The organism is Hathewaya histolytica, from assembly GCF_901482605.1.
Taxonomy (GTDB): domain Bacteria; phylum Bacillota; class Clostridia; order Clostridiales; family Clostridiaceae; genus Hathewaya; species Hathewaya histolytica.
In genome coordinates this window covers 1,153,430-1,211,100 of the sequence record NZ_LR590481.1, presented here as the reverse complement: position 1 = coordinate 1,211,100, position 57,671 = coordinate 1,153,430, and the positions used below count along the sequence as shown (strand labels likewise).

General features: G+C 28.7%; 52 protein-coding genes and 1 pseudogene (1 of these 53 cut by a window edge). 4 read left to right on the top strand and 49 right to left on the bottom strand.

Features of this window, described 5'->3' with window-relative positions; translation table 11 throughout:
* Positions 1-171: 171 nt before the first annotated feature.
* The 14 genes from FGL08_RS05740 to dapF form a co-directional block, all read right to left on the bottom strand.
* Positions 172-747, bottom strand: coding sequence for a hypothetical protein (locus FGL08_RS05740; protein WP_138209871.1), 576 nt, complete (start codon positions 745-747; stop codon positions 172-174).
* Positions 748-1,409: 662 nt separating this feature from the next.
* Complete coding sequence (locus FGL08_RS05735) at positions 1,410-2,216, bottom strand: hypothetical protein (RefSeq protein WP_138209870.1); 807 nt, start codon at positions 2,214-2,216, stop codon at positions 1,410-1,412.
* Positions 2,217-2,429: 213 nt separating this feature from the next.
* Complete coding sequence (locus FGL08_RS13475; protein WP_179951325.1) at positions 2,430-3,245, bottom strand: hypothetical protein; 816 nt, start codon at positions 3,243-3,245, stop codon at positions 2,430-2,432.
* A 16-nt stretch (positions 3,246-3,261) separates the two neighbouring features.
* On the bottom strand, positions 3,262-9,813 hold the full coding sequence (locus FGL08_RS05725; RefSeq protein WP_138209869.1) for a DNRLRE domain-containing protein: 6,552 nt from the start codon (positions 9,811-9,813) through the stop codon (positions 3,262-3,264).
* 624 nt (positions 9,814-10,437) lie between these two features.
* Positions 10,438-10,809, bottom strand: coding sequence for a hypothetical protein (locus FGL08_RS05720; RefSeq protein ID WP_138209177.1), 372 nt, complete (start codon positions 10,807-10,809; stop codon positions 10,438-10,440).
* A 199-nt stretch (positions 10,810-11,008) separates the two neighbouring features.
* Positions 11,009-11,176, bottom strand: coding sequence for a biotin protein ligase-related protein (locus tag FGL08_RS13750; protein WP_423244912.1), 168 nt, complete (start codon positions 11,174-11,176; stop codon positions 11,009-11,011).
* Positions 11,177-11,380: 204 nt separating this feature from the next.
* Entirely contained in the window at positions 11,381-11,938 is a 558-nt protein-coding gene (gene efp, locus FGL08_RS05710) for an elongation factor P (protein WP_138209868.1), read from the bottom strand.
* A gap of 282 nt (positions 11,939-12,220) precedes the next feature.
* The gene (locus FGL08_RS05705) at positions 12,221-12,544 is read right to left on the bottom strand and encodes a hypothetical protein (protein WP_138209867.1); all 324 of its coding nucleotides are present in this window, start codon (positions 12,542-12,544) and stop codon (positions 12,221-12,223) included.
* Between the two features lie 107 nt (positions 12,545-12,651).
* Complete coding sequence (locus tag FGL08_RS05700) at positions 12,652-13,080, bottom strand: prepilin-type N-terminal cleavage/methylation domain-containing protein (RefSeq protein WP_138209866.1); 429 nt, start codon at positions 13,078-13,080, stop codon at positions 12,652-12,654.
* On the bottom strand, positions 13,055-13,474 hold the full coding sequence (locus FGL08_RS05695) for a hypothetical protein (protein ID WP_171011986.1): 420 nt from the start codon (positions 13,472-13,474) through the stop codon (positions 13,055-13,057). Before FGL08_RS05695 ends, FGL08_RS05700 begins: the two co-directional genes overlap by 26 nt.
* Before the next feature lie 13 nt (positions 13,475-13,487).
* Positions 13,488-13,913, bottom strand: coding sequence for a pilus assembly FimT family protein (locus tag FGL08_RS05690; RefSeq protein WP_138209864.1), 426 nt, complete (start codon positions 13,911-13,913; stop codon positions 13,488-13,490).
* Positions 13,910-14,950 (bottom strand): type II secretion system F family protein, encoded by a 1,041-nt coding sequence (locus FGL08_RS05685; protein ID WP_138209863.1) that lies wholly within the window; start codon positions 14,948-14,950, stop codon positions 13,910-13,912. Before FGL08_RS05685 ends, FGL08_RS05690 begins: the two co-directional genes overlap by 4 nt.
* A 9-nt stretch (positions 14,951-14,959) precedes the next feature.
* Positions 14,960-16,477 carry a GspE/PulE family protein gene (locus FGL08_RS05680; RefSeq protein ID WP_138209862.1) on the bottom strand — a complete coding sequence of 506 codons (1,518 nt, stop codon included), beginning with the start codon at positions 16,475-16,477 and terminating at the stop codon, positions 14,960-14,962.
* 167 nt (positions 16,478-16,644) lie between these two features.
* Positions 16,645-17,463: a diaminopimelate epimerase gene (dapF, locus tag FGL08_RS05675; protein ID WP_138211279.1), complete on the bottom strand. Its 819-nt coding sequence runs from the start codon at positions 17,461-17,463 to the stop codon at positions 16,645-16,647.
* Positions 17,464-17,600: 137 nt separating this feature from the next.
* Between dapF and FGL08_RS05670 the strand changes: the two genes are divergently transcribed.
* Positions 17,601-19,316: an Rqc2 family fibronectin-binding protein gene (locus FGL08_RS05670; RefSeq protein ID WP_138209861.1), complete on the top strand. Its 1,716-nt coding sequence runs from the start codon at positions 17,601-17,603 to the stop codon at positions 19,314-19,316.
* Positions 19,317-19,371: 55 nt separating this feature from the next.
* Here FGL08_RS05670 and uraA read toward each other — a convergent pair whose 3' ends face one another.
* The 24 genes and pseudogenes from uraA to mraZ form a co-directional block, all read right to left on the bottom strand.
* Positions 19,372-20,667, bottom strand: a complete 1,296-nt coding sequence (gene uraA, locus FGL08_RS05665; protein WP_138209860.1) for a uracil permease — start codon at positions 20,665-20,667, stop codon at positions 19,372-19,374.
* A gap of 75 nt (positions 20,668-20,742) precedes the next feature.
* Positions 20,743-21,279, bottom strand: coding sequence for a bifunctional pyr operon transcriptional regulator/uracil phosphoribosyltransferase PyrR (pyrR, locus tag FGL08_RS05660; protein WP_138209859.1), 537 nt, complete (start codon positions 21,277-21,279; stop codon positions 20,743-20,745).
* A gap of 196 nt (positions 21,280-21,475) precedes the next feature.
* The gene (locus tag FGL08_RS05655; protein ID WP_415578637.1) at positions 21,476-22,384 is read right to left on the bottom strand and encodes an RluA family pseudouridine synthase; all 909 of its coding nucleotides are present in this window, start codon (positions 22,382-22,384) and stop codon (positions 21,476-21,478) included.
* Complete coding sequence (lspA, locus tag FGL08_RS05650) at positions 22,381-22,824, bottom strand: signal peptidase II (protein ID WP_138209857.1); 444 nt, start codon at positions 22,822-22,824, stop codon at positions 22,381-22,383. Before lspA ends, FGL08_RS05655 begins: the two co-directional genes overlap by 4 nt.
* 70 nt (positions 22,825-22,894) lie before the next feature.
* Positions 22,895-23,497 (bottom strand): TraR/DksA C4-type zinc finger protein, encoded by a 603-nt coding sequence (locus FGL08_RS05645; protein WP_138209856.1) that lies wholly within the window; start codon positions 23,495-23,497, stop codon positions 22,895-22,897.
* A gap of 92 nt (positions 23,498-23,589) precedes the next feature.
* Positions 23,590-24,399: a 3-deoxy-7-phosphoheptulonate synthase gene (gene aroF, locus FGL08_RS05640; RefSeq protein WP_138209855.1), complete on the bottom strand. Its 810-nt coding sequence runs from the start codon at positions 24,397-24,399 to the stop codon at positions 23,590-23,592.
* An 11-nt stretch (positions 24,400-24,410) separates the two neighbouring features.
* A complete protein-coding gene (locus FGL08_RS05635; protein WP_138209854.1) occupies positions 24,411-25,103 on the bottom strand; it encodes a 5'-methylthioadenosine/adenosylhomocysteine nucleosidase in 693 nt (230 codons plus the stop codon).
* A 296-nt stretch (positions 25,104-25,399) separates the two neighbouring features.
* Positions 25,400-26,023: pseudogene (locus FGL08_RS13560) on the bottom strand (DivIVA domain-containing protein); the annotation flags it as partial.
* Between the two features lie 19 nt (positions 26,024-26,042).
* Positions 26,043-26,816 carry a YlmH family RNA-binding protein gene (locus FGL08_RS05625; protein WP_138209852.1) on the bottom strand — a complete coding sequence of 258 codons (774 nt, stop codon included), beginning with the start codon at positions 26,814-26,816 and terminating at the stop codon, positions 26,043-26,045.
* An 11-nt stretch (positions 26,817-26,827) separates the two neighbouring features.
* The gene (locus tag FGL08_RS05620) at positions 26,828-27,082 is read right to left on the bottom strand and encodes a YggT family protein (protein ID WP_138209851.1); all 255 of its coding nucleotides are present in this window, start codon (positions 27,080-27,082) and stop codon (positions 26,828-26,830) included.
* A gap of 14 nt (positions 27,083-27,096) precedes the next feature.
* On the bottom strand, positions 27,097-27,558 hold the full coding sequence (locus FGL08_RS05615; RefSeq protein ID WP_138209850.1) for a cell division protein SepF: 462 nt from the start codon (positions 27,556-27,558) through the stop codon (positions 27,097-27,099).
* A gap of 32 nt (positions 27,559-27,590) precedes the next feature.
* Positions 27,591-28,247 (bottom strand): YggS family pyridoxal phosphate-dependent enzyme, encoded by a 657-nt coding sequence (locus FGL08_RS05610; protein ID WP_138209849.1) that lies wholly within the window; start codon positions 28,245-28,247, stop codon positions 27,591-27,593.
* Positions 28,248-28,342: 95 nt separating this feature from the next.
* Complete coding sequence (locus FGL08_RS05605) at positions 28,343-29,062, bottom strand: DUF881 domain-containing protein (protein ID WP_138209848.1); 720 nt, start codon at positions 29,060-29,062, stop codon at positions 28,343-28,345.
* Positions 29,063-29,079: 17 nt separating this feature from the next.
* The gene (locus tag FGL08_RS05600) at positions 29,080-29,421 is read right to left on the bottom strand and encodes a small basic family protein (protein WP_138209847.1); all 342 of its coding nucleotides are present in this window, start codon (positions 29,419-29,421) and stop codon (positions 29,080-29,082) included.
* 6 nt (positions 29,422-29,427) lie between these two features.
* Positions 29,428-30,150 (bottom strand): DUF881 domain-containing protein, encoded by a 723-nt coding sequence (locus FGL08_RS05595; RefSeq protein WP_138209846.1) that lies wholly within the window; start codon positions 30,148-30,150, stop codon positions 29,428-29,430.
* 12 nt (positions 30,151-30,162) lie between these two features.
* Complete coding sequence (locus tag FGL08_RS05590) at positions 30,163-30,966, bottom strand: cell division protein FtsQ/DivIB (protein WP_138209845.1); 804 nt, start codon at positions 30,964-30,966, stop codon at positions 30,163-30,165.
* 177 nt (positions 30,967-31,143) lie between these two features.
* Positions 31,144-32,262 carry a stage V sporulation protein E gene (gene spoVE / locus FGL08_RS05585; RefSeq protein WP_138209844.1) on the bottom strand — a complete coding sequence of 373 codons (1,119 nt, stop codon included), beginning with the start codon at positions 32,260-32,262 and terminating at the stop codon, positions 31,144-31,146.
* A gap of 20 nt (positions 32,263-32,282) precedes the next feature.
* Positions 32,283-33,236, bottom strand: coding sequence for a phospho-N-acetylmuramoyl-pentapeptide-transferase (gene mraY / locus FGL08_RS05580; protein WP_138209843.1), 954 nt, complete (start codon positions 33,234-33,236; stop codon positions 32,283-32,285).
* A gap of 14 nt (positions 33,237-33,250) precedes the next feature.
* Complete coding sequence (locus FGL08_RS05575; protein WP_138209842.1) at positions 33,251-34,639, bottom strand: UDP-N-acetylmuramoyl-tripeptide--D-alanyl-D-alanine ligase; 1,389 nt, start codon at positions 34,637-34,639, stop codon at positions 33,251-33,253.
* Position 34,640: 1 nt separating this feature from the next.
* Positions 34,641-36,101, bottom strand: coding sequence for a UDP-N-acetylmuramoyl-L-alanyl-D-glutamate--2,6-diaminopimelate ligase (locus tag FGL08_RS05570; protein WP_138209841.1), 1,461 nt, complete (start codon positions 36,099-36,101; stop codon positions 34,641-34,643).
* Between the two features lie 108 nt (positions 36,102-36,209).
* Positions 36,210-38,405, bottom strand: a complete 2,196-nt coding sequence (locus FGL08_RS05565; protein ID WP_138209840.1) for a stage V sporulation protein D — start codon at positions 38,403-38,405, stop codon at positions 36,210-36,212.
* Positions 38,406-38,419: 14 nt separating this feature from the next.
* Positions 38,420-38,902: a hypothetical protein gene (locus FGL08_RS05560; protein ID WP_138209839.1), complete on the bottom strand. Its 483-nt coding sequence runs from the start codon at positions 38,900-38,902 to the stop codon at positions 38,420-38,422.
* A 32-nt stretch (positions 38,903-38,934) separates the two neighbouring features.
* The gene (rsmH, locus tag FGL08_RS05555; RefSeq protein WP_138209838.1) at positions 38,935-39,867 is read right to left on the bottom strand and encodes a 16S rRNA (cytosine(1402)-N(4))-methyltransferase RsmH; all 933 of its coding nucleotides are present in this window, start codon (positions 39,865-39,867) and stop codon (positions 38,935-38,937) included.
* Between the two features lie 13 nt (positions 39,868-39,880).
* Positions 39,881-40,312 carry a division/cell wall cluster transcriptional repressor MraZ gene (gene mraZ, locus FGL08_RS05550; protein WP_138209837.1) on the bottom strand — a complete coding sequence of 144 codons (432 nt, stop codon included), beginning with the start codon at positions 40,310-40,312 and terminating at the stop codon, positions 39,881-39,883.
* 298 nt (positions 40,313-40,610) lie between these two features.
* Here mraZ and ychF point away from each other — a divergent pair, with 298 nt between their 5' ends.
* Entirely contained in the window at positions 40,611-41,708 is a 1,098-nt protein-coding gene (gene ychF, locus FGL08_RS05545) for a redox-regulated ATPase YchF (RefSeq protein ID WP_138209836.1), read from the top strand.
* A gap of 25 nt (positions 41,709-41,733) precedes the next feature.
* Here the strand turns inward: ychF and FGL08_RS05540 are convergent, their stop codons facing one another.
* Positions 41,734-44,031 carry an AAA family ATPase gene (locus FGL08_RS05540; RefSeq protein ID WP_138209835.1) on the bottom strand — a complete coding sequence of 766 codons (2,298 nt, stop codon included), beginning with the start codon at positions 44,029-44,031 and terminating at the stop codon, positions 41,734-41,736.
* A 95-nt stretch (positions 44,032-44,126) separates the two neighbouring features.
* Positions 44,127-44,783: a deoxyribose-phosphate aldolase gene (gene deoC / locus FGL08_RS05535; protein WP_138209834.1), complete on the bottom strand. Its 657-nt coding sequence runs from the start codon at positions 44,781-44,783 to the stop codon at positions 44,127-44,129.
* Positions 44,784-44,985: 202 nt separating this feature from the next.
* Between deoC and FGL08_RS05530 the strand changes: the two genes are divergently transcribed.
* On the top strand, positions 44,986-45,402 hold the full coding sequence (locus FGL08_RS05530) for a hypothetical protein (protein ID WP_138209833.1): 417 nt from the start codon (positions 44,986-44,988) through the stop codon (positions 45,400-45,402).
* Between the two features lie 33 nt (positions 45,403-45,435).
* Here the strand turns inward: FGL08_RS05530 and FGL08_RS05525 are convergent, their stop codons facing one another.
* Positions 45,436-48,003: a calcium-translocating P-type ATPase, SERCA-type gene (locus FGL08_RS05525; RefSeq protein WP_243117945.1), complete on the bottom strand. Its 2,568-nt coding sequence runs from the start codon at positions 48,001-48,003 to the stop codon at positions 45,436-45,438.
* 211 nt (positions 48,004-48,214) lie between these two features.
* Here FGL08_RS05525 and FGL08_RS05520 point away from each other — a divergent pair, with 211 nt between their 5' ends.
* Positions 48,215-49,855 (top strand): putative manganese-dependent inorganic diphosphatase, encoded by a 1,641-nt coding sequence (locus FGL08_RS05520; protein WP_138209831.1) that lies wholly within the window; start codon positions 48,215-48,217, stop codon positions 49,853-49,855.
* Positions 49,856-49,903: 48 nt separating this feature from the next.
* Here FGL08_RS05520 and FGL08_RS05515 read toward each other — a convergent pair whose 3' ends face one another.
* From FGL08_RS05515 to FGL08_RS05480, 8 genes are all read right to left on the bottom strand, one after another.
* Positions 49,904-50,695, bottom strand: coding sequence for a flagellar hook-basal body complex protein (locus tag FGL08_RS05515; protein WP_138209830.1), 792 nt, complete (start codon positions 50,693-50,695; stop codon positions 49,904-49,906).
* A gap of 20 nt (positions 50,696-50,715) precedes the next feature.
* Entirely contained in the window at positions 50,716-51,486 is a 771-nt protein-coding gene (locus FGL08_RS05510) for a flagellar hook-basal body complex protein (protein ID WP_138209829.1), read from the bottom strand.
* A 196-nt stretch (positions 51,487-51,682) separates the two neighbouring features.
* The gene (locus FGL08_RS05505; RefSeq protein ID WP_138209828.1) at positions 51,683-52,138 is read right to left on the bottom strand and encodes a hypothetical protein; all 456 of its coding nucleotides are present in this window, start codon (positions 52,136-52,138) and stop codon (positions 51,683-51,685) included.
* 9 nt (positions 52,139-52,147) lie between these two features.
* Positions 52,148-52,873, bottom strand: coding sequence for a FliA/WhiG family RNA polymerase sigma factor (locus FGL08_RS05500; protein ID WP_138209827.1), 726 nt, complete (start codon positions 52,871-52,873; stop codon positions 52,148-52,150).
* 19 nt (positions 52,874-52,892) lie between these two features.
* The gene (locus FGL08_RS05495) at positions 52,893-53,801 is read right to left on the bottom strand and encodes an AAA family ATPase (RefSeq protein WP_138209826.1); all 909 of its coding nucleotides are present in this window, start codon (positions 53,799-53,801) and stop codon (positions 52,893-52,895) included.
* Positions 53,795-54,901, bottom strand: a complete 1,107-nt coding sequence (flhF, locus tag FGL08_RS05490) for a flagellar biosynthesis GTPase FlhF (protein ID WP_138209825.1) — start codon at positions 54,899-54,901, stop codon at positions 53,795-53,797. Before flhF ends, FGL08_RS05495 begins: the two co-directional genes overlap by 7 nt.
* A complete protein-coding gene (flhA, locus tag FGL08_RS05485) occupies positions 54,902-56,965 on the bottom strand; it encodes a flagellar biosynthesis protein FlhA (RefSeq protein WP_138209824.1) in 2,064 nt (687 codons plus the stop codon).
* A gap of 11 nt (positions 56,966-56,976) precedes the next feature.
* A protein-coding gene (locus FGL08_RS05480) for a fused FliR family export protein/FlhB family type III secretion system protein (RefSeq protein ID WP_138209823.1) crosses the window boundary here: on the bottom strand, positions 56,977-57,671 show its end. The gene runs 1,135 nt beyond the window's last position; only the last 695 of its 1,830 coding nucleotides appear in the window; its start codon lies beyond the right edge, outside the window — the gene reads right to left on this strand; it ends in the stop codon at positions 56,977-56,979.

Sequence of the window (57,671 nt, the reverse complement as noted above, 5' to 3'; positions counted from 1 at the left end):
CTAATATCTTAAAACTAAGCATAAAAAAACTGTTTCAAAATAAGCTTTTAATTATTTTGAAACAGTTTAAATAAAATATTCTATATAATTATGAATAATCCTATGTTATATTAGCTATTTTAATGCACCTCACTAGCCCTCCGGTTTGTTTACATTCTGCTATCATATTATTTATAAATCTTTATATTTTTTAAAGTTCTCTTTTAAATTTCTGTATCCACTAGTATATTCTATTTGGGGATATTTTAAAACTAGCTTGCTTAATACATCCTCTACACCTTCTATACATCCCTTCTTAAATGCATCATATCCTATAACATTATTTTTAGACATAGGCACTTTATCTGGTAATGAATATACTAGTTTTTCTCCATCATACCAAATCCCTTCTTTTTTATACCAGGTATTATCATCAATCTTAGTTAGCACTACATGTTTACCTTTTTTTTCAAATACAAGTGCAACCCCAATTTGAAGTTCAGGATCTGTATACAATACTTTTCCTTCTTTATTTAATTCATATGGTAAGCTTATAAGTTGTTCAATAAATACATATAATGGCCCATAAAGCCCTGTACCTAAACGTAACTTTGGATCTAAGCATTCTTCTTTAAAAAAATTGTTATCGTTTATTTTAATATATACATTAGTCCATGGATTATATAATAGATTTCCATTATCAAAATCTTCAGCCATGTCCTCATAAAATTCTGGTTCTAAAATTATCTTAAACTCTTCTTTATTCATTATCTATATCCTCCTATTATTGGATATCCAGTTCTTATATATCCCGTATCTGCATCATATGCTACTTTTACCAAATAAAATTCTCCTATACCTATATGGATTCTTTATTCCTACCGTATCCTTTAAAACTCCTTCTAAGGATATAAGTTTTGCCCAATCACCATACTTGTAAGTTACACTTCTTTTTCTGATTTATCTGTTAATGTTATTATATCATTTTGGACGTTTCTTATATAGAAATACTCTTCACCATTTATATCTTTCCCTGTTCTTATTCAAAAACTATTATATTGGATGATATATTTTTATTGTTTCCACTTATAGATTTTAACTATATTCCATTCTCCCATTGAACTTCCCCCAATTATTTTACTATATTAAGCCATATTATATAATTTTATGTTTGTAGAAATATAGTTTATCTTATCGTAAGACTACTTATATCTAGAATATAAGTAATATTTTCATATACAATTATAAAATATACTATCCTAACTTTTTCCTAAATAAAAACACTTCTAAGAATGTGCAATCATTCTTAGAAGTAAAAATATACTTAAATTAAAATTATCTTATTTAATTCAAAGTTCTAATAACTTTAAATGATTAAGAATTAATTTTAACATTCTTTTCATATAAAATATTAATAAGTATAATTTAGATTATTGACTATTCATTTTAGAAAAATTTAATAATGCCTCATTTAAAAAAATATCTATATTCTCAAAATGATACATTGGACATCCTGTTTTAAAAAACTCTGGTATAGTATTTTCATAAGAAGGATCATTTCCTATTACAGTTATATTTTTATCCTTTAACTCTCTTTTAGACCACCAACTTAACATTCCACGATTATTATACATTCCTCCAGATACTATATCTTCATCACCTACCCAATTATATAGACCAAATATTATACTATCTTGAAAATATTCATCTTGTTTTACTACAGAAATAGGGTCTCTTATCACTTCTAAAACTCTAAGTAATACATATTTCCCATAATACTTTTCTCCTTTTATACTTTCGTGATTTAACTGATAGGATATCAGATCTCCAGGCTTCCAAGGAGATATTATTACAGTTGGTTTTCTTACTTTCTTTCTCTCTGGCATAGGAGTTAATAAAGTTTCCTTTAAATTCTTTAATACCTTTTTACGTTTTTCGTAATCTTTTTCTGCCCCTTTTATATTCCACCTCTCTAAGTCGTCCCCAATATCTATAAACTTTATAGCAGCGTCTCTTATATCCTCCGTTAATCTTCCTTTTTTCCATTGTGCTAAAGCTAAAGCAAACCAAAATATTGGTTCATCCTCTGTTCCTTCACATTCATCAAAATAATACATATTAAATATTATAGATGTAGCTTCTTCATCGGTAGCTCCCACTGATAATAAACTGTTATATTCACTTCTTATATCATCTGCCGTATCATCTGAAAAAATCGCTGTTCCCCATGCTCCCATTGAACTTCCCCCTATTGTATTTGTTATGTTTTCTACGCTCATTTATATTATTTTATTTCATAATTTTAATTTATTTTACTATAGTATTAATTTATAATTAATATGATTATAAAAGACAACATCCTAAACCTTTCCTAAAAATAAGAGAAAAACAATTAATTTTAACTGTTTTTCTCTATTTAAGCTTTATATCATTGTAACTATATTAAATTACTAATCTACAAAATATGCTGGTTGAAAATATACGTTTTTTATATTATTTTCTACTAAAATTTTATATAATTTATTTGAAATAATTAATCTTTTAAACTTATTGGGTGAACTACCAAACCAATTTTTAGTATAACAAATATCAAGTTCTTTCCACGTTTCCCTATTAAAATTTAGAAGGGTTTTACATACAAAATACTCATATTCTCCACACTTATGACATAGTTGTCCCTTTTTTATAATAGACGGCTCTATAACCTCTCCAATGCCTTCCTGCAATATCAAGTGATAGAACCCATTAATTATCTTATTTTCTTTCCCTATCTGATAAATAGGCTCATATTCTACTCCAGAAATATTTTCTTTTTCAAATAAAAGTTTTACTTTTTCTGATACAATAGTTTCTATATCCCCAACATATGTTGACATAATATCACGCTTTTTCATTTTTTTATAATCAACATGAAGCTTTGTCCTATATAATGATAATTTGTTTGTTCCACATTTATAACATTTGTTATCTTTTAAATCACTTACATAAGAATCCTTTGCATCATCATCTGTCCAAAACAAAAAGATCTCATATTTTTCCAATTCTTTTTTACTAAAACTATATTGTCTCCTAAAAATATAGCTATAAATATTATTTTCCTGTAAAAATGTAATTAAATCCTTATAGTCTTTTGAATAAGTATAAAAATTATAAGCTACTAATTTTCCATTTTCACTATCTTCTGTATCATAAACATAATATGCTTGCCACTGAAGTAACATTTCTTTATAAACCTGTGGTACATATATCCATACCTTTTCTTTCAATTTTAATTCACCTCTACTATTTTTCCATTGTATATCTTATGGCTTCCTTAAGCGGTTCTAACAAATCTTTAAACTCATCAATACTATTATAAAATCTTATTAACCCCTCTTGTATTTGCTGCTTATCGTAAATATACTGTATGGTTTTACCTGTATATCCTTTCTTAGGAGCAAGCCATCCACCTTCAAATTTATGTATGGCTGCATGTAATTCTCTGTGTATTTGTGGTGCCAGTTCAACAAGTTTTTGTGCAACTGCTCCACCTAAGTATTTAGGATATGTATGATGTCCATGTGTTGTTTTTTTTATTTTTCTAGGTTTTTTATATTTTTTAGGTGGTTTCCTATTGCTTCCTCCTCTTCTAATACCACCACCATTTATATTGGTTTTACCAGTTACTCCCCCCTTACTAGAAATTTTTGATGAAGAACTACCAGAACTTGAATGTGAATAATAATTATATATTGTATAACCTAAAAAACAAGTTGTTAATATCAGTGCTCCTGCAATAACTACTGTTGATGATAATACTGCTCCAACTGCTGCTATTGCTCCTCCCGTAAGTTCCCCAAAACACCTAAGTGCTAAAGGAAAATTCCCACTTGAATCCTCCATATTTACCGGATTATTCATACAATAAGCAAATACATTATGAGATAATAGTACTCCAATCTTTCCACCTAGTGAATCCATATTAATAAATCTTCCAAAATTAGTATTATAATATCTTGTACTTAAATAATAAAATCCTGTTTCTATATCATATCTATATCCTCTATACCTATATGGATTTTTTATTCCTACGGTATCTTTTAAAGTCCCTTCCACAGATATCAGTTTTCCCCAGGTATCATAGTTATAAGTTACTACTTCTTTTCCTGATTTATCTGTTAATGCTATTATATCATTTTGAGCGTTTCTTATATAGAAATACTCTTCACTATTTAGGGTCATACTTACTAAGTGGTTTGATGCATCGTAGTTGTAATATATGCTGTCTTTTACTTTACCTGTGGAATCTAGAGTTTCTTCATAGGCTACATCTGAACCATTTAAGTGATATTTTGTGACTTCTCCATTTACACTTTTCTCTGTTCTTATTCCAGAATCATTGTACTTGTATGATATATTTTTATTGTTTCCACTTATAGATTTTAACTGTCTTCCATGCTGCCATGTGAACTTATATCCATCATAACTTAGTGGGTTTCCTATGGCATCATAGGTTATTTCTTTTCCATCAAAGCTTGTTAGCTTGTCTTTCCAATTAGAATCTCCATATTCATAATTATATGTTTTTATTTCTTTTCCTAATTTTTGAGAACCTACATACTCATATTCTATTTTTGAAGTAATATTGCCACCAACATCATAATTATAAACTATAGTTTTTCCTAAAGGTTCATTATCTTCTCTTATAACTTCATTTAGAGAGTTATAGTGATACTTTATTAACTTTCCTTCTGATTTTATGGTTTCTATGTTTCCATTTTTATCGTAGGTATAAAGTATCTCCTTGTTATTGTTTTTCATACTACTAATTCTGTTAGTTTGAGAACCTTTGTAACCTGCCTCAAAGGTAAATGTAGTATTTAAACTTGTTTTTCCTGTATTTACTTCATTTTTAGTTATTCTTCCTATACTATCATAGTTATTTAACACCTTACTTCCACTTGGAAGTGTAGTATCTTTAACCCTATTGTCTTTATCATAGGAGTATGATGTGGTATAGACTTTTCCATTTATTCTTTCTATTATTTTGCTCTTATTATTGTTCTTATCGTAATCTGTAGTAAAGTAATTTCCTTTTGAATCTTCAACCTTTACTAATCTATCGGCTACATCATAAATATACCTATAATTCACGCCATTTTCAAGGTCTTCTTTGTAACCTAAATTACCATTAGCATCATGCTCATACCTATATTTTAACTGCCCATTAAATCTTTTTCCTATAACGGCATCTGTACCATCATAGTCAAGACTTGTTTTATGTCCATTACCATAGGTAGATTCTAATAGTTTTCCAGTTCTAGCTTCGTATTTATTATTTATAAGTTGTTGTTTACCTACATTTACTGAGGTTGTATTACCAAAAACATCATAATTAAATATATAGCTAAACCCATTATGACTTACAGTTTTAATATTGTCATTTTCATAAGTGTAATTGTTGGTTACTTTTATGTTTTGAGACTTTATATCTTTCTTTTGCTTAAGTGTTCCTATTTCTTCTACACTTAAATTTTTATTAGAGTATACGAATCTTTCAAGATAACCTTCTAATATCTGTGTTCCCTTTGCATTACTTCCTATTGATGTAATTCCACCTGAAAAATCTTCTACATCCTTTACCTTTGCCTCGTAATTTTTATCATCTAGGTACAGGCTAAATTTATATTCATCTCCAAGCTTTTTCCAGTTAACTAGGACAAAATGCCAGTTGTCCTTTTTAATTTGATCCTTATTTACTGTTATAATATTTTTAATCTGCTTATTTTTATCTTTTACAGAAAGTTGAAGATTATTTTCTTTATCTAAATAAAGACTAAATAGGGACTTTTCTTCTTTTTCTGTAGATATTATTGTTTTAGAGTCATTCTTGTTGCCTGCTAGCTTAAAGAAACTAGAAAAAGCACCTTCTTCATCATTTATATTAAAGTTATACTTAAGACTTGTCCCCCCTGATCTTCTGTTATCAGTATATGGGGTTGGGAAAGGCTTCTCTTCTAACTGTACACCATCAAATCTAACCAATTCCTTATCTTTAACATTACTTCTAAGAACAGCTCTAACTTTTTTAGTTCCCTTTGGCACATTAAATTCTTTTGATATTCTGCACCATTTATTCTCTACGATATCTTGCATGTGTATTTTATAAGAGCCACCTATTTCATTTCCACTATTATCATAACAAACTACACTAAGCCCTGGTGTGGCATTTCCTATTCGTTTTGCATAAGCACTTAGACTAAGAATTTTTTCCTCAGTTGTTACACTTGGATATTCCACATACTGATATGCTATAGCATTGGTTATACTTCCATCAGTCTTTCCATCACTATCATAGCATTCTAACGAATATTTACCTACTGCACCATCTTGTACTAGTCTCCACTTTCCAGTAGATTTATTCCAATCAGTTAATGCCCACTCACTAGTAGTATTTTCAAAAGAGGAATTCTTACTTAGTAAGTTATATGTTGACTGGAAGGCCCCCATGCTCATATCACCTTTAAGGTCTCTCTCAAAAGTGACACTTTGGCTTTCTATAGGTTGTATTCCACTATTATTATTTAGATTATGGTTAAATGGAATTTGTACTAAACTCTCATTTTTAATATCCTTATCTACACTTATAACTCTATCTAGATTATCATATTTATAATTAGTTTCATTACCTTTAGAATCTATGGACTTATTTAATAATCCCTTTGTTTCATTCCAATCGTAACCTATCTTATTACCACTACTGTCTGTCATAGACTTCATATAGTTTCCATTTGCAGTGTATTCCGCAGAGGATTCCATAAATAAACCTGAACCAGATACTTTTGATGTAAGAGGATTTCCTTTACTGTCATAAGTGAAAGAATAAACTACATTTTCTGATGTAGTAGCTTTTGTAACATTACGCTTACCATCATACTCATACTTAAATTCATTTCCCTTTGGATCGATAGACTTTACTAGATCATTATTACCGTTATATTCAAACTTACTTTTTTGCTTCGATAGGTCTTCGACAGAAATAACATTTCCTTTTGAATCATAGGTATAGCTTTGCCCAAACTCTTCTTTAAATAATTGTATATCACTAAAGTGTGCAGTGTTGGCATTTAAATAATATAATCCATAAACCGTTATTCTATCATAATCATGCTTTGCTACAACCTTTTCAGATACAAATTGCCATTGTGATGAATCTTGATTAAATGGCACAACAGTCCACTGATATTCATTAGATCCTTTTTTCTTAATACCTACATCTAGGGCAAAGTATCTTTGTGAATGTGTAGGAACGGAATCCGATTTTCCCCAACCACTTACTACAAATGTATCTCCTTTTTTACCAGATGCTGATACAACTTGTCCTATATTTTTATTTTTAGTGGCATTTCCATTTACTTTAAATGTCTTTCTTCCCTCAAAAACTTCGTATTTATCTCCTGAGTCACATTCTGCTGCCTTAGTCCAATATAAAGGTTTGTCTCCTGAGGTATACATAAAGTTAGCATTCTCAAGCATATTATATCTATTTGCTATGCTTCCCTCTTCTAGTTGAAATGAATCAATGTAAGCTATACCAGTTTCAGACATAATCCCAGCCCTAGCTAAAACTTGATTTGAAGCTGAATCTTTTGGCAGTGTAAATTTAACTTCCAACCTATCCCAATCATTACTTCCAGAAATAAATCTTGACTCTACGGTTTCCCAACTTCCTTTGTTATTCTGATAATTTACAAATACGCCTGCTCCTTTTGAATTTTTATTACTTATATTTTTGCTTTTAACATAGGCCGATAGCGTATATGTCTTTCCTTTTTCCAAGTTTAAACTTTGACTATAGAATTGCCTTGATTTATCATTAGTTTTATTAATTTTTAAACTTTTATTTCCTAAATATTTATCTTCTGATGTTACATCTGCTGATCCACTTGATCCTGTCCATGAGTCTTTTGTCCATTCTGTATTATTAAGTTCAATATTATGATTTTTTAAATAATTCTTAGTGGTTTTTTGTAATTTTGATTCTAATTCTAGTTTATTTTTATTATTTTCCTTGTCAAAATACTTGTAATATTCAGCACTCCCATCAGTATCCTTAACAGAAACTGTATTTCCAAGATTATTAAATTGATATATATGACTTCTACCCTTTACATCTTTAAAGGTGGTTTGATTAAATCCATAAACTAAAGATAATTCTCCACCTAAGGTTCCATTTGAATGTTTTTCTAATACCTTTTTTACTCTATTAGGTTTACTTCCATAATACTCATACTGCATTTGATAGCCATCATAATTAGTTACAAGCTTTAATGTATTATCACTATTGTATTCATATAATGTATACTTACCATCTGGATATGTAATTTTACTTAATTTAATACCACTATACGTAAATGATGTTCTTCGTCCTGCTGGATCTGTTATTCCTACAAGATATCCATTAGATAGCACATCGAATTTTATCTGTTTTCCTGCTCCATCAGTTATGGATCTTACTTTGGTACCACCATAGTTAATTGTTAACTTATTATTATTCTTATCCTTAACTATATAAAGATAACCCCATTTAGTAAATGTTAAAGTATTATCATCTTTATCCTTTATCTCATAACTTCCATCAGAATTTATTTTAAATTTAAGGTCTAATCCTGAATCTTCCTTATAAATTTTTTCTTTATCATCATATTTAAAATGGTGTTTTGTACCGTCTGAATCGGTATATTCATACCATCGTTTTCCTTCTATAATCTTAGGTTCTATTGTTTGGTAATAATTAAGTCTCCAGCCTAGTCCAAAACCTATACTTTTATCTTTTTCATTACTATTATATACATGAGAAATAGATGCAGGCATTAAGTTGCCATTGGTACTTAAATCATTATGGGTAAAAACTAAATTCCCATTATAATCATTAACATGTCCTGTTCCTGCTCTACCCACTTCTTGAGAATGATAACTCCAGTAATCCTCTAAACCCGAATTATTAACATAATAAAATACGACTTGAGGTCTTATACCTTTAAAATCCTTGTGTATATCGGAGGATAAAAATTCTGTATATCCACTACTTTCATTATTGTTTTTAAGCATTAGCCCATAATTATTCCCGGAATTATACCATTCCTTTGCTATAGCCGTTATATCCCAATGAAATATTGATCCAACTTTTCCTTTTACAATTGCGTAGTCCTCTATCTTGCTACTGAAGTTAGGTTTTCTATTCCAAGTAATACTTTTAGAATCCCAATTTCCTAAGACCTTATGAACATTTATTTGAGTATTATTATTTTGATCTGAAAATAACAATGAGTAGAGTTTTGCATCTATAATCATATCAGCAGACGATATTTGTGGTAACTCAAACTTTAAAAAACTTCTTGTTGTTTTAGAGTATTTACCATTCCCCACTCCTAGGCGGTCTGCTTCTCTATAGTTTTGGGTTGGAAGTCCTGATGCAACGAAAGCATCTTGTATTTTTTTCACATCTAAGGAGCTTCTCACTGGTGGATCTATCTTTACTGGATATGCCCTTTTAGGTGCATTTAACCATTCCTTATTAGGTTTTATAACTAGTTCTTGTACACCATCTTCCTTTTCTATACACTGTACATCAATATCCTTGCTTAATTCCCCTTGATTATCTATCATATAAGGAACTTCCATGGTGAAAACTTCTTTACCATCGGTATTATCAAAAAATAAAATTTCCTTATTTTCATTAATATTGACTTTTAAGTTTTTAGTATATAGTATGTACCTAAATTCTGGGTTTTCTATAGGATTATTTAATATTATATTTTCCTTTAAAAAGTCAGATTTAATTTCAAGTTCCATATCTACATTAGGATATACATCCTTAAATTCAACTATGGAATTTAAATTTTCTAAGGTCTTTTTCTTCTCATTGTCAACTATGACTTCTTTAATCTCTTCTTTCTCTTTATTAGTTGCACTTTTAAATTTTTCTTCTGTATTTACTGTATCTTCTGCCTGTTTTTCGATATCGTTATCAATTTCTTTTTCCTTAAAAGGCTTTATATTGTATTTAGATTCACTTGCATTATAAACGCCCCAAGAAACTTCGTATTTTCCTTTTTGAATCTTTACTATTTTTTTAGCATTAGCTCTTTTAGCAATCCTAACTTTAAAATCATTATCTTTATTTTCTAGTACATTATTATGCTCATCTATTATTTCAGGTTCTACCCCTTCTTTAGCCCTTAAACCTATTTTATTATCTTTTTCTGAACTTTTAGATTTAACCCGTTCATTTTTTTTATTATTCTTTATTTCCTCTTGACTTTTATTATCCTCCTCTTGCTTTAAATCCTTATCTTGTTCTACTGTATTAATGCTCTTATTATCCTTATTTTCACCTTTCTTTTCTTCTTGTTTTATATCTACCTTTTCTTCTAAAATTTTATCTTTATTATTATTTTCTTCTTGTATCTTTTCCTTCTATGATTCTTTTAAAGTGTTATCATCTATTACTTCTTTTTCTTCAGGCTTTTGTGTTCCTTTAAACTCCTCATCTTTTGATTCAACTAAAGAGTTATCAATTTCTTTCCACTTTCCATCCTCTTTATAATGGACAGCATCTGGATATACAACGGCCTCATAGGTGGAATCTTCTTTTAAAAAGTGCTTGATATTCTTCTCCCTTTTTTCTTCTTCTTCTTTTACAATCTTAGATTCTTTTACTTCTTCTACTACTTCCTTTTCTTCGTATTTGCTAGAACTGTTCTCTACGGCTAAAACTTTTACTGGAAGCATTGTGGCTAGAAATGTAACTATAAGTGTGCTAGCTATGGTTTTCTTCATTTTTAGCATGTTTGTATCTCCTTTCTACATTTTCTGTACTATTATATAAAAGTTATAATGTAGAAGTCCCGAAAACTTTGTCATAAAAATCCACGTTTATTAACAATATATTTACATTTTTTTCACTCTTAATTAATATTTTTTAATTCAATAAAAAAATAAACCATCTCCAGCATGATATTTCACTCTGCTAAAGATAGTTTATTCGTTATACGTATCCGTATAGTCCCCTCATGGATACTTCTCCAGAGATTATTTCTTCTATTTCCCCATTTTTATATTCTACTATTAATGCACCTTCATTGCTTATATCTAAGGCTTTTACTCTCTTTTTCTTATCTCTTTCTATGATTTCTACTTCTTTTCCTAAAAGTATGGAGTTTTCTCTACAAATTTTAATACAATCTTTTATAGAATTTGTGTTTATGAATTCTTCATAGTATTTTTCAAAGTTGTTTAAGATTCTTCCTAGTAATTCTTTTTTATGAAGTATTGTACACTCCTAAATTTCTTAAGATTACCAATATACCAGGCGCATAAAAATAAAAAGTGCGAATATATCGCACTTTTTATAGTTAAATTAAACTCTTTCCATGTACTCGCCACTTCTAGTATCAATTCTTATATAATCTAATTCATTTACGAATAAAGGTACTTGAACAACTGCTCCTGTTTCAACCTTAGCTGGTTTCATAGCATTAGTAGCTGTATTACCTTTCATTCCTGGTTCACATTCTATTATTTGAAGCTCAACAAAGTTTGGTGCTTCAACTGAGAATGCTTCACCTTTGAAAAATTTAATAATTACTTTCATATTTTCTTTTAGGAATTTTATAGCTCCTTCAACCTTTGCGTAGTCCAATGGAATTTGCTCATATGTTTCTTGATCCATAAAGTAATATAAAGATCCATCATTATATAAATATTCCATTTCCTTTCTTTCAACTACTGCTTCTTGAAGTTTAGCTGTTGGATTATAAGTTTTTTCAACTGCGCTTCCTGTAATAACATTTTTAATTTTAGTTCTTACAAAAGCTGCTCCTTTTCCTGGTTTAACATGAAGGAAATCTACAACTGTAAACACTTGTCCATCCTCTTCAAATGTGGTTCCTTTTCTTAAATCTCCTGCTGATATCATTAAATATCCCTCCAAAATGAGTTTTATTTTTATAAAATTACCAATTTTGGTTTTTAAAAATTACATTTTAAATTTTACTACATAAATAGTATAAATACAAATAATTTATTGGCTAAAAATTAGTTTAGTAGTATTTATTAGATTTATGTGCCTACCAAAAAACATTTTATCAAAATTAGGTCATATTTGCAAATTATATTTAAATATTCTCCTTCCTTCGCGAAAATATTATTATATAAAGAAATTATATTTTATTATCCTGTAAAATCACTATTACTATTATTAGCCATTATAATAAGTATTATTCTGTCTTATTAAAATGAATTTGTTATTGTATATTTTTATACAAGATTTATCCTCTCTAAATACATTATTACGTATTTTATATCGAAAAATTATATTCTCACCAGATATTAATATATTCTCATCCTTATTTTCCAATAAACTCTTTCCGTTATTTTCCTTCAAAAAATTTTTTAACTCTTCTTCTGAAATATGTTTTATTTCTTCTTTTAAAATTTTGTCTAGTTTAGTTTTTAAATCCTCTTTTTTATCTAATATAGAACTTTCTTTCTTAAGAGCTTTAAAAGAATTTAAAGAATACAAATATTCCTCATATCGAAAGCTCAACATATAAATGCTTATTAAAAATATTATAGATGAAATTACTAAAGTATATACTGATATATATCCTTTTTTTGTATGTGTAAATTTTATATCTGAATGCATCTTTCTAATTTTTCGCCTCCTATTAAACCCACACTTATATATAAATTTTCTCTTTTTCTAAGTACCTTGAAATACTCCACATTCTTTAAAATTGTATTAACTCCCTTTTCTCCATATGTATTTTGAGTTATTATAACAAGTCTTTTAGATTGTTTTTCTATAATTTTAACTTTATTATCTTTACAACCCATAATTATACTATTAGAGTTAATCTTTAAGCTTTTCATTTCAGTACTTATCTCTTGCTTCATAAACTCTAAGGACTCTTTTAAGGTAATTTCTTCCCTATGTTTTCTTTTAAAAAAATTATAATTCCTATTCTCTCTTATAAAAAAATTGCCTAATAAAACTGTAAGCATTAAAATTAATGATATGCTAACAACAACTTCAATTAGAGTCATCCCTTTTTTCATTTAACTTTCCTTTCAAAAAATTATAGTTGATTGGATCAATTGCTTTGTCATATTTATAACTACACTGAACAAATATTCCCTTTTGGTTATTTTTAAAATTCACCTTAATAAATGGAGTATCTAATGGTTCTTCTATACTCAATACACCTATACCCTTATTAAAAATACTATCTACTTTCAATTCTTCATTATTTATATAATAAGTTTCTTCATTCATTGCTTCTATATCCTCATAGGAATATTCTGTTAGTATTAAATTCCTTAAAGTTTCTATACTACTTTTAAAATTCTGAAATGCAACTTCCCTTTTTCTTAATTGAGAAGAAGAGATTTTTAAATTTAATACAGAAAAAGCTATTATAAAAAATATTGAAATACTTATTACTACTTCCATTAAAGTAAAACCTTTATTCTTTGATCTTTCCATAATCCGTATAAACATTGTAGGTTATTTTTTTAAATTCTCCTTTATTATTTTTTAATACTAAAGTTAATCCATTATCTAAAGCACCGGAACTTTTAACAATTATTCTTTTGGTGTTTATATAAATATTCTTTGGATATTTCACTTTTTTATATAAATCTCCGTTTAAATATAAATTTAAAGAATTATCATTCCTAATGTAATTTACAACACCGCTTTTGTCTTGTGACTTACAAATGATCTTGCTATTATTTACAAAATCTAAAGTTATTTCTGCATAGTAATCTAACTCTTTTTTCTCCTTTAAGCTAAGATAATATTTAATAGAAGGAAAAGATATACATATAATAATACCCATAATGCATAATACCGTAATTAATTCTATTAAAGTAAATCCCTTTTTCCTCATTGTATTTTCTCCATCATATCTATTACGGGTATTATAGTGCTATATATAATATTAAATATAACAAGTCCAAGTAAAATTATCATAAGAGGTTGTATTCCCTTTAAAATCATATTTATGTTACTTTTTAGTTGTTCTTCCTTTAAAAAAGCTATATTTTTGAAGGTTTCCTCTAATTGACCGGACTCCTCCCCTGTAAGTAGTAAATTTAAATCCTCCGTATTAAAAAGTTCTGAACTATCTAATGAAGTAAATAAACTTTTCCCATTTTCTATATCTTCAGTAACCCTATCTAACTTTCCACTTATTATATAATCTTTTTGAACTAATTTGTTAATTTCTATTCCTTCTTTTAAAGTAATACCATTACAAAGTGTTACATATAAAGAATTAAAAAAATTCATACTAAAACTATCTAAATATATACTATTAAGTAGTGGGGTTTTGTTTAATATAATATACTTGATTTTTTTATTATTAGTAAAAAGATAAACTGCAAAAACTAAAATAATAGCACTTACAATGGCAATATATATTCCATAATTTTTTAAAACTCTATTTAATTCCATTATTCTGTTTATACTCTTTGTACTCTCAACTGAAATATTTTGCATTAATCCATAGATTTGAGGAATAAAATACATTATAACTAGAAAGGAAATTACAAGACTTAATATAAGTATAGTCACAGGATACGATATAGCATTAATCATTTCTTTCTTACTTTTATTTTTCCAACTATAGTAATTCCATAATTCTTTAAAAGTCTCCTCAAGCCTACCCGTTTCTTCCCCTACCTTTAAAATATTAAGCATATAACTTGGTATCTTTTTCGTAGACTTAAAACTTAGATAAATACTTTTTCCTGAGTGTAGGGAATAAATACTTTCATTTATAAATTTCCTAACTTTTCTATTTAATCCTTTTTGCTTGCTTATGGCATGTAAAACCTTATCAAAGTTATAGCCACAATGTAAATATAAATAAATAGATCTATTTAAATTCTTAAGTTCTTTATATGATAATTCTTTATTAAACATTTTTCACTCCTATAAAATAACTTTATATATTTCTTCAAGTGTGGTAATTCCCTGTAAAAGTAATCTAAGAGAATATTCCTTAATGGAAATTAATCCATTATCCATGCAAAAATTTCTAAAGCCTGATAAGTCCTTGTTATTACTTATATATTTCTTGTGCTCTTCTCTTAACTCTAATATTTCATAGGTTACCGTTCTCCCAATATACCCAGTATTATGACAGTAATCACACCCTATGCCTCTATATAATTTTGTTCCACTTTTTAACCCTAAATCCTCATATACTTTTTCTTGGACATAGTACTCATGTTTACAATAAGGGCATATTTTTCTTACTAATCTTTGGGATAGAATCATGGATACAGTATCTAAAATTATGTATGCTGGTATATTCATGTCTAAGAGTCTTGTAATAACACTAGTTGAATCATAGGTATGTACAGTAGATAAAACTAAATGACCTGTTATAGCTGCTCTTAGTGCGATTTGTGCAGTTTCTTCATCCCTTATTTCTCCAACCATTATTACATCGGGATCCTGCCTTAAGATACTCTTTAAAGCTGTAGAAAAATTTAAACCTGCTTTTTCATTTAAAGCAACTTGAGTAACTTCTTCCAGCCTATATTCTACTGGATCTTCTATAGTAACTATATTTTTCTCATGCTTTTTCATAGAGTTTATTAATGCCTTTAAGGTGGTGCTTTTCCCACTTCCTGTTGGACCTGCAGATAGAATAATTCCGCTGTTTTTATTTAATATTTTTTGAAACTTATCAACCTGCATATGGAAACCTAAATCCTGTAATTTTATTTCTTTTTCTGGATTTAAAATTCTAATTACAAGCTTTTCGCCATATATGTTTGGCATTGTAGATATTCTTAAATTATACTGTGAATTTTCATATGTATATGTCATATTGCCATCTTGGGGTATGAATTTTTTAGATATATCCATATTAGATTTGACTTTTACTATAGAGAGTAGTTCTTCATAATTACTTTTAAGTATTCTCGTATATTTTACTATTACACCATCTATTCTAAATCTTATTTGCACAAAATCTTTACTTGGTTCTAAATGTATATCACTTGCTCTTTTTAATATAGCTTTATCTAAAGTATCTTTTAAAAGCAAATTTCCTTCCTTAAACTCCTCTACATTTTGTCTTTTACAATTCTTTAACCTAGATTCCATCTCCTTAAATTTAGATTCATAAGATGATAATCCTATATAAAATGGTACTAATTTCAAATTGAACATTTTTTTATACTTAGATATAGTAGTATTTTTTAAAATCTCATAGGTTAATACATATAATTTTTTCTCTTCTTTTTTAAGCGGAATTATTCCATCTTCCTTTAACTCTTCTAAATTGAACTCTTTTAACAATTGCATATTTATATTGTAACCTTCATTATAAACCTTATTTTCATTAACTTTATTGTTAATTATCTTTAGTATATTATCTTTTGATAATATACTTCTTGTTTCCCGCTTTTTTAAAACCTTTTGTGGAAAAATTTCCATCTCCTCCTAAACAACTCTATTTATCCCCAATTATATCCATATACTATATAAATATACATATATTAAATTTAATTCTAAAATCTTGCTGCTTAAATAAGTTCTAAATAAAAAAACTGCTAATAAACGTATTTATCAGCAGTTTAAGCATTTTAAATAAAACTTCATTTTTATAGTTTTATAATACCTTCAAAAACTGTATTAGCTTTTCCCCTCATATATGCTTCACCATTCTTTAAGGTTACTAATAACTCACCTCCAGGTACAACTACCTTAACCCTATCCTTTAATAGACCAATATTATGTCCTACAATAACAGATGCACAACTTCCCGTACCACAAGCTAAAGTTGCTCCAGCTCCTCTTTCCCATGTTTTAACCTTTATATTATGTTCATCTATCTTTTCGCAAAAGTTAACATTAGTTCCCGTTGGGAAAAGTTCATATCCCTCTATTTTTGAACCCTCTTCTATATTGACTTTATCAAGAGATGTATATATTACAGTATGAGGAACTCCCATATGAAGTGAGGATATACTATATTGTTTTGAACCTATAACTAACTCTTTTTCTATAATTTCATTTTCTCCAGTAACCGGAACTTTTTCTGGTGCAAAACTCCAAGTTCCCATATTAATTTCTACCTCTGACAACTTGTTATTTTCTATAAATAAAGTTGCATATTTTATTCCATCATCAGTTTCTATTTTAATAGGATTTTCTCTTACTATATTTTTATCCCAAACATATTTTGCAAAACATCTTATTCCATTACCACACATGGTAGCATGAGAACCATCTGCATTATAAATTACCATTCTAATATGAGCTACCTTACTTTCTCCTATAAAAATTACACCATCTGCTCCTATGCCAAAATTCCTATCGCAAAGTTTTTTTGTAAACACACTTTCATTATTTATATCATGATTTTTATCATATATCATAACAAAGTCATTACCTAGGCCTTCCATCTTAGTAAAGGTAATTTCTCTCATAGAATCTCCTCCTCTAAATTGATGATTCTTTTATATTATAGTATAATCTTAATTATTACATTAATATTATAATAGAATGATTTAATATAATCTAGTAAGTTTTTAAATTTACTTGAAAGGATGATAATATGCCTTTAGATGGAATTTACTTAAATAGTATAAAAAATGAACTCTCTGATTTAATGATAAATTGTAAAATCGACAAAATAAATCAGCCTGAAAAAGATGAAATTCATCTAACTTTTAATAAGAATAGGAAAAATCACAGATTACTTATTAGCTCTAATGCCAGTTACCCTAGAATACATATAACAAAAAATTCTAAGAGTAATCCTATATCACCACCTATGTTTTGTATGGTACTTAGAAAATATTTAACTAATAGTAGAGTTATTTCTATAGAACAAATAGGTTTAGATAGAATTTTAAAAATTAATTTTGAAAGTACCGATGAACTTGGATTTAATAGCATTTACTCTCTTATTATCGAGATTATGGGTAGGCACAGTAATATAACCCTAGTTAGAGAAAGAGATAATGTAATAATGGACAGTATAAAACATATAACTCCGGAGGTAAATTCTTATAGAAGTTTATATACCGGACTTAAGTATGTATCACCCCCTAAAAATGATAAACTAAACTTATTAAGACTAAACTACGATTCCTTCAAAGAATACACTCGAAATAAAGAATTTAATGAAAACTTTTTCTCAATAATTTTTGAAGGGGTAAGTAAAACCTTATCAAAAGCTATGTTTTCTGATTTTAATAAAGAGTTTGATGATTTAACCCTAAAAAACCTATATACATTTTTAGAAAACTTTAAAAACAAAATATTTAAAAGAAATTATTCATATACTCTATATTCTAAGGAAAAATCTTTAAAAGATTTCTACTGTTTTTCTTTAGGCAATCTTTCAGCTTTAGATACAACTAATTTCGAATCTTCTTCTGAGCTTTTAGATTACTTTTATTTTGAAAAAGATAAACAAAATAGACTAAATTCAAAAAGCTCTGATTTACAAAAACTTGTTTTAAATAACATTGAAAGATGCGAGAAAAAGTTAGATGTCCTTAATAAAACCTTAAATGATTGTAAAGAAAAAGATGATTTTAACTTAAAGGGGGAATTGCTAACAGCTAATATATACGCTATTAGTAAGGGTATGAAAAGTATAAAAGTTCAAAATTATTATTTAGATACTTTAGATGAGGTAGAAATCAAATTAGACAGTAATTTAACGCCTTCTGAAAATGTTCAATGGTACTATAAAAAATATAATAAATTAAAGAAATCTGAACAAATGGCATTAATACACATTGAAAATACAAAAGAGGAAATAACATACTTAAATTCTGTTTTAAATAATATTTATAATATAGAAAGTGCCGATGAGATTTCAGAAATTAGAAATGAACTTGTAGAGGCTTCTTATATTAAGTTTTCTAAAAAGAACTCTAAAAAAGATAAGAAATCAAAGCCATACCATTTTATTTCTACAGATGGTAATGATATATATGTAGGTAAAAATAATTTACAAAACGATTACTTAACTTTAAAATTTGCTCATAAAAATGATATCTGGCTTCATTCAAAGAACATTCCTGGTTCACATGTCATAATAAAAAACCAAGGTAGTATAAGTGAACAAACCTTATTAGAAGCAGCAAATTTAGCAGCTTATTATAGTAAAGGTAGAGAATCTACTAAAATTGAAATTGATTATACTGAAGTTAAAAATGTAAAAAAACCTAGTGGTGCAAAACCTGGTATGGTAATTTATTATACAAATAAAACTTTAGTTATAGACCCTGTAAAACCTTCTTTAAATAAAGCATAATAAAATAAAAGCCCGTCCCATATTTTCATAGGATGAGCTTTTATTTATTTCTATATTATTCTTCAGAAGCACCCATTTCAGGTAAAATTAAATTTAGTATAATTCCTACTAAAGTGGCCAAAGCTACTCCAGTTACTTTTATATTTACACTTCCTACTGGTATATCAAGTTGTGCTCCCCCGATTCCTAAAACTATTATTACGGAACATAAAATTAAATTTTTCTTTTTGCTAAAATCAACTTTATCCTCAACAAAAACTCTAAAACCGGAAGAAGCTATGATTCCAAATAGCATTATACTTACTCCACCCATAACTGGTAGAGGAATATTTTTTAATATAGCTGTAACTTTCCCTATCATAGATAGTATAACTGCTAAGACACCTGCACCACCAATTACCCAAACACTGTATATTCTAGTTATAGCCATTACGCCTACATTTTCTCCATAGGTAGTGTTGGGAGGTGCACCTATAATCCCAGCAAAACATGTGGCAAGTCCATCACCTAATATAGATCTATGTAGACCTGGTTCTTTAGTAAAATCTCTCCCTACTATGTTATTTGTAACATAAACATGTCCAATATGTTCTGCTAAGGTTACAAAAGAAACTGGAACCATTAAAATTACAGCATTCCAATTCCATTTCGGTAGAGTGAATTGTGGAATTGCAAACCATGGTGCATTTAAAATTTCTTTTATGCTAGCTTCTGGTATAGCTCCTATGATTAGAGCTGATACGTATCCTGTAACCATAGCTATTAATATAGGAATGACACCTAAAAATCCTTTAAAATACATTGTTCCTACTATTCCTGTCCCTAACGTTACTAAACATACTATAATCCATTTATATCTTGGAATTTGAAGCAATATATGGCTCATATTTTCTTTTGAAAAGTATGAAGGATTTAATCCTGCCCAGTTAATAGCAACCCCAGCTAAAGATAGTCCTATTACTATAACCACAGATCCTACCACCGAAGAAGGTAAAAGCTTATTTAACCAATTTACGCCTATGTATTTAATTATTATTGCGACTATTACATACACAAGGCCTGATGCAATTATTCCAGAAAGCATGGAATTTACACCATAAAGACTAGATGCTAACTGCATAGGAAAAATAAATGCAAATGATGAACCAACGTAAGCTGGAAGTTTAGCCTTTGTACATAATATATATATTAGTGTCCCAACCCCACTACCAAATAAAGCCATTGAAGGGCTTAATCCTGTAAGCATAGGAACTAATATTGTAGCACCAATCATTGCAAATAGATGCTGAAAACTTAAAGGTAAAGTCTTAAGTATAGGTAATTTTTCTTCTACATCAATATAATTTTTCATAAGGTATCCTCCCTTTTATAGTCTCGCAGGACTAAATTAAAAGTTTTAACTTTTATTGTTTATTATAAATTTTTATTATTTATCATAAATTTTTATTGAATCTATATTATCAAATTCTAATATCTCTACAGATACTAATTCCTTCTGTGAAGTTGGAATATTTTTGCCTATATAGTCTGGTCTTATTGGCAATTCTCTATGTCCTCTATCTACCAGTACAGCTAGTTGAATCATTCTTGGTCTACCGTTATCAATAATGGCATCCATAGCTGCCCTTACAGTTCTTCCAGTGTATATAACATCATCTATAAGAACTACTACTTTTCCCTTTACTTCTGCCCCTAAATCGTATTTATTTAAAGTAGGTTGCTCTGATAGTTCTGATAAATCATCTCTATATAAGGTAATATCAACAGAACCTACAGGAACTTTTACATCTTCAATTTTTTCTATAAGATTTGCAATTCTTGTTGCAAGAGGAGCACCTCTTCTTTTTATTCCTATAAGAACTAAGTTTTCCACACCCTTATTTTTTTCTATTATTTCATGAGCAATTCTAGTTAATGTTCTATTTATTCCCTTTTGATCTAAAATTTCTGCTTTAAGAGTCATTTTATACCTCCTTATATTAAAAATACCTTGATTCCAAAGGAATCAAGGTATAAATAAACTATTATTATTTCATTATAATCAAATTCTATTATAATATAATGTAAGTTATTTACTATATACACCTTATGATCTCCCTGGATCATTTAAAGGATTCAATTTTCTTTAGTATAATATCACATATAATTATGTTTTTCAACTATTTTTGCAACTTTTTTAAAAGTTCTTTAAAATATACAGGTAAATCACTTTTAAATTCCATATACTCTTTTGTAGAAGGATGAATGAATCCTAATAAATACGCATGAAGTACCTGACCATTTAGATTAAACTTTTGTTTCTTAAATCCATATAAAGGATCACCTACAAGTGGATGCCCTTTGCTTGCCATATGAACTCTAATCTGATGAGTTCTTCCAGTTTCCAGTTGACACTGCACTAAAGTAAACTCCTTAAATCTCTCTATAACTTCCACATGAGTCACAGCTGATTTACCATCTTTTACAATACCCATTTTAAGTCTATCTTTGGGATTTCGTCCTAAAGGTTTATCTATAGTTAATCTCACCTCTTTTACCCTTCCTTCACAAAGGGCTATGTACCTTCTATTCATAGAATGATCTTTAAGTTGTTCTGCCAAAAAATTATGGGCATTATCATTTTTAGCTACAACTAAAACTCCCGAAGTATCCTTATCAATTCTATGTACTATTCCAGGCCTTATTACTCCATTTATACCTGAAAGATCCTTACAGTGATATAAAAGAGCATTTACAAGTGTTCCTGTGTAATTTCCTACAGCAGGATGCACAACCATACCTTGAGGTTTATTAACTACAATAAGATCTTTGTCTTCATATAAAATATCTAGAGGAATATCCTCTGCATCAATCTCTAAAGTTTCTAACTTAGGAAATTTAATAGTAATGGAATCTCCTATCTTAACTTTATATTTAGACTTTACAGGCTTATCATTTACTATAATCATATTATCATCTATTAAATTTTGAAAAAAATTACGTGATTTATCATTATAATATTGTGAAAGAAAAACATCAAGTCTTTTCCATTCTAGGTCTTTTTCTACTACGATAATATCTTCCATTATTTTTCACCTTTCATTATGTACAATGCTAACAAGAATGTTCCTAAAACAACCATTATATCAGCTATATTAAAAGTAGGGAAATAATAAACATCCTTATAATGAACAGATATAAAATCTATTACATACTTATAAAAAATCCTATCGTATAAGTTACCTATAGCTCCTGTAAATATCATAACTAAGCTATAATTTAATATTTTACTTTCATGTCTATATCTAAAAAACATATATAAAAGGACTATCATAATTAAAATCGTAAGAATTATTAAAAGCCATTGTTTATTTTGCATTATACCAAAAGCTGCCCCTCTATTTTCAAGGTATTCTAGAGTTAGAAAGTTAGGAATTAAATTAATTCCTAATCTGCCTTTTAAATCAATAGCTAATAATTTTGATATACGATCCAAAATTATGCCTAAAATAAAAATAATTATCTCCATATAGTTTATTACCCCTTTTACTATATTAAGTACCTCAACAACTTAATTGAGGTACTTATTTTAATATTATCTAATGTGGCAACTGATTTTTATATTGCTGATTACTAATCATTTCTATAGGTTCAACAAAACCTTCTTTATCTTCTATATCGTAATCATCATATTCCTCTACATTATGAATCATATTGAATATACCAACATCTTGATATGCATCCACTCTATCATATCCAGATGTTTTAATCCTATCATCATACCCAAAAGTATAATCTAATACCTTCTCTTCTACCGGACGTTCTTCACCATTTTCATAAGAACTAATATGATTTTGACAATCTATACAATATTCTGCATAAGGTATCACTTCTAATCTACCACTAGAAATATTTTTACCACACATTTTACAACTTCCATAAGTTCCATTTTCAATACTATGAAGAGCTTTGTCTATCTTTTTAAGCATTACTTTTTCATTTTCTTCTAAAGCCATATTTTTTTCCATTTCAAACATTTCAGAAGCGGAATCTGAAGGATGATTATCATAGGAAGAAAGCTCCGATGAATCTTCATCTTTACTTAATAGATTATCTTCTTTTATATTATCTATGATAGATAATAAGCTTTTCCGCTCTTCCAATAGATTCTTTCTATGTTTATCCATATTTCTATTATCCATATTAATTCCTCCTTCTAAGTTAATACACTATTAGTTTAAGAGGATATAGATATTTTATGAAAATTTTATATGGATATATAGTAGTTTTTTTCTTAGTATAAAATTCCGCTCTCTTCTATATGTTTTATCTTTTTAACAATAGAATCTATCATATCCAAGGAAATGGTTTGCCTCGCATCGGATATAGACTTCTCTGGCTCAAAATGACTCTCTACTATAATTCCATCTGCTCCAGCCATTATACCTGCAAGAGCCATAGGTTTTACTATTTCTCTTAATCCAGTTCCATGACTTGGATCAATTATAATAGGAAGTCTATAGTTATTCTTTATATATGCAATTGCATTTAAGTCTAATGTGTTTCTTGTTACTTGTTCAAAGGTTCTAATACCTCTTTCACAAAGAATTACATTCTTATTGCCTTCCTTTAATATATATTCAGAGGCAAATAACCATTCCTTTATAGTAGCACTAATACCTCTTTTTAACATTATAGGTTTGTTACATTTTCCTACTTCTTTTAAAAGTGCATAATTATACATATTTCTTGAACCTATCTGAATTATATCAATATAATCCAAATATTTTTCTAAATCTCTAGAATCTAAAATTTCTGTTACTACAGGAAGATTATACTTTTGTCCTATTTCATAAAGTATTTTTATACCATCTTCTTCTAAACCTTGAAAATCATACGGAGAAGTTCTTGGCTTAAAAGCGCCGCCTCTTAACATATGTACTCCCATATTCTTTAATTTAGATGCTATTTTATCCATCTGCTCATAGCTTTCTACAGCACAAGGCCCAGAAATTATTACTTTTTCTTTACCACCTATATAAAAATCCCCAACTTTTATTTTTAAATTCTCCCCTTGAGATTTATGAGTTTTTAATTGTTCCATTATTTTATCACCTACATAGCTTTTAACATATTATGAATGATTAATAAAGAATTGTCTACTGCTATATACTTAAAAGTTTCATAATCAGAATGAGTTCCATTAATAGCGTTATCTGAAATTGATCTTATGACTATAAATGGTACTTTATTCAAATGACATACGTGCGCAATGCTAGCACCTTCCATTTCGCAAGCATAGGCATTAAACTCCTTAGAAAGCCACATAAGCTTTTCCTTTGAACTTATGAACTGATCTCCAGAAACTATACTTCCCTCATATACATTATGAGTTTTTAAGTTATTCGCGGATTCTTTGGCATATTTAAATAGAGTATTATCACATTTAAAATCAAATACATCTAGTCTCGGTACCTGACCTAATTTATAGTCAAAAAATGTAGCATCAAAATCATGGTAAATTAGTGAACTTGCTATAACAATATCACCTGGATAAATTTCTTCTTTTAATCCGCCAGCTATTCCTACATTTATTACATAGTCTACATGAAAATCATCTACAAGAATTTGAGCACATATAGCTGCATTCACCTTGCCTATACCACAAGTTACTACTACGACTTCTTTATTATCTAGCATACCAAAATTAAAAGTCATAGAAGCTTTACTCATTTTTCTTAAAACAGTCATTTTATCTATAAGCTTTTCAGTTTCTTCATTCATAGCACCTATTATTCCTATAACCACTGTAATCGCCTCCTATTATATAATAAAAAATTAGCATATTCGAATACTAGAATACATAATCGAAATTCAATTGTCAACTAAATAAAACCTAGTATGTATACGTATAAATAATTAAAACTCACTTATTAAGTGAGTTTTGCTTATTTCTCAATTAGTGTTTCAATTTCATCTGAGGAATTCTTTATCTTAGATAAATCAATATTGTTTCTTTTTATAAAATCATTTAGAGAACCTTCAACATTTACTTTTTCTTCTTTTTTATTAGGTTTAGTTTGCTTATCATTTTTTTCTTGGAGTGCTTTAATTTCCTCTTTATCAATTATTTGAGTATTAAATTCTGATTCCTTCTCTGGTAGTACACTTTCTTCCACTATGCTTGGTTCTACTTCTTTTATTTCAGCTTTTTTAGCTTCTAGCTTTAATTCATTCAATCCTTCTTTAATACCTTGTCCTATATTATATCCACGTTCAAAATCCTTTTCTAATCTTTCAAACATTTCAACTTGACTATTCATAAAGTTTCTATAAATAGATCTAAACTTTTCAAATTCTTGTTTTATTCTCTCATAATCATCATTTATTTTTAAAACATCATTATGAGCTTTATCCAAAATTCTTTGTGCTGAATCATTAGCAGTTTTAATTATAATATCAGCCTCTTTTTGAGCAGAGTGCTTTGCTTGCTCAGAAGCTCCTTGCGCTAATACAAGAGTATTTTGAATAGTTTCTTCTATCTTTTTATAGTGTTCTACTTTCTCTTCGTACATAGATACTTTTTCTTTTAACATTGAATTTTCTTTATACAATTCTTCGTAATCATCAGCTACTTGATTTAAAAAATCATTTACTTCATCAATTTCATATCCTCTAAAGCCTTTTTTAAATTCTTTATTATCTATGTCCATGGAAGTAATTCTCATGACTCCACCTCCAAATATATTACTTAAATTCTAAAACATTTATTTTAAGTCTATTTTTTTGTGTACTACCTACAATTCCTCTTATCTTATATTTTCCGTACCCTTTAATAGTAACTATATCATTCTCTTTTATCAATTTATCCTTCCTTTTGCATTCTCCATAGTTTAAAAGAACTCTACCTTTGGCCAGTAATTCATTACTAAGATTTCTAGATTGTTTTGTTATACTACTTATAACGCAATCTAATCGCAAGGAAGTTGAAATTAAATCTAAAGAACTAAACTCAGATTGAGGAAATTCAATATCATTATAGTTATAACTCTCTATAATGCAAGGGCAATTGTTAATATGAGCTAGGTTATTAACTATATAACTATTCATTTCTTGTACTATGGGTACATAAGCACAATCACTATTAACCACTAAATCCCCTAACTTTGTCCTCTTTATTCCTAAAGACATTATAGCACCTAAATAATCTTTATGTCTTAACTTAGTAAACTTAGATTTATTTTTAATCCTAAGAATGTTTATAGGAAAATCCTCATATAAATATTCTATATAAAAAATAGCAAATCTTTTCTCACATTCATCAAAAGACTTCCAATAAGCAACACTTACACCTAGTTCTTGAGATACTTCCTGTAGATTACTCCATATAGCAGGAGGTAAAAATTCATTTACAGAAACACTTTTATTGGTCTTTATACAAAGGTGTATTTTATCATAGATTCTTCCTAAAAGTTCTTCATCTGTACAATTAAAAAACTTAATAAATTCTTTTTTGTTCATATAAAAACCTATTATAAAAATCTTAATATTGCTTTTATAATTCTAATCATTGCAAAAGCTATTATAGGTGAAAAATCTAAATAACTATTAGTTATAAATCTATCTTGAATTTCCTTTGCTGGTTTTAAAATAGGCCAAGTTACATTGTGAATAAAATCTGTAAATTGATTTCTTTGAATAGGAACCCAAGATAAGATTACTTCTATTAAAATAGCTATTTCTAAAAAATATAAAATATTATATAATAATGTAATTAATATTCTCATTTATTATCTCCGCCTTATTTCATAAAACCAAATACGCCTTTATTTTGTAACTCATACTTCAAGGAATTACTTACTTCTACATTTGATGGTATTAAAAGATATACACCTTTTTCAACTTCTTGAATTTGACCACCGACTATGTAACTAGCACCTCCTACAAAGTCTAAAAGTCTTTGCCCAACTTTAGTTTCTAAGGCTGTAGTGTTTATAACTACAATTTTCCTACTTTTTAAATAATCACAAATTGTGGCAGCTTCTTCAAAATCGAAAGGCTTTACAATAACTATTTTAGCTACACTTGCAGTTGGTAAGGATACAACTTTTGAAGGTCTATTGTTATAAGATGGAGTATTGTTTACAGGTATTTCTGGTTCTTCTAATTCTTCAGTCTCCTCTTCGAAACTTTCTTCCATCTCGTCTACTTCATCATCAAAACATAAAAAATCCATTAACTTATTAAATACTTTTCCTGCCATATGTTTTTCCTCCTATTTATAAAAATTTAATTCTAATAATTCCTTTTTCCAAAAATGCCTTGACCCACTCTTATCATGTTAGAGCCCTCTTCAATAGACCAAAGATAATCATTGCTCATACCCATGGATAAATAATCCATGTAAATATTTTTGTAAGACATATTTTTCAATTCTTCAAAAATACTCTTAGTCTTCTTAAAGTAATATCGACAATTATCTTCATCTCCTTTAGGGATTATAACCATTAATCCTCTAATCTTAACATACTGTGATTTTTCACAAACATCAAGTAATGAATGTAGGTTTTCTTCTAAAACACCACTTTTGGTTTCTTCTCTACCAATATTAATTTGAATCAGTGCATTCATATTAACATTCTTGCTCTTACATCTTTTTTCTATTTCCTCTAATAACTCTATACTATCTAAAGAATGTAATAAATATATTTTATCTACAATATATTTAACTTTGTTCTTTTGAAGATGACCAATTAAGTGCCATTTGATATCCTTAGGCAAGGTTTCGTATTTTTCTACTAGCTCTTGAACCTTATTTTCTCCAAAATTTCGTTCTCCCATGTCATAAGCTTCCATAATCATTTCTTTTGGTTTAGTCTTAGACACACAGATTAAGGTTACATCCTTAGGAATTTTAGTTTTAATTTTGTATAGATTTTCCCTAACAGCCAATTCTGTACCCCCTAAAAAGTACTATTTAAAACCCTATAAATAATTATTCTTCATTAAATTTAAAAATCCTTTATTATTTTAAAAAAATTTACTACTTACTTACTTTTTTCGTATGCATATTTAAAGTTAATATCTCCTTCAAAAGCAGGGACTTCAACCTTATTAGCTTCACTTACTTTAACAGTTATTTTTCTAAAGTCAGTTAAGCTCTTCATATAAAGACTTTCTTTAAGCAAATATTCCTTTATAGTATTCTTATTACCTATTACATCTATATAAAATGGTGCTACTATTTTACTTCCTTTAATTTCTATAAATGTTCCAGAACAATAACTATAAGTATTATTTACTATTCTTTGCCCATTAATAGCAATGGCTTCTGCACCTGCTGATCTAAGGTCATTTATTAGAAACCAAATATCAATGTCATGAATTAAGTTTGATGGTGAATAATATTGTTCAAACTCACTAGCTGTAGCATCGTTTAACATTATCTTTACCCCTTCACCCTCCATGGCATTTAAACCCATATAATTTTTGTACTCCTCTAGTTTATTAGAAACATCTTTCTTAATTTCTGAAACATTATTTTTTTCATTTTCGTATTTACCTAATTTTCTATTATATTCATTTGCTTCCTGTTTCAAAATAGTTATATCCTTATATAACTTATTCCTCTTATTATAAGCTTCATTATATTGATCTATATTTAAGAAAACTTTATTTTTCTCTCCAAAATTCAGATTCATAGAAATTAATATTCCTATTATAACTGAAGCTATAAACACGAAAACTGTAGCTTCGTTTTTCTTCATAAGATCACCTCTTTAATCTAGCGATCGCGCTTTGCTTTATCTAATAATATTCTTCTTATAATAGCAAAATTATTCAAAATTCTTCCTCCAAATAAAATCACTGCCGCAAGATAAATAGGGAGTCCAAGCTTATCACCTAAGTAAACTAAAATAACCGCAATTATAGCATTACCGAAAAAACCAGATACAAATATGTCACTTCTAAACTTATCAGATATTTTAGCTCTTAATCCTCCAAAAACTGAATCTATACATGCAAAGATTGCAACTGAAATATAAGGTGCAAATTTTATTGGTATATTAATCTTCCATATAAGTCCAATTAATACTCCAAGTAATAATCCAACAAAAGCTATCATCAATCTCTACTCCTTCTTTATAGGTTTGGCGTATTTAAATTCCATATTTTGAGTACTATCTTTTTGTATTAAGATTTTATCATTAAGTTCCCATTTTATATCACAATTTCTCTCTAATAGCTCAGGAATATTCCCTGGAAAACTTAGTGCTGATTCCAATAATTTTTTGTTTCCAATAGCTTTAATAACAACTTGCTTATTAAAAGAAATTTTATCATTATTAATTTTTATAGCATTTGATGCTGTTCTGATTCCACTTCTACTATTCAGTCTAATATCATTTATAGATATAGCCTCTGCTTCAGCTGCATAAAGTTCGTTTACAACTTTTAATAAATCTAAATCGCTTATAGGTTGAACTGTATTTCCATTTGAGAATAAACTTGCTTTAGGTGTTATGTATACTATAATACCTTCTCCATCTAAATCCACAAGTCCATTCACCTTTTTTAGATTATCTAATTGCTCTAGCATCATTTTGCTGTATTCATTTCTTCCCGCTGCCGCCTTTTCATACTCATCTATTTTTTTTTGAAGACTAGCCGTCTTACTTTCATAATCCTTCTTTTGCTTTTCTAGCATTTCATTTTCTTTCAAAATTTCAGCATTTTGATTATTTATATCCAATTTTTTACTTTCATCATAACTTACTCTTAACTGATATGTTATTAAAAAACCTAAGATAGCAAATACAGATGCCATTGCTATTTTTGAAGAAACATTTTTCATAAATTACCTCCATTAGTTTACATTAACTACGGGATTTCCATCGTAGCTAACATCTATATATCCTTTTTTATCTTTTATTCCATGCAATCTTATAATATTTAATGCCTTATTTAATTTTTCTTTTAGATTATATTCTGTACCAATTTTAACTATAATATCGTTTACTCTTATATTAATTGAAGTAACATTATGAACGTCTACTCCTGTAATATTATACCCAGATTTATTTTTCTTAGATAGTTCTAAGATTGAATATAAAATTTCTTTTTGTCTGTTATCTTTAAATTGTATAGAATTATTTTTAATATCTGTTTCTTTAAATCCCATAAGCTCCAAAAGACTCATGTTCTTAATATCCTTTTTAATATCAAGTAAATTACCATTACTATCTATGATTAAATAATTATCTTTTCCTTTTAAATACATTTCCGAATCATTTTCTGTAATATCTATAAATATCTTATTAGGAAATTTTCTTTTTATTTTTATATCCTTTACATACTTATTTTGTTTAATTTCACTTTCTAAACTATTTTTATCTAGCAAAAATATATTTTTATTTTTAGCTTTTTCGCCTATAATTTGAATAAGATTTCTATCTAAGTTTTTTGTCTTACCAACTTCTACAGATTTAATAAGAAATTGGGGAAGTTTTAAGCACATAGTAGTTAGTATACTAATTAAAAACAGAGACATTAAAACTAAATTTTTTCTCTTCTTTTTCTTTTTCCTTCTTTTCAAAACTGCTTCCTTGTTTTTTATAATATCTTCAACTGTCTTTACCTTTTTCTTATTTACACCTTTTTTCACCTTCATATTCTACCACCATAATTCTACTCAATTATTTAAACTACTTTATAGATATATAATACCACTTAATACAACTTATTTCACTAAAAAAAGTGATTAAAATTTTTAATTAATTATTACATTTTCCATAATAATTTTATCAAAATAAGTAAAGACGTGTCGAAACACGTCTTTTTTTGTCTATTATTTAAATTTCTCTTCTATTTGCCTTGTTACATTAAGTAAAATACCCATAGAAAACATATTGAATATAAGTGAAGAACCACCATAGCTTATAAAAGGAAGTGGTACTCCTGTTACAGGCATAGAACCAGATACAACTGCTATATTAACAATAGCTTGCACTGCAACTACAGAAGTTATCCCCATGGCCAAAACAGTACCGTAGATATCCTTAGCCTTTAAAGATGCTCTTATTCCCCTCCATATGAATATCATATATATAAATATGATAAGGGCACATCCTATAAAGCCCAATTCTTCACCAATAATAGCAAATATAAAATCATTATGAGGTTCTGGTATGTAAAAGGCTTTTTGTCTAGACTTCCCAAGTCCAACACCAAATAACCCTCCTGAACCTAACGCTAATAGTGATTGGATAAGTTGATATCCATCTCCCCTAGGATCTGCCCATGGATTTCTAAAACTCATTAGTCTCTTCAGCCTATATGGCTTAAAAATAGTTGCAGCTGCAACTCCTGCAAATAATCCACTAGCAATAAAATACAAGTGTGACATTTTAGCTCCAGAGGAGAAAAGAATTATTACAGTCACAATCATTATTACGGAAGCTATACTAAGATTGTTTTCAAGCAATACAAGTCCCGCAAAAAGTGCTGAAAAGCAAAGATAAGGTATAACTCCACCCCAAAAACTTTTTATCTTTTCACCTCTTTGTTCTATTGACTTTGCTAAAGCAATAACTACAACATATTTTGCAATTTCTGAAGGTTGTATTGTAACAAATCCAAGATTTATCCATCTAGTAGCACCATTTACTGGTTTGGAAAATAAAACCAACACCAACAATATCAAGGTACCAAATATCAATATAGGAGTGTATTTTTTAAACCTATGATAATCAACTTTAATAGCAAAAATCATAGCTATAGTTCCCAAACTCACATTAACTAATTGCTTCTTTAAAAAAAACATTGAGTCATAATTATACTTTTTAGAAAAAAATGATGAGTATGAACTAGCACTATACACCATAATTACTCCAATTGAAACTAATAGCATAATAGCAATAAACATTATAAAATCAATTTGACCCATTTTTGATTTGGGTTTTTTCATATAATAACCTCCTTAAAACTTTATAAGGAAAGAGATAAAAATCCTATTAAACATAAAATTACTGTGACTATTGAAAATACAACAACCACCTTAGTTTCATGCCATCCACTTAATTCAAAATGATGATGCAATGGCGACATTTTAAATACCCTTTTCTTTGTTAGCTTGTATGAAGTTACTTGAATTATTACAGATAATGTTTCAGCAAGTGGTATACCAGCCACAATTATCACCATAAGAGGTAATTTAAGTATCATAGCAACAGTAGCTATAACTCCACCTAAAGCAAGTGAACCTGTATCTCCCATAAATATTTTAGCAGGATATGAATTGTTTCTTAAGAATCCTAAAAGTGCTCCCGCTGTAATTGCACAAAAACTTGCAAGTTCATGATGATTAAATGCAAAAGATACTAATCCAAAGAACGTCATAATAAGCAAAGTAACTGAAGTTGAAAGTCCATCTAAACCATCAGTTAAATTTACGGCATTAGTAGTTGCAAGAAAAAACACAATTATAAATGGTATATAGAAATATCCAAGTTCTATAGTTTTATTTAAAAATGGTATATAAATATCTGTTCCAATGTTTTTCGCTCCATAAAAAGACAACCCACCTGCAGCTATTAAAAGTAATAACATCTTTTGATATGGCTTTAATCCTTCGTTATGTTTATGAGCAATCTTTAAAATATCATCCAAAAACCCTACAACTCCAAAGGCTACAAAAGCTATTAAAGCCATTATAGTTTCTATATTGTAACTTCTTTCAAAAACTAATAAAGTAATAGCTGTAGCTATTATAAATATAATACCTCCCATTGTAGGTGTCCCAGATTTTTTTTGATGAGCTTTTGGCCCTTCTCCCCTTATATTTTGTCCAAATTTTAAAGTTCTTAAAATAGGAATCAATATAGGTCCTTGAATCAAAGCTATAAAAAATGCTAAAAGCACATAATAAATAATCTTACTCATTTTAATCCCTCACTTTAGTTATGTAACTTATCAATGTAGTTTACTATATTTTCAAATTGCATAGTTCTAGATGCTTTTACTAAAACTAAATCACCATATAATCTAATATTATTATAATAGTCGCTTAGTTTTTCTTTACTTTCAAATTCTATACATCCTTCTCCAAAGCCTTCTTTGTAAGCTTTAGAAAATTCACCTATACAAAATAGTTCATCTATATTATTCTCTTTAGCAAAAATTGCTACATCTTTATGCAGATTGTAAGATTCTTCCCCCAATTCTTTCATAGTTCCTAAAATAGCAATTCTTCTCTTTCCATTCAATGTTTTTAAATATTCTATAGCCGCTTTCATAGAGTCTGGGCTAGCATTATAAGAGTCATTAATAATTTTAGCATCTTTATTATTAATTACTTGCAGTCTCATAGATGTACTTTCAATATTCTTAAATCCACGTCTAATTTCATCAAAACTTAGCCCTAATTCTCTTGAAGCTGCTATGGCAAGTTGAGCATTTAAAACATTATGAATTCCAGGTACATTTATTTTAAAATCTTCTTTTCTTTCGTGATTATTAACTTTTATATTAAATTTTATACATTCTTCATTAATAATTATATCTTCTGCTAAGTAATTTAATTCCTTTTCTTTTGAATTAAAACCTATCTTTATTAAAGAATATTCTTTGTTATCTTCTATAGAATTTAAAAGATCATTTTCACTATTTATAATAAGAATATTATCCTTTGAAAAGAAATCTGTAATCTCCATTTTAGCTTTTAATATATTTTCCCTAGTTTTTAAATTTTCAATATGAGAAACACCAATATTCGTAATTAAAGCAATATCTGGTCTTGCTATAGAAGCTAAATTATTAATTTCATTGAAATCACTCATTCCCATTTCTAGTACAGCTACATCGTAAGATTTATCCATGCTTAAGACTGTTAAAGGCAATCCTATTTCATTATTAAAATTCCCTTTTGTCTTGAAAACCTTATACTTACCACTTATTGCAGCAGCAGTTAAGTCCTTCGTAGAAGTTTTGCCAGTTGAACCTGTAATGCCTATTACCCTTATATTTAGTTTTTTTAAATAGTATGCTGCAAGGTTCATTAGAGCCTTTTTAGTATCCTTTACTTTAAGAATACCACTTTTAAATATTTCTAATTCTTTATCTTCTAAAAATAATTGATCTATTATACATAGGGATGCACCATTTACCTCTGCATCCTTTATATATTTATTTCCGTTAAAATTCTCACCTTTTAAAGCAATAAATATACTTTCTTTTTGAATTTTTCTAGTATCTGTACTTACTTCAGTAAATTCACTTTTAAAAGGAGATTTTATAACTTCCGCATCTATGGCTTCTATTATTTCTTGCAATGCTAACTTTTCCATACTAAAACACCTCTTTTAATATTTCATCAACAACTTCTCTTTCATCAAAATGTATTTTGCCAGTTTTTAATATTTGATAATCTTCATGTCCTTTACCAGCAATCACTATAACATCACCATTTTGGGCTTCTATTATAGCTCTTTTAATAGCCTCTCTCCTATTTTCAACAACTATATAATTATCTGTTTTAAGTCCTACTAGGATGTCTTCTATTATGCTCATAGGCTCTTCAGTTCTAGGGTTATCTGAAGTTATAACTGCTATATCACTTAAATCACAACCTATTTTTCCCATAATAGGTCTCTTTGTTTTATCTCTATCACCACCACACCCAAATACACTGATTAACCTTCCTCTTGTAAACTCTCTTGCAGTACTTAGAATATTTTCTAATCCATCTGGGGTATGGGCATAGTCTACGATTATTTCAAAGCCTAGATTTTTATTATGAGTTAAAATTTCACATCTTCCTGGAACCATAGCCTTGCTTAAAGCTTTTTTAACATCTTCTAATTTTATTCCCTCTTCTAAAGCCACTATAATTGCTCCTAAAGAATTATATATATTATATCTTCCGGGTAGAGCACAATAAAGATTCTCATTAGCCATATCATGTGAAACCTTAAATTCTACTCCTCTTGAATGTATACTTTCATCAAAAGCCTTATAATCTGATTCTTTGTCTATACTATAAGTTACTATATTCTTATTTTCCTTTGATTGTAGAAGTTCGATAATTCTCTCTCCATATGGATCATCTATATTAATTACTGCATTCTCACTCATTTCAAAGAGTTTATATTTAGCCTCAAAATAAGCATCGAAGGTTTTGTGGAAATCTAAATGGTCTTGTGTTAAATTAGTAAAAATTCCATATTTAAATTTAACACCATAAACCCTATCTAAACTTAGAGAGTGTGATGATACCTCCATTACACAGTATTCTATACCTTCATCTAACATTTCCTTAAAAAGTTTATGTAATTCTAATGATTCAGGAGTAGTATGGCTAGAATCTATTTTTTTATTTCCTATATAATTTGCAATAGTTCCAACTAACCCTACCTTATGTCCTTCACTTTCTAATATAGATTTAATCATGAAAGTTGAAGTTGTTTTACCGTTCGTACCAGTTATTCCTATTAACTTAAGTTTATCACTTGGATTATCATAATAATTTGAAGATGCTTTAGCTAATGCCTTTCTTCCATATTCTACTTGTATTAAAGTCGTATTATGAAAATCATCTTGAACTTCCTTTGATAAGACAACAGCTATGGCTCCTTTTTTTATAGCTTCCTTTATAAAATCATGTCCGTCTACTGTTGCACCTTTAAGAGCAAAAAATAAATCACCATTTTCAATTTTTCTGTGGTCATAACAAATTTTATTGATTTCTATATCTAAACTTCCGCTTATTAGTTTAAAATCAATACCTTTTAGAATATTTGTTAATAACATTATAAACATCTCCTCAATTAGTATTTACTTTAAAAATTCGGCAGAACATAAGAGCTTCTGCCGAATTATAATTTCTTTAAAAAATATATCACATTTTAAAGCTTCTTACTAGTCTCCAATAATCTCTAGCCTTAAATTTATCATGGTACCTTTCTGTACTCTTTCACCTTCTTTAATACTCTGAGTAGATATCATACCGTCTCCACTAAATTTAAACTTTAAGCCTAAATCTCCTAGAATATTTTTAGCTTGTTCCACACTCAACCCATTTAAATTAGGAACTACCACGGTTTTATCTGAAGTATTTTTATTCGAAGTGTAAATTATTATTTCTGTACCTTCTTTTACACTAGAACCAGGCTTAGGATTTATGTCATTTATATATTTTCCGTCACCTTCAATTCTAACTTTTAATTTACTATCCTTTATTATTTTTAGACCCTGTTCTTTTTCTTTACCTCTAACCTCAGGTATTACAACATCTTTTAGGAGACTCTTAGCCTTCTCATCTCCATTAGCATCAGTTTTAAAAGATAAATAATTGAAAATATCATTGAAAACCTGTTTTGCTACAGGAGTTGCTATTTGTCCTGCATAGTAATTCGATGGGTCTGGTTCATCTATGGAAACTAATAAGGTAACTTGCGGATTATCTGAAGGTGCCATCCCGACAAAGGAAGCTATATATTTTTGTTGAGCATATCCTTTCCCACCTTCTGCGATCTTTTGAGCAGTTCCTGTTTTACCACCTATATGATATCCTTGAATAAAGGCTTTTTTACCTCCACCTTCTGATATAACTTTCTCTAGATATCCTCTAAGTTCTCTTGCCACATCCTCATCTATTATCTTCTTTTCTTTTTTATCCTTATACTCTGTATCTACTACCATATTATTATCAGCATCATAATGAGTTATTTCTTTCATAACATGTGGAGTTATAAGTTTACCTCCATTTGCAATGGCATTAAATGCTGTCAAGAATTGAATTGGAGATACAGTATTAGTTTGTCCAAATGATATGGTGGCAAGGTCTGTTTCTGTAACATTTTTGGCATTTTTGACTATCCCAGCTGCTTCCCCATTTAAGTCAATACCTGTTTTTTGACCGAAACCAAATAATTTTATATATTTTGTTAGGGTCTCAGCACCTAAACGTCGTCCTAGTTCCATAAAGCCAACATTACATGAGTTTTGTAGAATATGTGCAAAGTCTTGTGCTCCATGCCCTGTTCTTTTCCAACAATGAATAGTTCTATTTCCAATTTTAACGCTACCATTACAAACAAACTTATCATTCTTAGTAACTTTTCCTTCTGATAATGCTGCTGTAGAAGTTACCACTTTGAATATAGATCCAGGCTCGAAGGTATCACTTACTGCTCTATTTCTCCACATCCTTTGATTCTCTTCTAAAGACTTATTATTATCAAAGGGTTTATTTGGATTATAATCAGGTTTGTTAGCCATACCAAGTATTTCTCCATTATTAGGATTCATAACTAGTACACTTACTGCCTTTGCCTTATTATCTTTTAAAGCTTGTTCTGCAGCCTTTTCAGCAAAATATTGTATGTTTTCATCTATGCTTAAAACAACATTTTTACCATCTACAGGTTTTATATAGTCTGCTATAACATAGGGCATATCCTGTCTATTTTTGTCTAATTCTGATATTTTAATTCCTGGTATGCCTGCAAGGTACCTATCATATATTTGTTCAACTCCCATTAATCCCGTTCCATCTGAGTTAGTATTTCCAATTACATGAGATAAGAAATTATTATTTGGATAGTATCTTTTTGTATCCGGAGAAATTATAAAACCATAGTAATCTTTTTGTTTTAAGTATTCTTTTACTTTTTCGGTTTCATCACTTTCCATTCTCCTCTTTAACATAGCGCCACCTTTAGGTTTTCCATTAGGAAGTGGATCTATCATCTTTTTTTTAAGAGTCCCTTCATCCACATCCAACAAGCCGGAAAGATCAGGCATTAAAGATTCCATATTAACTTTTTTCTTTTTTAAATCTGCTCTTAAAGCATTTAAATCTACATCTATCCTATATACATTAGCACTAACTGCAAGTTCGTGATTATTTCTGTCTAGTATCTTTCCTCTTTTAGGAGCTATCTTAACCTCGCTTGTCCACTGATTTACAGCTTTTTCTTTAAGATCTCCAGATTTTAAAGTCATAATATACAGAACTCTTATACCCAGCGTAAAAAGTATGGAAAAAAGAATTAGAAATGCCCATACTCCTCTCTTTTTAATGGTGACCTTGTCTCTATATTTTCTGTTCACTTAGTTTACCTCCATTAAAAAAGGATATTTTTAATTTTCTCCAAAAACTTATTAATTCCTTTGTTCTCTTCTTCTTTATTTATAAAGTTATCCTTGCTGAGGTCATAATAATATGTATCATTGATACTTGGCTCCACCATTTTAAATTTTCCTCTAGCCGCACTATCTACAGACTTTATATCTTTAAACTTTAAAAGATGAACTTTAATATCATCATTTTTATATTTGATAGTGCTAATTTCTTTTTTCATATTCGCTATTTGTTTTTGGTTTGCATATATTACTGAGTATCTTACTACAATAACCATACCAACTATAAATAAAACCCCTACACTTTTTAACGCCCTAAGCTTCCTTTGATTTTTTTCTTTTCTATTAATTTTTAAATTTTCTCTTCTTGATTTTTCTAGTTCCTCATATACTTCCTTTTTCTTTAAGGGTTTCGTATTTCCTAAATAGTCTTCATTATATATTTTTTCTTTTTCGACTACTAACAATTTATTCACTTCCTTTTCAATTTAGAACTATTTTAAACTCTTTCAGCTATCCTAACCTTAGCACTTCTACTTCTTGGATTTTCTAATATTTCCGCATCACTTGGAGCTATAGCTTTCCTAGTAATCACCTTAAGAGTAGGTTTTTTATTACAAACACAAATCGGAAAAGAACTAGGACATGTACAAGGGTTTGCAAGTTCTTTGAATTTTCTTTTCACTATCCTATCTTCCAAAGAGTGGAATGTTATAATTGCTATTCTCCCACCTTTTTTTAGTTTATTTACACTATTCTCTATAGCCTTATTCAATATATCAAGTTCTGAATTAACTTCTATTCTAATTGCCTGAAAAGTTCTTTTAGCAGGATGAGGTCCTTCTCTCCTAAACTTAGCAGGTATAGATTTTTTTATAATATCTACTAATTCGAAAGTTGTTTGTATTTCTTTAATATTTCTTTCCTTTACTATATTAGAAGCTATTCTTTTCGCAAACTTTTCTTCCCCATATTCCTTAATTATTTCATATAATCTTTCCTCTTCATAAGAATTTACAACCTGATATGCAGAAAAATCACTTTCCCTATTCATCCTCATATCTAAAGGGGCATCTTGCATGTAACTAAAACCCCTATCCTTATTATCTAGTTGGTATGAAGAAACTCCCAAATCCATCATTATTCCATCTATTCCATCTATTTCTAATTGCTCTAATATATCTTTTATATTGTGAAAATTATTATGTACATAAGTTACATTATCATAATTTTTAAGTCTCTCTTTTGCAGCTTTAAGCGCATCAGTATCTTGATCTATTCCTATTAGTCTACCATTATTACTAAGTCTTTTTAATATTTCACTTGAATGTCCTGCTCCCCCTAAAGTTCCATCTACATAAATTCCTTCTTCATTGATATTAAGTCCTTCTAAAGTTTCCTCTAATAAAACCGATACATGTTTAAATTCCATTTGCTTTTCTCCTTTATAAAATTCCAAGTTCATTCATTCTATCTGCTATCTCATTAAAATCTATATTTTCATCATTATATTCTTCCCATTTTTCAAAACTCCAAATCTCGATTCTTGATGCAACTCCTATACTTACAATTTCCTTATTAATATGTGCATATTGAATTAAATTTTGAGGGATAAGTACTCTTCCCTGCTTATCCATATCAACCTCATGAGCACCAGAAAAAAAGAATCTTGAAAAAACTCTTGCGTCCTTGTTAGTTAGTGGCAAAGATTTTAACTTTTTTTCAAATTCGCTCCACTCATTCTTAGTGTATACATATAGGCAACCATCTAAACCCTTTGTTATAACAAAAGTGCTTCCTAATTCCTCCCTAAATTTAGAGGGAATTATAATTCTATTCTTACTGTCTAAAGCATGGTTATACTCACCTATAAACATATTTACACCTCTATTTTCTATTTCACACCACAACTAACCACTTTCAACCACATTTATTTAATTCTATATTTATTTATGAATTCCTTCATATAAATAAAGATTTATTAAAAAAAATAAAGATATTTTTCTTTTTTTATACTTTTAAAAGAACAAATTTCGACATTTAATTTTTATTTTTATGTTATTAATTGTTTAAAAACCACTTTATCTATGGTTTTCTTGAAATATTTTACCTTCTAGAGTATAATTTATAAGTATTAATTAAATAAATATAACTAAGAAAGGGTTGTTAATATATATGAAACTTGGAATGGTGGGTTTGCCAAACGTAGGTAAAAGTACTTTGTTTAATGCTATAACAAAGGCTGGTGCTGAATCTGCTAACTATCCTTTTTGTACTATTGATCCAAATGTAGGCGTGGTTAGTGTTCCCGATGAAAGACTAGATATGCTTTATAAAATCTATAACTCTAAGAAGAAAGTACATACAGCTATTGAATTCTATGATATTGCTGGTCTTGTTAAAGGTGCTAGTAAAGGTGAAGGACTAGGAAATAAATTTTTATCTCATATTCGTGAAGTGGAAGCAATTGTACATGTAGTTAGATGTTTTGAAGATGAGAATATAGTTCACGTCGAAGGTTCTGTAAACCCTATTCGTGACATTGAAACTATAAATTTAGAGTTAATTTTATCTGACCTTGAGGTTTTAGAAAGAAGATTAGATAAAACTCAAAAACTTGCTCGTTCTGGAGATAAGTCTGCAAAGGAGCAAGTAGAAATATTAACCACTATAAAGTCTAACCTTGAAAATAATAAGCCTGTAAGAAGTATTGAATTTACTGAAGATGAAATGGAGTTTGTTAGAAGCTTATTCCTTCTAACCTCAAAACCTGTTTTATATGCAACAAACATTTCTGAAGATGACTTAGCTTCTGGTAACCTAGAAAATGACATGGTTAAAGAAGTAAAAAAATATGCTGAAGCTGAAAACTCAGAAGTAATTATAGTTTGTGCAAAATTGGAAGAAGAGCTTTCCACCCTTGATGATGAAGAAAAACTAGAAATGTTAGAAGAATATGGTCTTACTGAATCTGGTTTAGATAAACTAATTAAATCAAGTTACAAACTATTAGGTCTAATGAGCTTTTTGACTGCTGGTGTACAGGAAGTAAGAGCTTGGACTATAAAAATTGGTACAAAAGCTCCGGCCGCTGCTGGTAAAATACATTCTGATATTGAAAGAGGATTTATAAGAGCTGAAATAGTATCTTATGATAAATTAGTAGAATGTGGTTCTGAAGCTGCTGCAAAAGAAAAAGGTCACTACAGACTTGAAGGTAAAGAATATATTATGCAAAATGGCGATGTAGTAAACTTTAGATTTAATGTATAAATAATAAAAAATAGTCCCCATGGGACTATTTTTTATCTCTTTTTCCTGTATACTTCCTAAGTTCTCGTTCCATTTCTTCTATTATATTTATATTTCTGAATTCTTCTTTATGAAACATTATTTCAACAGCATCAAGTAAATTTTCCATAGCATATATATGAAAATTCCCCTTCCTCACTTCTTCTTCTATCTCTTCCTTAAGAACTATATTATTTGTGTTTCTTAAAGGTATTAGAACTCCCTTGTTTTGTATAGTCTCTAAAGACTTACATGTATCAAAAAAACCTTCTATTTTATGATTTATACCACCTACAGGTTGAACATCACCAAATTGATTTATAGATCCTGTAACTGCTATATTTTGTTTTATAGGAATTTTTAAAAATGAGGATATAATAACTAATGCCTCAGCAACAGAGGCACTATCACCTTCTACCATGCCATATATTTGTTCAAAGCTCACATTGAAATCTACAGGTATTTTATTATATCCACCTATTAGATTACTCAAAAGTCCCTTTAATATGCTTACAGATTTATTATGAACCTTTCCACTTAAATCATTTTCTTTTTGTATATCTATAATTTCACCTTTCCCTTTAGAGCATGTACAAGTAATTCTCATGGGCCTTCCAAATTTTAATCCACTTCCTTGTATCACCGAAAGACCATTTGCTTCACCTATGCTATTTCCATTTATTTTTAAGATTATTTTACCATTTTTGTACTGTTCCTTTATCTCCTTTTCGATTAAACTCTCTCTATTGTAAAGATTTATTATATCTTCATATGATACCCCCCTTTTTCCCTCTTCTTTTACGTAGGTAGAACTTAAAATCATTATATCTTTTAATTTTTCATGATTAAAATATAACGTATCTCTCTTCTCTGCTTCCTTGGAAAAAAGTCTAGCCACTTCTTTTATAGCCTTATTAGTTAATGGTTTACATCTATAATCCTTACATATTTGTAGCATGTTTTTAAGCATTGCTTCTTTACAGTAACTATCTATCTTAATTAAAGGATTACTCTCCAGATGAATTTTAAATAACTTTCTAAAGTCTTCATCATAATTATAAAAAAGATTAAAATATTTATATGAACCTACTAAAATTACCTTTATATCCACAGGTATTTCTTCTAGATTGGATTTTTCAGATGAGAATAAGCTAAGTAATCCTTTACTTTCTTCAAATTTAAATTTCTTTCCTTTTAATATTTTTTTTAATTCTAAATAAACACCTTGTTCTTCTAAAATACTCTTAGCATCTAATATTAAATATCCCCCATTAGCTTTTAGGAGAGAACCTACGCTTATGTGATTAACCTCTGACATATACTCATCATTCTTATTTTTATATTGTACATACCCAAATATATTTTTATAATTAGGGAATTTTTCATATATAACAGGAATCGAATTATTATTTTCGGTAATAATTCTCATGTTATATTTACAAATTGTAGATATAAACTTTTCAGCACTATCTGTAAAGTCTTTAGACATATTTTCTATTAATTCACGTTCTATACACCTTGATATTTCTAGCAAAAACTGTATAGCACTATTATCTTTTCTGAATTTTATACCAAACTCTTTTTTTAAACCTTCTGTCTTATTTGTTAAATATTCAGAAAGTAAGTGTTTCATTCCTTCTAAATATCCATCTTCAATATCTTTTAGTTCCTTCATTACTGTTTTAGTATATGTCTTCATCTCTTTTAATGAACTTAAAATCTTGTTCTTTTCATCCATATCTAGGGCATCAAATTCTTCTTCTGTTAAACTTTCCTCACCACCTATAGGTATAAATGAAAATCCTTCTTCATTATGAACAATCTTAAACCCCTTTTCCTCACCTTTTATAGTAAGTAATTTTAAAATTTCATTTCTTTTTTTAAAGCTATTCTCAAGCATAGCATTTTTTTCGTTCATATCAGGGGAATTATAGAATTTAACTATTAATTCACTATAGAACTCTTTTATATATTCTAAGTATTTCTCTACAGTTCTAATATTTCCAGATTTAAAACTTTTTAGCCTAATCTTATCTCCATCTCCATAATTTATATAAGCAAGATCACTAGCCTTTGACTTAGTTGAATTTTTCCTAATAACATCCATTAAATCTTCTATTTTTTCTTCTGAAACCTCATCTACCAAAAATATATTAAAACAAGGTTCGTTTATATTAATAACCTTTTTTAACTTCTCATATATATTTTTATAATCCATAATTTCCTTTGACTCTATATCACTTATTTCTATTCCCTCTATATCAAAATCAAAAAATATATCTTTATAGCTAAGTAACTTTATCATAAAATACCTCCTCCCTTACATAATATATAAATATTCAGGAAACATTTTTTCGCTACATAAAAAAAGAAGGGAACTTCCCTCCTTTAAATTCCCCCTTATATTTCATCTATTATTTTAATTGATGCTGATGCCCCAATTCTACTTGCCCCATTTTGAACCATACTTAAGAGAGTTTTCAAATCCCTTATGCCACCTGAAGCCTTAACTCCCATATTATCTCCCACAGTTTCCCTCATTAGTTTAATATCTTCTTCTGTAGCTCCTCCTTTTGAAAATCCCGTAGAAGTCTTAACAAAATGAGCTCCTGCTTCTTTTGAAAGCTCACAAGCTATAACTTTCTCTTCATTAGATAATAAACAAGTTTCAATTATAACCTTAACAATTGCCTTCCCTTCTACAGCCTCTACTACAGATTTAATTTCTTCTCTAATATAATCATAATCTTTATCTTTTAACTTACCTATATTTATTACCATATCAATTTCTTCTGCTCCATTTAAAACAGCATCTTTTGCTTCAAATACCTTAGTATATGTACTGTTAGAACCTAAAGGAAAACCTATAACAGTGCAAACTTTAACCTCTGTATCTTTAAGTAATTCACTACATAACATAACAAAAGATGGGTTTATACAAACTGATGCAAATTTATACTTTATTGCTTCCATGCAAATATTCTCTACTTCTTCTTTAGTACAATCTCCTTTTAAAAGTGTATGGTCTATCATACTACTTACGCTAGTTTTATCCACTTTATTTCCTCCTATAATAATATTAATATTAGTAATTGGTTATTATAATTAATATTATAACAGAATAAAGATAAATATATTATATATAAACTACTTACAAACCCTTGTTATATAACTTAAGTTAATATATAATAATTTTAGTCCCTTTATTATGAATTTTATGTAAAATAATAAAGAGTATAAAGTAAAGGAGTTTTAATATATGGGATTCAAAGACAGTTTTAGAAAAAAGTCTGCTGAAGTTTTTTTTGAAAAAAATAGTGATAGAATAACTCAGGTTCAAGGAAAGGTCCTATCTATAAAAGTTGAAGAAAAATCTTTTTTATGGATTTTACATAAACTTACAGCTACCCTCTTAATAAAACCTGAAGGAAGTAAAAATATAGTTCATTGTACTTATAAGAAAAAACGTTGGTTTAAAAAAGTTAGTTTTATAAATATTCTTCAAGGACATTCAGTTTTAGTTCAAGGGTTAAAGGGTAAAAAAGGAAAAGAGAATAGAGAAAGCATTGAAGTTCTTAATATAAGAAATAATACTACTAAAAAGTTCTTAATCCCTGTAGAAGGTGCTGAGAATATTAAAGTTCATCGAGTAAATCCAAACAGGAGATTTAAATAAGGCTATATGAGAAAACTCATATAGCCTTATTTATTATTTTTTCATATCTCTTGCATAAAGATATAAGCTATTTATAAGGAAAATTACACCTGAAAAGAAAATTACAATTGCCCATTCCCCTAAATTTAAAGCTACTGTATGGAATATACTTTGAAGGAAAGGAACATATAAAATACTTAAAAGCATTCCTATAGACACTAAAACAGCTCCTACTAAGTATAAATTCGAAAATAAATTTATATGGAATACAGAGTGTCTTTCTGAACGACATTCAAATACATGTAATAATTGTGATAAGATTAAAGTACTTAGAGCCAATGTCCTGCACACTTTAATATCCATATTGTAATAATTTCCTGCCATAAATGCAAGTACAGTACAAATTCCTATTAAAGACCCTCTTATTAATATTTTTTCCCTAAGTCCTCTTGAAAATATACTTTCATTCTTATGTCTTGGTTTATTCATCATAATATCACTATCAGCTGGGTCTACTCCTAACGCTATAGCTGGTAGTCCATCTGTAGCTAAATTTACGAATAAAATTTGTATAGGTAAAAGTGGAGAGGGTAAATATAGTATAGATGCTAAAAACATTGTAAGTACTTCTCCTAAATTACACGATAAGAGATACCTTATAAACTTTCTAATATTGTCATAGATGATTCTTCCTTCTTCCACTGCAGACACTATAGTTGAAAAATTATCATCCAATAAAATCATAGAAGAAGCCTCTTTAGTTACATCTGTTCCTGATATACCCATTGCTACCCCTATATCTGCCTCTTTTACAGCAGGTGCATCATTTACTCCATCTCCTGTCATAGATACAATACAATCCTTCTTCTTAAAAGCTTTAACTATTCTTAATTTGTGTTTAGGACTTACACGAGCAAAGATTCTTAGATTATTTAAAATTTTTCCAAGTTCTTTATCGCTTAACTTGTCTAGTTCTTCACCAGTTATAACTTGTTTTTCTGAATCACAAATATCCAATTCACGGCCAATAGCATAAGCTGTATTTTTATGATCTCCAGTTATCATAACAACTTTTATTCCAGCCATTCTACATTTTAGAACAGCACTTTTTGCTTCCTTCCTTGGGGGATCTATAATTCCCGCAACACCTAAAAACACCATATCTTCTTCCATGGAGCTATTTCTTGTAACTCCAGTATCTTTATAAGCTGCAGCTATACACCTTAGAGCTTTTCTAGACATCTTTTCTATATTATTTAAAACTTCCTCTTTATATTTCCCTTGAAACAATACTTTCTCTCCATTAACCAGAATATATCTACACCTATTGATTATTCTTTCTGGAGCACCTTTTATATAGGCAGTTTCCTTATTTCCTTCTTTAAATACAACAGACATCATTTTTCTTGTAGAATCAAAAGGAATTTCATAAGTTCTAACCCCTCGATCTGCATAATCTTTAATTTCCCTCCCCTCTTTAAAAAAGGCTTTTATTAAAGCTGTTTCTGTAGGATCTCCAAATAGAGATTTTTCTAGGCTTTTCTCTTTAAAATCGTAATTACAATCATTACAATATGTAAAAGCCTTTTTGATTAAGCTTAAAGATGAGTCCTTATGAAAATCTCCAGTAAAAGTTCTATTATTATAATAGATTTCTTTTACAGTCATATTATTTTGAGTTAAAGTCCCCGTTTTATCACTACATATTACATTAGTACATCCTAATGTCTCTACTGCAGGTAGTTTTCTAACTAAAGCATTCCTCTTTAACATTCTGGAAACACCCATGGCAAGAGATATGGTTACTATAGCTGCTAGCCCTTCTGGAATTGCAGCAACAGCAAGACTTACCCCAAGTAAAAACATATCCCCCATATTCTGTCCTCTCATAATTCCAAGGCCAGTTACAACTACACAAATCACACCACACATTATAACTAATATTTTTCCTAGAGAGTCTAATTTCTCTTTAAGAGGAGAACGCTCTGTCTCTATATTATGAAGCATATCTGCAATTTTACCCATTTCTGTATCCATACCAGTTAACATTACCTTAGCTTTAGCATGTCCCCTTAGTATGGTAGTACCCATAAAAATTTCATTATGACTTTTTTTTGAGCTCTTTTCTACCCCCACAGATTCTCCGGTTAAAAGAGATTCATCCACAAGACAATTAGAAGAATTTATTATTATACTATCACCTGGCACCCTATCACCTGCCTCTAAAACCAATAAATCTCCTGGGACAAGGTTCTCAGCATTAATAACCTTAATTTTTCCATCTCTCATTACTTTAGCTGTAGGTGATGCCAATGCCTTTAATGCCTCTAAAGATTTCTCTGTTTTATACTCTTGTATAAAACCTAAAATAGCATTCATAATTACTATAATAATTATAGTAATAGCATCTGCCTTATCTCCCATAACTCCTGAAATAATTGTAGCGAGTATCAATACCCATATTATAAAGTCATTAAATTGAGACAAAAATATTTTTACAGCTGAAACACTTCTCTTATTTTCAATAATATTAAGACCATATTTTTGTAATCTTTTCTTAGCTTCTCCCTCTGTTAATCCTAGCTCTTCCTTTTTATTTTCATATAAACTTTCCTTTAACAAAAAAGTTCCCCCCTTCATTAATTTTTAATTCTATAAATATATATGTAACACATCTTAAGCTTATGAGATAAAATAACTATAAGGGAAATTTTTTTAAAGAAGGCTTTACATAAAGTAATTTAACTATTAAAATATATTTGTTAAATGATAAATATTATTCTAAAAAATTAATGTAAAATAATCAAAGATAAAATATAAAAGGAGTTTTAAAATGAAGGATTTTGTTTATATATCAGGTCATAAAAATCCTGATAGTGATTCTATTTGTGCTGCTATTGGATATGCAGAATTTAAAAATAAAACTGGAGATATTGAGGCAATTCCTGTAAGACTAGGAAATGTAAGTAGAGAGACTCAATTTATATTAGACTATTTTAATGTAGAAAAACCAAAGTTTATAGACACAGTTAAACCTCAAATTTCAGATTTAGATATTGATAAAGTTCCTACTATTTCTTCATATGTTTCTTTAAAAGAAGCATGGGATATTATGCAAAAAGAGGGATCAATGACTCTACCTGTAGTTGATGAAAACTCTAAGTTAATGGGTGTTGTATCTTCTTCTAACTTAGCATCAACTTATATGAAACTTTGGGATAATTCAATACTTGCAAAAAGCAATACTTCTATAGAAAGTATTTTACATACTTTAAATGGCAAAACTCTATATATTAATGAAAATACTTCTATTAAGGGTAAAATTTTAATAGGTGCAATGTCACCAAATAGTATAAAGAACTTTATAGAAGAAGGCGACGTTGTAATTTGTGGTGATAGAGAAGATGCTCAAGAAATAATAGCAATGTCTAAAGCTTCTTTAATGATAGTTACAGGTGAACATAATGTAAGTGATAACATAATTTCAAAATGCAAAGAAAATGGATGTTCTATTATTATGACTCCATATGATTCTTTAACTGCATCTAGAATTATAACTCAAAGTATTCCTGTAGATTATGTTATGGCTAAAGAAAATATCATATCTTTTAATGAAAATGATTTTATAGAAGATGTAAAAAAACAAATGCAAGAAACTAGGTTCAAAAGTTATCCTGTATTAGATGAAGATGGAAAAGTTTTAGGGCTTATCTCAAGATACCATTTACTATCAAAAAATAAGAAAAAAGTTATCTTAGTTGACCATAATGAACTTTCTCAATCTGTAGATGGTCTTGAAGATGCTGAACTTCTAGAGATATTAGATCATCATAGATTAGGTGGTATTCAAACTGGTCTTCCAGTTTATTTTAGAAATGAAATTATAGGAAGTACTTCTTCTATAGTTGCTCTAAGATTCTTTGAGAATGGTATTACTCCTTCTAGAGAAGTAGCTGGACTTTTAAGTGGTGCCCTAATATCTGATACACTACTTCTAAAATCTCCTACAACTACTGAAAGAGATAAGGACATACTAAATAAATTATGTGCTATAGCTGGAATTAAAGCCGAAGATTTTGCAAAAGAAATGTTTAAAGCAGGAACTTCACTAGATGGGAAAACTCCAGAAGAAATCTTCCATCAAGACTTTAAAACATTCTCACTAAACTCTTTCAAAGTTGGTGTTTCCCAAATAACTACTATGGATTTAGATGGATTTAGAGTTAAAAAGGGTGAATTAATCAGCTTAATGGAAGATAAGGCTAAGTCTCAAAGATATGACCTTCTACTTCTTTTAGCTACTGATATACTAGAAGCTAGCTCAGAAGTTGTTCCTGTTGGAAAATATAAAGACTTAGTAGGTACTGCATTCAATGTTAAATTTACAGGTGATTCAGCTTATGTGCCTGGTGTAGTATCAAGAAAGAAACAAGTTATACCACCGCTTACTGAAGTTTTCAATAATTTAAAATAAATAATATAAAAAACCTTGCATTACGCAAGGTTTTTTTATATAGATATATTATCTTCCCCTTAAGTTATTAACCATTCCCCACATTTCATCACTAGTTTTTAAGGCATTAGAACTTAATTGAAATGCTCTTTGCGCTAAAATTAATTCAGTAACCTCGTCTCCTATCTCTACATTAGACTGTTCTAAATATCCTTGGTGTATAGAGAAATTGTCTGCTGCTATCATTGTAGATCCTGTATTTCTTACATATACGTTATTGCCCTTAGATATTAAAGCTTCATCCCCTATAAACTTATTTACTTGCAAATTTCCTATATAGGTAAACTCATCTCCACGTCTTATGTTTACTTCCCCATGTTCTCCCACATATAGATCTTGAGAATTATGATTTAAATTTAAATCACTTAGTCTAACTATTCTACCATTATTCATTATATCTAAATAATTACCGTTTTTATCCACAAGGTCTCCATTCCTATCTATATTTAAAGCGCCATCTCTAGTATATCCCTTACTTCCATCTTTAAGTGTTATTTGAAAATACCCCTCTCCATCGATTGCTAAATCTCCTGATCTCCCTGTTTGAAGAAGAGAACCTTGAGAATTATCTCTAATCCATCTACTAGTCTTTACACCAGTATTATGTTGAAGATTAACATTTTCTCTATCTATTTTAGGGTAACCTCTCCTATCTAAAGACTCACCTAAAAGATCTGAAAAAGAAACATTTACTTTTTTATATCCATTAGTTTCAATATTAGCAAGATTATTAGATATACTATCCAATTTCTCTTGTTGTGCTACCATAGCACCTTTACTCGTCCACATAAGTCTATTCATAAAATTCGCCCCTATCTACTTTATCTTATAGAACCTAATTCATTTACGGCCTTACCCAAAGTCTCATCAAATACTTGTACTAATTTTTGATTACTTTCAAAACTTCTCATATTTTGTAACATTTCAACAGTTTCTGTCATTACATTTACATTAGATTTTTCAATAGCCTTATGTCTTACATTATAGTTTTGTGCGATTTGAGCATTATTTCCTTCATATAGGTTATCTCCTACTTTTTTTAAGGAATTGTAGTTAGGGAAATCAACCACATTTAATTTAAATCTTTCTACTCCATTTACTTGTATATTACCATTAGAATTTGCAGATACTTTTCCATCGCCTATATATATAGGTGAAATATTACCACTATAAAGATCAGTACCTTGAACTAAGTCCCCTGTAGAATTCACCAGATATCCTTCCATATTAATATTAAACTTACCATCCCTAGTATAATACTGCTTTCCGTTCCTAGCCACAGTAAAAAATCCTCTTCCCTCTATAGCAAAGTCTGTTTCCTTATCTGTATTTTGTAAAATTCCTTGTGTAAAATGTGTGTTTACCTCATCAATTGCACTACCTTTACTTAATTCGCCTATATTATTTTTAATATTATTATTTCCTAATCTTTTATCATAATTATAAAGCATAACATCGCCAAAATTTTTAACTGATAAGTTATCATTTTTGAATCCTATGGTATTAGCATTTGCAAGATTGTTAGTAATTATCCCTTGCTTAGCTTCTCCTACAACAAGCCCTGATACTGCAGTATATAGACCTCTTATCATTTTACTTTCACCTCATTTAACTTTATCTTTATATCTTTTTCATATTTCATACCCATATTTAGAGCTCTTTTTTCAACCTCTGAATCACTTATCGAGTAGTTATATGCACTCCTCCACAAAATCAAGGTAGAAATTAAGATTCCAAAACCTAAACCAAGTAAAAATTTTTTATCCTTAACAATATTTAATAGGGGTTTTATTTTGTATATAGATCTCTTATTAATAACACTTCACCCCTTCCCATTTTATATTTATCACAAATGTAGTCTATGGATTCATTATCTTGTAAAAGTTTTTTAATTTCATCCTTTTTATTACTTTCTTTAGAATACATATTAAAATTATTATCGGCCTCTTTTTTATTGCCTTTAATAATATTTTCATCTATATTATGTGTGTGAGGTTTTTCCAAAAATGCTGTAGATTGTTTTAAAATATTTAATTCCTCTTGTAACTTTAATATATCTCTTTGTATTTCTGTAAAAGTCTCCCCAATATCCTTCCTTAATTCCCCTAGCTCCATACCCGAATTACTCATGTTATTTTCCTTATCCTTTAATACTCGTGAAAATTTATCTTCTTCTCTTTTTATACTTAACATACCGTAGATTATTAAAGATATTCCTATTATAAGTAAAAGTAAAAATTTCATATTTTTCACCTAATTATATTTTAGTTTTTTTAATGCTTTTCTTAAGTTTACTATAGCCCTACTATGTAATTGGCATACTCTAGATTCAGATACGGATAAAACTTTCCCTATTTCTTTTAAAGTAAGCCCTTCATAGTAATATAGTGATAATATGGTTTTATCCTTGTCATTAAGTAAATCTATAGCTTTAGATAGAACTTCCATCTGTTCCTTTTCTTCTACAATTTCTTGTGGAGATGGACTTTTTTTATCTTCTATAATCCCAATTAAAGATAACTCATCATCTCCAGCATATATCATATTTTCAAGAGAAGTTACTGAAATATAATTAATATAACTTTCGATTTCTGAAACCCTTTCTCTTGTAAGGCCCATTTCCTTTGCTATTTCATCTGAAGTTGGTTCTTTCAAAAATTTTTTCTGAAGCTTTTCTATAGCATCATTATAACTATTTAATTTATCCATAGCCCCCTTAGATATAGGACTATTTTTTCGTAGTTCATCTATTATAGCACCCTTTATCCTTATAGATGCATAAGTGGAAAACTTCATACCTTTAGTAGAATCATATCTATTTATAGCATCCATAAGACCAATCATTCCATATCCAACTAAATCATCAAAATCCATATATTTATTTTTACCAATTAAAATTCTAGACGCCATATATTTAACCAACGGAATATATTCTTTTACTATTCTTTCCCTATCTTGCATAGCTGCGAATGCATTCATCGCCTTCCCTCCTTATAGTTTAAAAACAGAATAAATTAAAAAATTTATTCAATACCCATCTAATATCATTAACTTCCTTTTCATTTGAATGAGTTTCACAAGAAATTTTTTTACCTATATCGCTCATACACATAGAAAATTTACAGTTAGGGTATTTAACACATACAGGAATCCGCATCTTTATTGATTCTACTAGGTTAGTATCTTCATATAAGTATCCTAAAAGCTCTGTATCCATATCTAAAAACCTTTTGGTAGCATTCCTAAACCTTTCACAAACCATTTCACCGTCTTCTTTATTTTTAATATTATTAACTATTAATTTAATAGAATTTCTCATTTCAAAATGTTTTATAACTTTAACCAAGCTATATGCATCCTTAAGGTTAGTCTGATTTGAATTAGTTAATAAAATAACTTCATCACTACATGCAATAAATTTTAATACATATTTATTAATTCCATACCCAGTAGCAATTAAAATGAAATCATAATTTTTTAGTGAACATACTTTATCTAAAAACAACTTTTTTTCTTTTTCATTAAGAGTATCCATTTTCCCTATGGACTGTCCAATATATATTAAATGTATACCCTCTGGTCCCTCTACTATTATGTCTTTAATATTCATATTTTTATAAATCACATCAAATAGATTAAAATCCGGAAGCTTATCATCTAAAATATAGCCATTATTTTTATTATCCATATTAGTATCAATTATAAGGACCTTATTGCCTAAATAATTAAGTGTAATAGCTAAATTAAGCATGATGTTATGTCTATCTACTCCACATTCTCCTGAAGAAATTGTTACTATCTTTCCTCTAGTTTTATCCTCTTTGTATTCTCTATCTGAATATGAATCCATAACTTCATAATTAGATTGTCTTACCATTTCCCTTAGTTTTTGTGCTTGATCTACCATAAAACTTTTTCTCCTAAAATTATAGATATTAACTCATCCTTATTTAAGATCTTAATATCTTCTGGAACATTTTGTCCTAAAGTCACATAAGATAAAGGTACTTTGCTTTTTATAGCTGTATCTAAAAGAGCACCATAACTAGATGTCTCATCTAACTTTGTAAATATTAAGCTGTTAAATTGTAAGCTACTATAACCTTTTATTATGTCTCCTATATCACTACTTTTAGTAGTAGAACTTAACACTAAATTAATATCTCTAGCTCCAGTCTTCTCTACAAATGCTCTAAGTTCCTGAATCTGCATTAAGTTCTTGCTATTTCTTCCTGTAGTATCTACTAATATTACTTCACAGTCTTTCATGCTTTCCATAGCATCTTCCATATCATTTAGTGTAAAAACAACTTTAAATGGAATGTTCATTATCTCTGCATAAATTTTAAGTTGTTCTACAGCACCTATTCTATAAGTATCGATAGTAATTAACCCTACCTTTTTTTTATGCTGTAGAACATACTTTCCAGCAAGCTTTGCTATAGTAGTTGTTTTTCCGACACCTGTAGGTCCAACAAATACTTTTACACCCTGTTTATTATCTTCTTTCACACTAACTTTATTTTCCAAAATATTTCTTATGATAGACTTATCTATATCACCATTTATTTCATATTTACTAAGTTCTTCTATTATATCTTCTGAAACTTCAGGTGATATATCTAAGGAAGCTATATATTGCATATATAAATCTAAATTTCTATTACTATTATCTTCTCTATTTATATTCTCACATATATCCAAAAGCATATCTTTCATAGATTTAAATTCTTCTTTTAAGGATTTTTCTCCGATACGTTCCTTATAATTAGATTCATTGTCTAAAGCTATTTCCCTGTTTGATTTTGATACTATTTTTTCATTTAAACCTATAGATTTACTCTCCGTAGTTGCTGTAATTTCTATTAACTTAGGTGAAAAAAAACTTAAAACACCTTTTTTATTTACTTTTCTTTGTGAAATTATTATGGCCTCTGCCCCTAATTCCTTTTTTATTTTAGCAATACCCTCATTCATATTTCTTACTAAATATTTTTTAATAAGCATCTATATCTCCACTACCCCCTCAGTTCTTATCTGAATATCATTTGGTATTTCATTTAGGGAAAGTACTATTATATGTGGAAATACCATTTCTATAAGTTTTCTAAATGCAGGTCTTATACCTGGTGATACTAATATTAATGGCTGATTTTCATTAAAATATATATTTTGTACAAGGTTATTTATATTTTCAAATATATTTTTAGTGGTATCAGGGTCCAACGCTGGAAAACTTCCTTGCATAGATTTTTGTATATTATTTTGAATTAAACTTTCTAGCTCTCCACTAAGAGTTATTACTCTTAATGTTCTATCTTCATCTATAAGAGGGTTACAAATACTTCTTCCTAATGCAAACCTAACATATTCTGTTAACAATTCTACATCCTTAGTACTTCTTGAATTATCTGCAAGAGATTCGAAAATTGTAACCGTATCTTTTATTGATACTCTTTCTTTTAAAAGATTTTGAAGAACTTTTTGTATTTCACCTATAGTCATTAAATCTGGTACGAGCTCCTCAACTACAGCACTATATCTTTCTTTTAAGTTATCAATTATCATTTTTGTCTCTTGTCTGCCTAAAAGTTCATAACTATGAGTTTTTATAACCTCAGATAAATGAGTTACTAAAACCGTTGTTGGATCTACTACAGTAAATCCTTTAATTTCAGCCTCTTCCCTATCATTTTTATCTATCCATAAAGCAGGTAATCCAAAAGTTGGTTCTATAGTTTTTATTCCTTGTATAGGTATGTCTTCATTACTAGGATTCATACAAAGAAGCATATTAGGCATTAATTCTCCTCTTATCACCTCTGTAGCTCTTATCTTTATTAGGTATTCATTATTTTTAATTTGCAGATTATCTCTAATCCTTATAGGTTGGACAATAATACCCATTTCTATAGCACATTGTCTTCTAACTGATGCTATTCTTTGTAGTAAATCTCCACCTACTATCTCATCTGCAAGAGGAATTAATCCATATCCTATTTCGATTTCCATTGGTTCTACATTTATTAAATTCATAACATTTTCTGGTTCATTTTTTTCAATTTCCATTATTTCATTTTCTTGAATTTGTATTTCCTCTATTTCTTTTTCCTTCTGATCCTTAAATAAAGAATATGCACTAATAGCTGCTACGATAGAAAGTATAATGAAAATAAAGCTTGGCATACCAGGAATTAAGGCTAAAAGTATTAAAACACCTGACAATATACCTATTACCTTTGGAAATGTTGTTATTTGCTGACCAAGGGTCTTACCGAAATTCTCACTATTACCAGAACGTGTAGTTATAATACCAGATGCTGTAGATATAAGTAATGCTGGTATTTGACTTACAAGTCCATCTCCTATGGTTAGTTTTATATATTTATCTGCTGCTTCACCTATAGCTAAGTTCTTCATTAAAACTCCAATAATTATTCCCCCAAGAACATTTATCAAAGTTACTAAAATACCTACAATGGCGTCTCCTTTTACAAATTTAGAAGCTCCATCCATGGCTCCATAAAAATCTGCTTCTTTTTGTAGGTCTACTCTTCTTTTTTTAGCTTGATCTTCATTAATAAGTCCTGCATTTAAATCAGCATCTATACTCATTTGTTTTCCTGGCATAGCATCTAATGTGAATCTTGCAGCTACTTCAGATACTCTTCCGGCACCGTTAGTTATTACTACAAACTGTATAATTACTATGATTAAAAATATAATTATTCCCACTACAAAATTGCCCTTTACTACAAAAGTTCCAAAGGTTTCAATTATATTTCCTGCAAATCCATCTCCCAAAATTAGCTTAGTTGATGATATATTAAGACCTAATCTAAATAAGGTAGTAATCAAAAGTAGGGAGGGAAATATAGAGAATTGTAGAACACTTGTAGTAAACAATGTCATTAATAATATAGCTACTGAAATAGATATATTAATAGCTAATAAGAAATCTAATAAGCCAGTAGGTACAGGTATTATGATCATTAAAACTATACAAACAACACTAAAGGCAACTAAAATATCCAAATTGTTTTTAATTTTACTTGTTCTATTGTTTTCCATTCAATTCACCTTTATTTCTTTAATTTATAAATAATTGCTAATATCTCAGCCACAGCATGATATAAATTTTCTGGAATTTCTTCATTTAGCTCTACAGTTTCATATAAAGTTCGTGCTAAAGGTTTATTTTCCATTATAGGAATTTTATGTTCTTTTGCAATTTCCTTTATCTTTAAAGCTAAATTATCCGCCCCTCTAGCTACAAGCCTAGGTGCATTTTTAGAATCCTCCTCATATTTTAAGGCTATGGATATATGAGTTGGATTCGTAATTATTACTGTTGCATCTGGCACACTTTGCATCATCCTTCTCATAGCCATTTCTCTTTGTTTCTGTCTAATTTTACCTTTTATCTGAGGATCTCCCTCCATTTGCTTAAACTCTTCTTTAACTTCTTGCTTTGACATTCTCATCTCTTTTTTATATTGACGATATTGGAAAAAATAATCTAGTGCTGCAACTACACACATTACTAAAGTTACTTTATAAAATAAATTTCCAACAAGTTTATTTAAATGAGAACCTATAGAATTTAAATCCAAAGATCCTATATTTATAATGTTGTAGAACTGTTCCTTAAAAAACTTATAGCCTATAAATAATAATATATTAATTACAGCTAAATTTTTTATTAGTTCTACTAAAGTTCTAATAGAGAAAAACCTTTTAACTCCATTAATGGGATTCAATTTGCTTAACTTAGGCT

What these genes read in the sequence shown, in the direction of transcription:
- pyrR (WP_138209859.1), bottom strand. Translation starts at nt 21,279, where the DNA reads ATGACTCTTAAAGCAGAAATTTTAGATCAAAAGGGAATAAATAGAACA.
- FGL08_RS05680 (WP_138209862.1), bottom strand. Translation starts at nt 16,477, where the DNA reads ATGGAAATTTTTCCACAAAAGGTTTTAAAAAAGCGGGAAACAAGAAGT.
- FGL08_RS05520 (WP_138209831.1), top strand. Translation starts at nt 48,215, where the DNA reads ATGAAGGATTTTGTTTATATATCAGGTCATAAAAATCCTGATAGTGAT.
- FGL08_RS05570 (WP_138209841.1), bottom strand. Translation starts at nt 36,101, where the DNA reads ATGTTATTAACAAATATTCTAAAAGGTATTGATTTTAAACTAATAAGC.
- FGL08_RS05700 (WP_138209866.1), bottom strand. Translation starts at nt 13,080, where the DNA reads ATGAAAAAAGGGATGACTCTAATTGAAGTTGTTGTTAGCATATCATTA.
- flhA (WP_138209824.1), bottom strand. Translation starts at nt 56,965, where the DNA reads ATGGAAAACAATAGAACAAGTAAAATTAAAAACAATTTGGATATTTTA.
- FGL08_RS05605 (WP_138209848.1), bottom strand. Translation starts at nt 29,062, where the DNA reads ATGAAGAAAAACGAAGCTACAGTTTTCGTGTTTATAGCTTCAGTTATA.
- efp (WP_138209868.1), bottom strand. Translation starts at nt 11,938, where the DNA reads ATGATATCAGCAGGAGATTTAAGAAAAGGAACCACATTTGAAGAGGAT.
- FGL08_RS05670 (WP_138209861.1), top strand. Translation starts at nt 17,601, where the DNA reads ATGCCTTTAGATGGAATTTACTTAAATAGTATAAAAAATGAACTCTCT.
- spoVE (WP_138209844.1), bottom strand. Translation starts at nt 32,262, where the DNA reads ATGAAAAAACCCAAATCAAAAATGGGTCAAATTGATTTTATAATGTTT.
- FGL08_RS05515 (WP_138209830.1), bottom strand. Translation starts at nt 50,695, where the DNA reads ATGAATAGACTTATGTGGACGAGTAAAGGTGCTATGGTAGCACAACAA.
- FGL08_RS05590 (WP_138209845.1), bottom strand. Translation starts at nt 30,966, where the DNA reads ATGAAGGTGAAAAAAGGTGTAAATAAGAAAAAGGTAAAGACAGTTGAA.
- ychF (WP_138209836.1), top strand. Translation starts at nt 40,611, where the DNA reads ATGAAACTTGGAATGGTGGGTTTGCCAAACGTAGGTAAAAGTACTTTG.
- FGL08_RS05720 (WP_138209177.1), bottom strand. Translation starts at nt 10,809, where the DNA reads ATGCTAAAAATGAAGAAAACCATAGCTAGCACACTTATAGTTACATTT.
- FGL08_RS05575 (WP_138209842.1), bottom strand. Translation starts at nt 34,639, where the DNA reads ATGGAAAAGTTAGCATTGCAAGAAATAATAGAAGCCATAGATGCGGAA.
- FGL08_RS05725 (WP_138209869.1), bottom strand. Translation starts at nt 9,813, where the DNA reads ATGGAACTTGAAATTAAATCTGACTTTTTAAAGGAAAATATAATATTA.
- FGL08_RS05625 (WP_138209852.1), bottom strand. Translation starts at nt 26,816, where the DNA reads ATGAACAAAAAAGAATTTATTAAGTTTTTTAATTGTACAGATGAAGAA.
- FGL08_RS05510 (WP_138209829.1), bottom strand. Translation starts at nt 51,486, where the DNA reads ATGATAAGAGGTCTATATACTGCAGTATCAGGGCTTGTTGTAGGAGAA.
- FGL08_RS05690 (WP_138209864.1), bottom strand. Translation starts at nt 13,913, where the DNA reads ATGAGGAAAAAGGGATTTACTTTAATAGAATTAATTACGGTATTATGC.
- FGL08_RS05740 (WP_138209871.1), bottom strand. Translation starts at nt 747, where the DNA reads ATGAATAAAGAAGAGTTTAAGATAATTTTAGAACCAGAATTTTATGAG.
- mraY (WP_138209843.1), bottom strand. Translation starts at nt 33,236, where the DNA reads ATGAGTAAGATTATTTATTATGTGCTTTTAGCATTTTTTATAGCTTTG.
- FGL08_RS05540 (WP_138209835.1), bottom strand. Translation starts at nt 44,031, where the DNA reads ATGATAAAGTTACTTAGCTATAAAGATATATTTTTTGATTTTGATATA.
- mraZ (WP_138209837.1), bottom strand. Translation starts at nt 40,312, where the DNA reads ATGTTTATAGGTGAGTATAACCATGCTTTAGACAGTAAGAATAGAATT.
- FGL08_RS05685 (WP_138209863.1), bottom strand. Translation starts at nt 14,950, where the DNA reads ATGTTTAATAAAGAATTATCATATAAAGAACTTAAGAATTTAAATAGA.
- flhF (WP_138209825.1), bottom strand. Translation starts at nt 54,901, where the DNA reads ATGCTTATTAAAAAATATTTAGTAAGAAATATGAATGAGGGTATTGCT.
- FGL08_RS05600 (WP_138209847.1), bottom strand. Translation starts at nt 29,421, where the DNA reads ATGATAGCTTTTGTTGGATTATTACTTGGAGTATTAATTGGACTTATA.
- FGL08_RS05695 (WP_171011986.1), bottom strand. Translation starts at nt 13,474, where the DNA reads ATGGAAGTAGTAATAAGTATTTCAATATTTTTTATAATAGCTTTTTCT.
- FGL08_RS05495 (WP_138209826.1), bottom strand. Translation starts at nt 53,801, where the DNA reads ATGGTAGATCAAGCACAAAAACTAAGGGAAATGGTAAGACAATCTAAT.
- aroF (WP_138209855.1), bottom strand. Translation starts at nt 24,399, where the DNA reads ATGGAACAATTAAAAACTCATAAATCTCAAGGGGAGAATTTAAAAATA.
- FGL08_RS05615 (WP_138209850.1), bottom strand. Translation starts at nt 27,558, where the DNA reads ATGGCAGGAAAAGTATTTAATAAGTTAATGGATTTTTTATGTTTTGAT.
- FGL08_RS05505 (WP_138209828.1), bottom strand. Translation starts at nt 52,138, where the DNA reads ATGAAATTTTTACTTTTACTTATAATAGGAATATCTTTAATAATCTAC.
- FGL08_RS05595 (WP_138209846.1), bottom strand. Translation starts at nt 30,150, where the DNA reads ATGAAAAATGTTTCTTCAAAAATAGCAATGGCATCTGTATTTGCTATC.
- rsmH (WP_138209838.1), bottom strand. Translation starts at nt 39,867, where the DNA reads ATGGAATTTAAACATGTATCGGTTTTATTAGAGGAAACTTTAGAAGGA.
- FGL08_RS05530 (WP_138209833.1), top strand. Translation starts at nt 44,986, where the DNA reads ATGGGATTCAAAGACAGTTTTAGAAAAAAGTCTGCTGAAGTTTTTTTT.
- FGL08_RS05620 (WP_138209851.1), bottom strand. Translation starts at nt 27,082, where the DNA reads ATGAGAATATTAATTACATTATTATATAATATTTTATATTTTTTAGAA.
- FGL08_RS05735 (WP_138209870.1), bottom strand. Translation starts at nt 2,216, where the DNA reads ATGGGAGCATGGGGAACAGCGATTTTTTCAGATGATACGGCAGATGAT.
- FGL08_RS05500 (WP_138209827.1), bottom strand. Translation starts at nt 52,873, where the DNA reads ATGAATGCATTCGCAGCTATGCAAGATAGGGAAAGAATAGTAAAAGAA.
- lspA (WP_138209857.1), bottom strand. Translation starts at nt 22,824, where the DNA reads ATGGAGATAATTATTTTTATTTTAGGCATAATTTTGGATCGTATATCA.
- uraA (WP_138209860.1), bottom strand. Translation starts at nt 20,667, where the DNA reads ATGAAAAATTATATTGATGTAGAAGAAAAATTACCTATACTTAAGACT.
- FGL08_RS05645 (WP_138209856.1), bottom strand. Translation starts at nt 23,497, where the DNA reads ATGGATAATAGAAATATGGATAAACATAGAAAGAATCTATTGGAAGAG.